The organism is Gluconobacter aidae (assembly GCF_009547075.1).
Lineage (GTDB): Bacteria > Pseudomonadota > Alphaproteobacteria > Acetobacterales > Acetobacteraceae > Gluconobacter > Gluconobacter aidae.
The window spans coordinates 1-57671 of sequence record NZ_WIPH01000012.1 but is presented as its reverse complement, the minus strand read 5'-3'; the positions used below and the strand labels follow the sequence as shown (position 1 = coordinate 57671).

Annotated in this window: 55 protein-coding genes; 15 read left to right on the top strand and 40 right to left on the bottom strand. The window is 60.7% G+C overall.

Going from position 1 to position 57671, the window contains the following annotated elements; all coding sequences use genetic code 11:
• Nucleotides 1-77: 77 nt before the first annotated feature.
• Nucleotides 78-2216 carry a TonB-dependent receptor gene (locus tag GFJ39_RS07325; protein WP_153430715.1) on the top strand — a complete coding sequence of 713 codons (2139 nt, stop codon included), beginning with the start codon at nt 78-80 and terminating at the stop codon, nt 2214-2216.
• A gap of 18 nt (nt 2217-2234) precedes the next feature.
• Here the strand turns inward: GFJ39_RS07325 and dld are convergent, their stop codons facing one another.
• From dld to ileS, 5 genes are all read right to left on the bottom strand, one after another.
• Entirely contained in the window at nt 2235-3965 is a 1731-nt protein-coding gene (gene dld / locus GFJ39_RS07320; RefSeq protein ID WP_153430714.1) for a D-lactate dehydrogenase, read from the bottom strand.
• An 81-nt stretch (nt 3966-4046) separates the two neighbouring features.
• Nucleotides 4047-5903, bottom strand: coding sequence for a DNA mismatch repair endonuclease MutL (gene mutL, locus GFJ39_RS07315; RefSeq protein ID WP_325062865.1), 1857 nt, complete (start codon nt 5901-5903; stop codon nt 4047-4049).
• A gap of 88 nt (nt 5904-5991) precedes the next feature.
• On the bottom strand, nt 5992-6564 hold the full coding sequence (locus GFJ39_RS07310) for a DUF3035 domain-containing protein (RefSeq protein ID WP_153430713.1): 573 nt from the start codon (nt 6562-6564) through the stop codon (nt 5992-5994).
• 65 nt (nt 6565-6629) lie between these two features.
• Nucleotides 6630-7142: a signal peptidase II gene (lspA, locus tag GFJ39_RS07305; protein ID WP_153430712.1), complete on the bottom strand. Its 513-nt coding sequence runs from the start codon at nt 7140-7142 to the stop codon at nt 6630-6632.
• A complete protein-coding gene (gene ileS / locus GFJ39_RS07300) occupies nt 7142-10000 on the bottom strand; it encodes an isoleucine--tRNA ligase (protein ID WP_153430711.1) in 2859 nt (952 codons plus the stop codon). Before ileS ends, lspA begins: the two co-directional genes overlap by 1 nt.
• Before the next feature lie 180 nt (nt 10001-10180).
• Here ileS and GFJ39_RS07295 point away from each other — a divergent pair, with 180 nt between their 5' ends.
• Together GFJ39_RS07295 and GFJ39_RS07290 are read left to right on the top strand one after the other, a co-directional pair.
• Nucleotides 10181-11140 (top strand): TraB/GumN family protein, encoded by a 960-nt coding sequence (locus tag GFJ39_RS07295; RefSeq protein WP_325062864.1) that lies wholly within the window; start codon nt 10181-10183, stop codon nt 11138-11140.
• Nucleotides 11140-11934 carry a tetratricopeptide repeat protein gene (locus GFJ39_RS07290; RefSeq protein ID WP_153430710.1) on the top strand — a complete coding sequence of 265 codons (795 nt, stop codon included), beginning with the start codon at nt 11140-11142 and terminating at the stop codon, nt 11932-11934. Before GFJ39_RS07295 ends, GFJ39_RS07290 begins: the two co-directional genes overlap by 1 nt.
• Here the strand turns inward: GFJ39_RS07290 and GFJ39_RS07285 are convergent.
• From GFJ39_RS07285 to GFJ39_RS07250, 8 genes are all read right to left on the bottom strand, one after another.
• Nucleotides 11912-14311: a TonB-dependent receptor gene (locus GFJ39_RS07285; protein ID WP_153430709.1), complete on the bottom strand. Its 2400-nt coding sequence runs from the start codon at nt 14309-14311 to the stop codon at nt 11912-11914. The two genes, GFJ39_RS07290 and GFJ39_RS07285, sit on opposite strands and share 23 nt — an antisense overlap.
• A 202-nt stretch (nt 14312-14513) precedes the next feature.
• The gene (locus GFJ39_RS07280; RefSeq protein ID WP_153430708.1) at nt 14514-15437 is read right to left on the bottom strand and encodes a bifunctional riboflavin kinase/FAD synthetase; all 924 of its coding nucleotides are present in this window, start codon (nt 15435-15437) and stop codon (nt 14514-14516) included.
• Nucleotides 15434-16117 carry an acireductone synthase gene (gene mtnC / locus GFJ39_RS07275; protein ID WP_153430707.1) on the bottom strand — a complete coding sequence of 228 codons (684 nt, stop codon included), beginning with the start codon at nt 16115-16117 and terminating at the stop codon, nt 15434-15436. The genes GFJ39_RS07280 and mtnC overlap by 4 nt, the downstream gene beginning before the upstream one ends.
• A 9-nt stretch (nt 16118-16126) precedes the next feature.
• Nucleotides 16127-16672: a 1,2-dihydroxy-3-keto-5-methylthiopentene dioxygenase gene (locus GFJ39_RS07270; RefSeq protein ID WP_153430706.1), complete on the bottom strand. Its 546-nt coding sequence runs from the start codon at nt 16670-16672 to the stop codon at nt 16127-16129.
• A 2-nt stretch (nt 16673-16674) separates the two neighbouring features.
• On the bottom strand, nt 16675-17301 hold the full coding sequence (locus tag GFJ39_RS07265; RefSeq protein WP_153430705.1) for a methylthioribulose 1-phosphate dehydratase: 627 nt from the start codon (nt 17299-17301) through the stop codon (nt 16675-16677).
• Entirely contained in the window at nt 17301-17555 is a 255-nt protein-coding gene (locus tag GFJ39_RS07260) for a twin-arginine translocase TatA/TatE family subunit (RefSeq protein ID WP_153430704.1), read from the bottom strand. Before GFJ39_RS07260 ends, GFJ39_RS07265 begins: the two co-directional genes overlap by 1 nt.
• Nucleotides 17556-17625: 70 nt before the next feature.
• Nucleotides 17626-18102 (bottom strand): CHAP domain-containing protein, encoded by a 477-nt coding sequence (locus GFJ39_RS07255; protein ID WP_153430703.1) that lies wholly within the window; start codon nt 18100-18102, stop codon nt 17626-17628.
• 2 nt (nt 18103-18104) lie between these two features.
• Nucleotides 18105-18719 carry a regulatory protein RecX gene (locus GFJ39_RS07250; RefSeq protein ID WP_153430702.1) on the bottom strand — a complete coding sequence of 205 codons (615 nt, stop codon included), beginning with the start codon at nt 18717-18719 and terminating at the stop codon, nt 18105-18107.
• A 65-nt stretch (nt 18720-18784) separates the two neighbouring features.
• Between GFJ39_RS07250 and GFJ39_RS07245 the strand changes: the two genes are divergently transcribed.
• The 9 genes from GFJ39_RS07245 to GFJ39_RS07205 all read left to right on the top strand — a co-directional run bounded on the left by GFJ39_RS07245 (nt 18785) and on the right by GFJ39_RS07205 (nt 29336).
• On the top strand, nt 18785-20362 hold the full coding sequence (locus tag GFJ39_RS07245; RefSeq protein ID WP_153430701.1) for a D-aminopeptidase: 1578 nt from the start codon (nt 18785-18787) through the stop codon (nt 20360-20362).
• Nucleotides 20363-20530: 168 nt separating this feature from the next.
• A complete protein-coding gene (locus GFJ39_RS07240) occupies nt 20531-21727 on the top strand; it encodes an aspartate aminotransferase family protein (protein ID WP_194285316.1) in 1197 nt (398 codons plus the stop codon).
• Nucleotides 21724-22677 (top strand): ornithine carbamoyltransferase, encoded by a 954-nt coding sequence (argF, locus tag GFJ39_RS07235; protein ID WP_153430699.1) that lies wholly within the window; start codon nt 21724-21726, stop codon nt 22675-22677. Before GFJ39_RS07240 ends, argF begins: the two co-directional genes overlap by 4 nt.
• Nucleotides 22677-23606 (top strand): Hsp33 family molecular chaperone HslO, encoded by a 930-nt coding sequence (gene hslO, locus GFJ39_RS07230; RefSeq protein ID WP_194285315.1) that lies wholly within the window; start codon nt 22677-22679, stop codon nt 23604-23606. Before argF ends, hslO begins: the two co-directional genes overlap by 1 nt.
• Entirely contained in the window at nt 23603-24562 is a 960-nt protein-coding gene (locus GFJ39_RS07225; RefSeq protein ID WP_153430698.1) for a hypothetical protein, read from the top strand. Before hslO ends, GFJ39_RS07225 begins: the two co-directional genes overlap by 4 nt.
• A 19-nt stretch (nt 24563-24581) precedes the next feature.
• Nucleotides 24582-25397, top strand: coding sequence for a hypothetical protein (locus tag GFJ39_RS07220; RefSeq protein WP_153430697.1), 816 nt, complete (start codon nt 24582-24584; stop codon nt 25395-25397).
• Nucleotides 25398-25535: 138 nt separating this feature from the next.
• Entirely contained in the window at nt 25536-26246 is a 711-nt protein-coding gene (locus tag GFJ39_RS07215) for a gluconate 2-dehydrogenase subunit 3 family protein (protein ID WP_325062863.1), read from the top strand.
• A gap of 1 nt (nt 26247) precedes the next feature.
• On the top strand, nt 26248-28026 hold the full coding sequence (locus GFJ39_RS07210; protein WP_153430695.1) for a GMC family oxidoreductase: 1779 nt from the start codon (nt 26248-26250) through the stop codon (nt 28024-28026).
• On the top strand, nt 28023-29336 hold the full coding sequence (locus GFJ39_RS07205) for a cytochrome c (RefSeq protein WP_153430694.1): 1314 nt from the start codon (nt 28023-28025) through the stop codon (nt 29334-29336). The genes GFJ39_RS07210 and GFJ39_RS07205 overlap by 4 nt, the downstream gene beginning before the upstream one ends.
• 8 nt (nt 29337-29344) lie before the next feature.
• Here the strand turns inward: GFJ39_RS07205 and GFJ39_RS07200 are convergent, their stop codons facing one another.
• From GFJ39_RS07200 to GFJ39_RS14195, 22 genes are all read right to left on the bottom strand, one after another.
• Entirely contained in the window at nt 29345-30601 is a 1257-nt protein-coding gene (locus tag GFJ39_RS07200) for a glycine-rich domain-containing protein (protein WP_153430693.1), read from the bottom strand.
• Complete coding sequence (locus tag GFJ39_RS07195; RefSeq protein ID WP_153430692.1) at nt 30601-31287, bottom strand: hypothetical protein; 687 nt, start codon at nt 31285-31287, stop codon at nt 30601-30603. The genes GFJ39_RS07200 and GFJ39_RS07195 overlap by 1 nt, the downstream gene beginning before the upstream one ends.
• A 4-nt stretch (nt 31288-31291) precedes the next feature.
• Nucleotides 31292-32530 carry a hypothetical protein gene (locus GFJ39_RS07190; RefSeq protein WP_153430691.1) on the bottom strand — a complete coding sequence of 413 codons (1239 nt, stop codon included), beginning with the start codon at nt 32528-32530 and terminating at the stop codon, nt 31292-31294.
• A gap of 42 nt (nt 32531-32572) precedes the next feature.
• Complete coding sequence (locus tag GFJ39_RS07185; protein ID WP_153430690.1) at nt 32573-33712, bottom strand: baseplate J/gp47 family protein; 1140 nt, start codon at nt 33710-33712, stop codon at nt 32573-32575.
• Between the two features lie 44 nt (nt 33713-33756).
• Nucleotides 33757-33951, bottom strand: coding sequence for a hypothetical protein (locus GFJ39_RS14205; protein WP_228391835.1), 195 nt, complete (start codon nt 33949-33951; stop codon nt 33757-33759).
• A gap of 162 nt (nt 33952-34113) precedes the next feature.
• Complete coding sequence (locus tag GFJ39_RS07175; protein WP_153430689.1) at nt 34114-34737, bottom strand: baseplate assembly protein; 624 nt, start codon at nt 34735-34737, stop codon at nt 34114-34116.
• On the bottom strand, nt 34734-35795 hold the full coding sequence (locus GFJ39_RS07170; RefSeq protein ID WP_153430688.1) for a hypothetical protein: 1062 nt from the start codon (nt 35793-35795) through the stop codon (nt 34734-34736). Before GFJ39_RS07170 ends, GFJ39_RS07175 begins: the two co-directional genes overlap by 4 nt.
• A complete protein-coding gene (locus GFJ39_RS07165) occupies nt 35792-36004 on the bottom strand; it encodes a hypothetical protein (RefSeq protein ID WP_024717029.1) in 213 nt (70 codons plus the stop codon). Before GFJ39_RS07165 ends, GFJ39_RS07170 begins: the two co-directional genes overlap by 4 nt.
• A 4-nt stretch (nt 36005-36008) precedes the next feature.
• On the bottom strand, nt 36009-36923 hold the full coding sequence (locus tag GFJ39_RS07160) for a hypothetical protein (protein ID WP_153430687.1): 915 nt from the start codon (nt 36921-36923) through the stop codon (nt 36009-36011).
• A gap of 1143 nt (nt 36924-38066) precedes the next feature.
• Entirely contained in the window at nt 38067-38492 is a 426-nt protein-coding gene (locus GFJ39_RS07155) for a hypothetical protein (protein ID WP_011252772.1), read from the bottom strand.
• Entirely contained in the window at nt 38493-39980 is a 1488-nt protein-coding gene (locus GFJ39_RS07150; RefSeq protein WP_153430735.1) for a phage tail protein, read from the bottom strand.
• A gap of 95 nt (nt 39981-40075) precedes the next feature.
• Entirely contained in the window at nt 40076-41059 is a 984-nt protein-coding gene (locus GFJ39_RS07145) for a hypothetical protein (RefSeq protein WP_153430686.1), read from the bottom strand.
• Nucleotides 41060-41071: 12 nt separating this feature from the next.
• Complete coding sequence (locus GFJ39_RS07140; protein WP_325062862.1) at nt 41072-41671, bottom strand: hypothetical protein; 600 nt, start codon at nt 41669-41671, stop codon at nt 41072-41074.
• A gap of 10 nt (nt 41672-41681) precedes the next feature.
• Nucleotides 41682-42083, bottom strand: coding sequence for a hypothetical protein (locus GFJ39_RS07135; RefSeq protein WP_153430685.1), 402 nt, complete (start codon nt 42081-42083; stop codon nt 41682-41684).
• A gap of 54 nt (nt 42084-42137) precedes the next feature.
• On the bottom strand, nt 42138-43517 hold the full coding sequence (locus GFJ39_RS07130) for a DUF4043 domain-containing protein (RefSeq protein ID WP_153430684.1): 1380 nt from the start codon (nt 43515-43517) through the stop codon (nt 42138-42140).
• 70 nt (nt 43518-43587) lie between these two features.
• Nucleotides 43588-44085 carry a phage scaffolding protein gene (locus GFJ39_RS07125; protein WP_228391834.1) on the bottom strand — a complete coding sequence of 166 codons (498 nt, stop codon included), beginning with the start codon at nt 44083-44085 and terminating at the stop codon, nt 43588-43590.
• A 14-nt stretch (nt 44086-44099) separates the two neighbouring features.
• Entirely contained in the window at nt 44100-45518 is a 1419-nt protein-coding gene (locus tag GFJ39_RS07120) for a phage portal protein (protein WP_153430683.1), read from the bottom strand.
• Between the two features lie 46 nt (nt 45519-45564).
• Nucleotides 45565-46878 (bottom strand): phage terminase large subunit, encoded by a 1314-nt coding sequence (locus GFJ39_RS07115; protein WP_194285314.1) that lies wholly within the window; start codon nt 46876-46878, stop codon nt 45565-45567.
• A complete protein-coding gene (locus GFJ39_RS07110; protein WP_325062861.1) occupies nt 46862-47230 on the bottom strand; it encodes a hypothetical protein in 369 nt (122 codons plus the stop codon). The genes GFJ39_RS07115 and GFJ39_RS07110 overlap by 17 nt, the downstream gene beginning before the upstream one ends.
• A gap of 126 nt (nt 47231-47356) precedes the next feature.
• Nucleotides 47357-47557, bottom strand: a complete 201-nt coding sequence (locus GFJ39_RS14200; RefSeq protein WP_228391833.1) for a hypothetical protein — start codon at nt 47555-47557, stop codon at nt 47357-47359.
• Between the two features lie 339 nt (nt 47558-47896).
• On the bottom strand, nt 47897-48460 hold the full coding sequence (locus tag GFJ39_RS07100; RefSeq protein WP_153430680.1) for a hypothetical protein: 564 nt from the start codon (nt 48458-48460) through the stop codon (nt 47897-47899).
• Nucleotides 48460-48627 (bottom strand): hypothetical protein, encoded by a 168-nt coding sequence (locus GFJ39_RS14195; protein ID WP_228391832.1) that lies wholly within the window; start codon nt 48625-48627, stop codon nt 48460-48462. Before GFJ39_RS14195 ends, GFJ39_RS07100 begins: the two co-directional genes overlap by 1 nt.
• A gap of 334 nt (nt 48628-48961) precedes the next feature.
• Here GFJ39_RS14195 and GFJ39_RS07090 point away from each other — a divergent pair, with 334 nt between their 5' ends.
• Nucleotides 48962-49270 carry a helix-turn-helix domain-containing protein gene (locus GFJ39_RS07090; RefSeq protein ID WP_233736017.1) on the top strand — a complete coding sequence of 103 codons (309 nt, stop codon included), beginning with the start codon at nt 48962-48964 and terminating at the stop codon, nt 49268-49270.
• A 564-nt stretch (nt 49271-49834) separates the two neighbouring features.
• Here GFJ39_RS07090 and GFJ39_RS07085 read toward each other — a convergent pair.
• Genes GFJ39_RS07085 through accD form a run of 3 tightly spaced genes read right to left on the bottom strand, consistent with a single transcriptional unit; the run spans nt 49835 to nt 53586 of the window.
• Nucleotides 49835-51349 carry a replicative DNA helicase gene (locus GFJ39_RS07085; protein WP_153430678.1) on the bottom strand — a complete coding sequence of 505 codons (1515 nt, stop codon included), beginning with the start codon at nt 51347-51349 and terminating at the stop codon, nt 49835-49837.
• Nucleotides 51350-51394: 45 nt separating this feature from the next.
• Nucleotides 51395-52717, bottom strand: coding sequence for a bifunctional folylpolyglutamate synthase/dihydrofolate synthase (locus tag GFJ39_RS07080; protein ID WP_153430677.1), 1323 nt, complete (start codon nt 52715-52717; stop codon nt 51395-51397).
• The gene (gene accD / locus GFJ39_RS07075) at nt 52717-53586 is read right to left on the bottom strand and encodes an acetyl-CoA carboxylase, carboxyltransferase subunit beta (protein ID WP_011252757.1); all 870 of its coding nucleotides are present in this window, start codon (nt 53584-53586) and stop codon (nt 52717-52719) included. The genes GFJ39_RS07080 and accD overlap by 1 nt, the downstream gene beginning before the upstream one ends.
• A 270-nt stretch (nt 53587-53856) precedes the next feature.
• On the opposite strand from accD, the gene GFJ39_RS07070 reads away from it, so the two are divergent.
• A complete protein-coding gene (locus GFJ39_RS07070; RefSeq protein ID WP_153430676.1) occupies nt 53857-54423 on the top strand; it encodes an HdeD family acid-resistance protein in 567 nt (188 codons plus the stop codon).
• A 43-nt stretch (nt 54424-54466) separates the two neighbouring features.
• On the opposite strand, the gene trpA is transcribed toward GFJ39_RS07070, so the two are convergent.
• Both trpA and trpB read right to left on the bottom strand, forming a co-directional pair.
• Nucleotides 54467-55279 (bottom strand): tryptophan synthase subunit alpha, encoded by an 813-nt coding sequence (gene trpA / locus GFJ39_RS07065; protein ID WP_325062860.1) that lies wholly within the window; start codon nt 55277-55279, stop codon nt 54467-54469.
• Nucleotides 55276-56514, bottom strand: coding sequence for a tryptophan synthase subunit beta (gene trpB, locus GFJ39_RS07060; protein WP_153430675.1), 1239 nt, complete (start codon nt 56512-56514; stop codon nt 55276-55278). Before trpB ends, trpA begins: the two co-directional genes overlap by 4 nt.
• 180 nt (nt 56515-56694) lie before the next feature.
• Here trpB and GFJ39_RS07055 point away from each other — a divergent pair.
• On the top strand, nt 56695-57671 hold a 977-nt coding region (locus tag GFJ39_RS07055; protein ID WP_041111624.1), incomplete at its 3' end, for a magnesium transporter CorA family protein.

Here is a 57671-nt window from a genome sequence, read left to right as displayed (position 1 = left end):
CGGTCTGTCGCTTTCGGGACAGCCTGCCGGGCGTGATCCGCCGTGGCTGGATTTCAGATCAGTCGAGGATGTGGATCATGCTCCCCCTTTACAGGACCCGCACGGACGCAGGTTATGCGCGCCAGTGCCTGACGGCCATTTTCTTTGCCCTGAGTGCCTTTTCTGCGGCGTCCGCACAGGATGCCCTCTCCCAGCCGGAGTCCGTCGAGTCCGCCAAGGCTGAGCATCTGAGGGTCAATGGCGTACGCCAGCCCCGGACGACGAGCGCGGATACGGCGCATCTCCTGGACCATGCACTCGGGTACAGCACCTATTCCGCAGGCGGTGTCTCCGCCCTACCCGTCCTGAACGGTATGGCCGACGACAGGGTGGCGACGCTCGTGGACGGCATGCGGATTGATGCTGCCTGTCCGAACCATATGAATCCCGCCATGTCCTATGTCGATCCCGACAGCGTTTCGCGTGCGGTGGCGATTGCGGGGATCACGCCCGTGAGTCTGGGCGGAGACAGCATCGGCGGGACCGTCGAGATCGAGCGCAAAGATCCCCTGTTCGCCAAGACAGGCAATATCCTTGTGACGGGTCATGTGCGGGGCGATTATCGCAGCAATGGCGGCGGTTCGGGAGCTTCAGGGTCCCTGACGGTCGCCAATGACATGTTCAGTCTGCGCTATACCGCGTCCTATTCCCATGCCAGCGACTATCAGGCAGGCGGGAACGGGCAGCGCGTGCGGTCCACCGAGTATCTGAGCTTCAACCATGCCGTGACGCTTGGCGTGAAGAAGGCCAACCATCTTCTGGCCCTGACTTTCGGTCAGCAGGACATCCCCTACGAGGGTTTTCCCAACCAGTACATGGATATGACGAACAACCGCTCCACCTTCGTGAACGGCAAGTACAAGGGCGACTTCAACTGGGGCACGCTGGATGTCCGTGGCTCCTGGCAGCGGGTGACTCATGTCATGAACATGCTCTCGGACAAGGGCGGCCATAGTGCGACTACGGGTATGCCGATGAACACGGATGCGCGGACGGCGACCTATGCGATCAAAGCGACAATCCCGCTCGGGCTGAAGCATACGCTCAAACTGGGCAGCTCTTTTGACCATAACGGGTTGAATGACTGGTGGCCGCCGCTTCAGGGTAGCAAAATGATGGGGCCAGGCACCTATCACAACATCAATAACGGCCATCGGGACCGGCTGGGTCATTTCGCGGAATGGGACGCGCAGTGGCTGCCCCGCTTTTCCACGCAGCTCGGATTTCGCAACGATCTGGTGATGATGAATACCGGCAAGGTCGCGCCCTATTCCTGGACCGGGATGATGTCCATGGCGGATGCGATGGCGGCGAAGCGGTTCAACCAGGCGTCACGCGGGCGCACGGATGTCAATTTCGACGTGACCGCGACAGGACGCTGGAAGCCGCTGGACAGCCTGTCCATCGAAGGCGGCTATGCCCGCAAGACGCGCTCGCCAAACCTGTATGAGCGTTATGCCTGGGGCAGGGGCAGCATGGCAACGCGGATGATCGGCTGGTTTGGCGACGGCAATGGCTATGTAGGGAACCTGAACCTGTCCCCCGAGGTCGCCAATACGGCCAGCGTCACGGTGGACTGGCATGATCCGACCCCCGCCCAGCGCTGGGATCTGAAGATCCAGCCGTTTTATACCTATACGCACAACTACATTAACGTCCGGCGGCTGCGCAGCTTCTCGAATGGCCTGTCGATGCTGGGCTTCGTCAACCATAATGCCCAGAGCTATGGCATCAACGCCTCAGGATCCGTGCGCCTGTGGGACAGGACGGCCTATGGACGGGGCGAACTGGTCGGCAACATCAACTGGGTGCGCGGTGTGGATCTGGTCACGCATTCGGGGCTGTATCACCAGATGCCTGCGAACGGTCTGATCGGGCTGCACGAGACCTATGAGAACTGGACTGGTCGTGTCGAAGTAACGCTCGTGAAATCCAAGGACACCGTGGACTGGCTGCGCAACGAACCCCGCACGCCGGGCTATGCGCTGCTGGGGCTTGGGGGGAGCTATCGCTGGCGGTATTTCACGCTCAATGCCGAACTGGCGAACGTGCTGAACCAGAGATACTACCTGCCGCTCGGCGGCCTCTCACTGGGTGGCTATGACGCCACGGGCATTCTGGGGCCGTTGCCGGGAATGGGGCGGTCCTTCAACATGAACCTGACCGCCGCATTCTGAAAGAGAACCGGGAGCGCGTCAGACGCTCTCGGCAACCCAGTTCCGCTTCTTCGTGGCCAGACCGATACCCGGATTGAAGCAGTTGCAGGGATCGAGGCTGCGGTAATGGGCAACCATCTCGTCCGGCGCCTTGTAGAGATGACCGACATTGTGTTCCGCCGGATAACGCGCGCCACGCGCGTCCAGTCCGGGGAGCATGTCGTGCTCCACCTGCATGGCGTTGTAGCCCTTCTTGATCACGTAATCCTGGTGCATCACGTGGCAGAAGAAGTGGCCGTAATAGAGTTTGACGATGATCCGGTCCTCGATTTCCCTGGGAAGGACCTCGAACCACTCACGGTCATTGCGGCGCAGGGCAACGTCGAGCGCCACGATATCTTCAGCGGTTTTCGTGTGGACCGCACGATACCGCACGGCGGCACCGGCTGCGGCGAAGCGGTGCAGAAAGGCGCGCGTGCCTTCATCCGGCGTACATTCGAAGAAGGCACCACCCGTGCTTGAGGCCCACTGCTCCAGATAGGCGCGGACAGGCGCGGTCATGTGGGCGGAGACCTTGAGCATCAAATGATGCTCGAAGCGGTCCCGGTAGTCGCACATGCGCTGGGGAAGCTGTTTCGGCAGGAAGCGGCTGAGGAACTGCATCGCCAGATCGCTGAAATGATCGGACAGGAATGGCAGGCGCTGCGCGAAAACGTCGAACCGGGACTTCATGGAGAAGAACATCGGCAGGTATTTCGTGCCGAAATAGCGGATGACCGCAAACGTGTCCTTGCCGTATTTTTCGGCAATATTGAACGCATCGCGATGCAGGTATTCACCGGCGATCGGCAACTCGTCAAAATGGGTCAGGACATGACGACGCAGGTCTTCGAGATCGGATGTGTTGTTCGTCCCGATATAGAACACGGCCGGGTTTTTGTTCGCTTCGAACGTGTCCAGACGGACCGCGAACACGACCAATTTGCCCGCGCATCCCGCGGCTTCGTACCAGCGGCTGGGATCGGCATTGAAACGGGCGGGGGTGTCGGCGTCCACGTCGCGGACATGGGCGGCATAGTTCTCGTCATGACCGCGTCCGGCGTTCCAGTCGATGGCATTTTCCGGAAGCTGACCGGCCTGCACGGCGGCAAGGATCTGCTCGGGATTGCCTTCAATACGGATACCCAGATGGTTGACGAGGTGCAGCTTGCCGTCCGGGCCCATCTGGCCAAACAGGGCCATTTCGGTGAAGGCCGGACCACGCTGGACCAGCGCGCCGCCGGAATTGTTGCTCACACCACCCAGAACCGACGCGCCGATACAGGACGAGCCGATCACGGAATGTGGCTCACGGCCGATGGCAGCGAGTTTGTCTTCCAGATCATGCAGGGTGGAGCCGGGCAGGCACACGACCTGCCTGCCCTCGCCGATCAGGTGGATGCCGTCCAGACGGTTCGTGCTGATGATGACCACGCCGCGATCATAATCGTTGCCGTCAGGGGTGGAGCCGCCGGTCAGGCCCGTATTGGCGGCCTGCATGATGATGATCCGACCAGACTCGGCACAGAGCTTCGCGGCACGCCAGAGTTCGACAAGGCAGCCCGGCTGAAGCACCGCCACCACGTCTCCCATGCCGAAGCGGAACCCCTTGCGGAAGCGATAGGTCGCGGAGGGAGCCGTCAGGACATGTCGCGCACCGAGAATGGCACGAAGGGAGTGGATGAGCGAGGCATCGCTGGCCTCGGAACTGCCTTGTAGTGACACTGACATTCTGTTGTCTTTCCTGCCGGCAAAGTGATCGCCGCTGGTCCTAACATGGGGTTACAAGAAACCACTCTTCAACCCTGCGTGTTATTTTACGCGCCCAAAGAGACGTTCAAGTTCCCGTCGTGTCAACCGGAGCCATGTCGGCCGTCCATGAGAGCAGGTATTGGCACGCGGAGTGCGTTCCATCTCCCGCAGCAGGGCATCCATTTCTTCGGGCTTGAGCCGACGACCTGCGCGGATACTGCCATGACAGGCCATCCGCGCGAGAATGGCGTCCAGATGATGCGCGAAACTTCCCGTACTGGCGGCGTCCAGATCCGGGTCACTGGCCAGTTCGTCAGCGATGTCCTTCAGAAGTCCCTGAATATCCTGCGCGCCCAGAAGGGCCGGAACCGAACGCAGCAGGACACTGCCGGGACCGAAGGATTCGAGGTCGATCCCGAGCCTGGCCAGATCCTCAGCCCGCGCCATGAGGGCCTCGGCCTCGCGGCGGGGCAGATCCACCACTTCGGGCAGGAGGAGGGCCTGCGCGCGCAGGGTGCCCCCGCTCGCATATTGTTCGCGCAGACGCTCATGGGCCAGGCGTTCATGGGCCGCATGCTGGTCCACGAGGATCAGGTCGCCATCAGGGGCGAGCGCGAGAATGTAGGTGTCGAAAACCTGCGCGATGGACGCGCCAAGCGGGAATGCGGGATCGAGCGCCTCGGGCTGCTGCGGGGCACGGGCTGCGGGAGCGAAAGCGGGGTCCGTTTCCGCAAAACCCTGGCGGGGCGCAGCTTGCGGAGAATGCGGCGTAGAGGCCGTGGGAAGGCTGGCCTGCAACGGGAGCGCGGGAGCCGTCGCAGAAGTCCCCGGCGGGCGGATTTCCGGCGGCCGAGGCGGATAGACGATGGAGGAACGCGAGGCGAAACTCGCATGGATGCCGCCGCCGCCCTTCGAGCCATGGCCCAGCGCCCGGCCCAGACCACCGATCACGAGGGAGCGGATTTCGGCTTCGTCAGCGAAACGCAGTTCGGTCTTCGCGGGATGGACGTTCACGTCCAGTCGTTCCAGCGGCACTTTCAGATGCAGCGCCATGACCGGGAAGCGGCCGCGTTCGATGACGGGACGATAGGCCACGCGGATGGCGGTCCGCAGCATCGGGTCCGTCACCGGCCGGTTGTTGACCAGAATGAACTGACCCGATCCGGTGGCGCGGGTACGGGCCGGACCACAGGCGAATCCTGACAGACGCACGGCCCCGCGCTGTTCGTCGAGCGGGATCAATGTGTCGGGGGTGGTATCGAGGATGGAGGCCGCACGGCTGATCGGGCTTTGTTCGGGGAGGTCGAACAGGACCTTGTCGTCCAGCAGAACACGCATGGCGCAATGAGGCGCGGACAAAGCCAGCCGCCGCATGACAGACTCGGCATGCCCGCTCTCGACGCGCGCGCTTTTAAGAAACTTGCGCCGCGCCGGGGTGGCGAAGAACAGATCCGTCACGACGATGCGCGTGCCGACCGGGCCGGAGGCGGGCTGCGGCGAGGTGATGACACCGCCATCGACGCGGATGCACCAGGCCGTGTCAGAGTCCGGCGTGCGGGAGGTGATGGAAAGCCGTGCGCTGGCGCCAATGGAGGGCAGTGCTTCGCCCCGGAAGCCGAGCGTGCGGATCTGGACGAGATGATCGTCCTGAAGTTTGGAGGTGCAGTGGCGCTCGACAGCCAGTTCCAGCTCGACCGGGGTCATGCCACAGCCATTATCCGTGACGTCGATCCGGTCTGTCCCGCCGGCACGTAGAGCGACCACGATGCGGGTTGCCCCGGCATCAATGGCGTTCTCGACCAGCTCCTTCAGAGCGGCAGCGGGACGCTCGATGACTTCACCGGCCGCGATCAGATCGATAACGTGGCCGGAAAGACGACGGATCGTGGGGCGGGAAAAGGACGGGGCCTCGGACACGATGCCTCCTCATCGTCCGGACAGGAGCCGGACGGCAGACAGAGCCGTCCCGTCCGCCCAATCAGGGGCCGACGGGACGGAAGGTACTTCAGAGAACGCCGAGGAAGGCTTTCTTCTTGCGGACCGTCGGGGTCGCACCCGTTGCGGGGTTGCGGCCCAGCGCCGAGTTCTCGCGGATACGGCGGTTTTCGGCGTCACCATCAACGACGGAACCGGCATTGCCGCCTTTCCAGAACATCAGGTTATCCACGAAACCGGCATCGGCCGCGCCAAGCTCGGCGTTGTTCGGCGCGCTGGCGGACTTGTCCACCTGTCCGACCAGTGCGGTCTGGCCAGTGCTGCCCTTGCCGGAATCCGGATGCAGGGCCGTGTCAGGCGAGAGGGTTTCGAGCGCCTGCATGCGCGGGCTTTCGTCCGGGCGATGGGCGTCCGCGGCGCCGGGGAGCTGCATCTGCTCGGAAGGCGGCATGGAGAGGGGCGCGCGGGTTGTGACCGTGTACTCGTCGGGCATGGCCCGTTCGAGACCGATCGCGCGCGAAACATCGGCGCCCGAACAGCCCGAAAGCAGCAGGCCGACGGAAGCCATGGCACCCATCTGGACACTGAGACGGGCAACGGAAAGACGGTTACAACGCATGGAGGGCCCCTGGGACGCGATCATGATGCAACACTCCTACAGTCCGCGCGACGCGGGGGCAAGCCATTGGAACAAGTTCCGCAATCGCATCACTTGGCCGCGGCCTGACGTTCCGCGAGCAGGGAGTCGATCAGCCAGACGATAACGCCGCAGACGATCCCTGAATCCGCGATATTGAAGACATACCATGACCAGCCGAAGGCATGGGCATGCAGGAAATCCACGACCGCGCCATAGCGCAGGCGGTCGATGACGTTGCCGACGGCGCCCCCTGCAATCGCGCCGCAGGACGCGGCAACCAGCGTGCGCTTCGTACGGGTCAGGGTCCAGACCAGAAGCCCCACCGCGATCAGCGAGACCGCGCAGAAGATCCACGGCCCCCGGCTGCCGAGGCCGCCGAACATGCCGAACGTCACGGCATGGTTCCAGACCATCGTGAAGTTCAGGAACGGCAGGATCTCGACCGATCCCCGGTCCGGCAGATGGTAAACATAAAGGATCCAGTCCTTGCTGGCCTGATCCAGAACGAGAACCAGAACCAGCAGGGCGAAACCCAGAACCATGCGCCCCGTGCGGCTCATGCCGTCATGCCACAGGGACATCAGGCGCTCACCACGTCGATGCAGCGGCGGCACAGGGCCGGATGTTCGGCATTTTCGCCAACTTCCGGCAGGACTTTCCAGCAGCGGGCGCATTTATGGCCCGGCGCACGCTCGACCTGCGGGCCGCCATGGGCCGTGTCGCCCGGCAGCAGCTCGGTTTCGGCATGGGACGTGATGAGCAGTTCGGCCCAGTCGAGACCGCCGAAGATCCCGGCTTCCTCCTGCGACAGCGGCAGAGTGACGCTGGCTTCGAGCGAGGAGCCGATCGTGCCGTCACGGCGGGCCGTTTCCAGTTCGGTCGTGACCAGACGGCGATAGGCGCGGATGTCTTCCCAGCGGTTGCCGAGTTCGGGGTCGTTCCATTCGGCGTCCGGCTCGAAGAACTGCGCGAGATGCACGCTGTCGTTCTCGCCGAAGCGGGCCTGCCAGGCTTCTTCCGCCGTGAAGACGAGAACAGGCGCGAGCCAGGTGCAGAGCGCGCGGTGCAGGACGTCCAGAACCGTGCGGGCCGCGCGGCGCGTCGGATCGGATGTGGCGTCGCAATAGATCGCGTCCTTGCGGATATCGAAATAGAATGCCGAGAGATCGGTGGTGCAGAAGCCGTGCAGCGCCGGATACACACCCACCCACTGATGCGTTTCGACCGCGCTGGAGATCAGGCCGCGCAGTTCCGACAGGCGGTGCAGGATATACTGCTCCAGCGGCGGCAGATCGGCATAAGACACGGCTTCTTCAGGCGTGAAGCCATCGAGCGCGCCGAGCAGCCAGCGCAGCGTGTTGCGCAGGCGGCGGTAAAGTTCGCCCTGCTGCTTGAGGATTTCCTGCCCGATGCGAAGGTCTTCGTTCGTGTCGGAATTCAGAACCCATAGACGCAGGATGTCCGCGCCGAGGCTGTCGGTCACGTCAGACGGGGCCACGACATTGCCCAGAGACTTGGACATCTTGCGGCCCTGCTCGTCCATGACGAAGCCGTTGGTCACGAGGGCCTTGTAGGGCGCGACGCCCATCGTGCCGACGCTTTCCAGCAGGGAGGACTGGAACCAGCCGCGATGCTGGTCGGAGCCTTCAAGATAGACGTCGGCGGGGAAGTTCAGCCCCTCCTGCCCCAGATCGAAACGATGGGACGAGCCGCTCTCGAACCAGACGTCCACGATGTCGAAGACCTGTTCGTAATCAGCGGGATCGCGGCCTGCGCCAAGGAACAGCGCCGGGTCGGCTTCATACCAGATATCCGCGCCCTTTTCCCGGAAAGCCTCGACGATCCGTTGCATGACGGCGGCATCGCGCAGGACATCGCCGGTGCGCTTCTCGACAAAAACCGCGATCGGCACGCCCCAGGCGCGCTGGCGGGAGATGCACCAGTCCGGGCGCTGCTCGATCATGGACGTCAGACGGCGACGGGCCGCTTCGGGGACGAAGGTGACGTTGTCCAACGCGCTCAGGGATTTCTCGCGCAGCTTCGTTTCGCCATCCATCGCAATGAACCACTGCGGCGTGGCGCGGAAGATGATCGGGGCCTTGGAGCGCCAGGAATGCGGATAGGAATGACGGACCATCCCACACGCCATAAGGCCGGTGGCGGGGGCATCGTCATGTTCGGCGGACTGACGGGCTTCGGTCAGCAGGTCACAGACCGGATCGACGGCCTTGAAGACATGGATGCCGGCGAGATGCGGAACCCACGGCGCGTAACGACCGTCGTCTTCCACCAGTTCGGGGACTTCGATGCCGTACTGGCGACAGAGCATGAAGTCGTCCTGACCGTGGGACGGCGCCATGTGGACGAGGCCCGTACCGGCATCGGTCGTGACGAAATCGCCCGGCAGCATCGGCACATCATACTCATAGCCACGGCCACGCAGCGGATGGGCGCAGACCGCGCCTTCAAGCCCGTTGCCCGGCAGGGTGTAGAGGATGTGATGGGCGGTGATGCCCGTCTCCGTGCAGAATGCTTCCACGCGGTCTTCGGCCACCAGCAGCTTGGCACCCTGCGGGACGATGCTGCTCTCGTTCGTCTCGTCAACACGCAGGACGACATAGGTGATGTCCGGGCCGTAAGCGAGCGCGCGGTTGGCCGGGATGGTCCAGGGCGTGGTCGTCCAGATGACGGCCGACACGCCGTTCAGGGCTTGGGCGGGCGTCGGGTCCCTGATGACCGGGAAGGCCACGAAAATCGTGGTGGAGTCGATGTCGTGATATTCGATTTCGGCTTCGGCCAGGGCGGTCTTCTCGACCGGGCTCCACATGACGGGGCGCAGGCCGCGATAGAGGCTGCCATTGAGCAGAAACTTGCCGATTTCGTCGACGATCCTGGCTTCGGAGCTGAAGTCCATCGTCACGTAGCGGTTGGCCCATTCGGCCTGAACGCCGATGCGCTTGAAGTCCTCGGCCTGCTTCTGCACCCATTCGGCCGCGTACTGGCGGCATTCGGCGCGGAACTGGAGCAGGGGCACCTGATCCTTGTCCTTGCCGGCCTTGCGATACTGCTCCTCGATCCGCCATTCGATCGGCAGGCCGTGGCAGTCCCAGCCCGGAAGATAGCGGACTTCATACCCCGACATGCGATGGGCGCGGTTGATGACGTCCTTCATCACCTTGTTCAGGGCGTGTCCGATGTGAATGTGACCGTTGGCGTAAGGCGGTCCGTCATGCAGCGTGAAGACGGGACGTCCCTTCCCGGCCTCGCGGATCTTTTCGTCCAGTCCCGTCGCGGCCCAGCGGGCGAGCGTTTCAGGCTCGCGCTTGGGCAGGCCGCCGCGCATCGGAAAACCGGTGCAGGGGAGGAACACGGTATCGCGGTAGCGGTCCTGCTGTTCCTTGAAGGCGGCGACGGAAGGATCGGGAGTCTTATCGGACATGGGGGACGGGCCAGTTTCGGTCATTCACACTAAGGGGGACCATATGGAGATCGGGAGCCAATCCGGTCAAGTCCGGGGTTAAGGGCGGCAGCAATGCAGGGCCGCCTCAAATTGGGTTGCCGGAACAGCGGGACTGGCGGATGATGCGGGATATAGCGCTTTTTTCCAGAAGGCAGGTCCGTGCGGTCACATCGTCTTTTCCAGTCTGTTGCAGGGCTTGTGCTGCTTTTCTGCACGGGAGCTTTCGCCCAGGCTCCCCGTTGCCCGGCCCCGGCGAGCGTGCCGGACAAGGCCCGGATGGCGCAGATGTTCCGGACGGCCCCGGACCGGGGTTTCCTGTGGCAAGTGACGAAAGATGGTCACTCGTCCTGGCTGTATGGGACGCTGCATGTCGCAAAGCAGGACTGGCTGCTGCCCGGCCCACTGACACGCGCCGCGATCCTGCACAGCAGCAAGATCGCCCTTGAGCTTGATCTGAACGCACCGGACACGGCCACCACGCTGCGCCAGCCAGAAGATCCCGCCCGGTGGGCGCATCTCGTGCAGTCGGGGCGAAAGGCGAAAGTGGATGCGCTTATGGATCAGCAATGCGTGCCCAGCGCGGCATTCGCACATGTGGCGGTCGGCGTGGAAGCGGCGGGCGTCGAGTCCCTGGCGTCACGCCAGGACGGATATTATCCGGACTATGCCGTGGATGGCGTTCTGCAGGGCATGGCGGGAAGTCTGAAAAAGCCATTGATCGGGTTGGAGACGGTGCGGATGCAGCGGGATCTGCTGATTGGACCGGATCAGGCGGATGAAGATGCGTTCATTGATGACATCGTCAAAGGTGTGGCATCCGGCAAGATGCAGGCCGAGAACCAGCGGCTGGCGGAGATGTGGGCATTGAGCGACGTAAAACGGCTGGATCATTATCAGGACTGGTGCGACTGCCTGAATACCGCTCAGGAGCGGCGCTTCATGACGCGGCTTCTGGATGATCGGAATGTCGGGATGGCGCAGAAAATCGAGACGCTCCATGAGAGCGGGACATCGCTGTTCGCGGCCGTGGGCTCCCTGCACATGGCGGGGCCAAAGGGGCTGCCCGCCCTGCTGCGCAAGGACGGGTTCGAGGTCCGACAGATCGTACCCGCACTCTGATGAAACGGATCGTTCAGAAGTTCCTGGGCCGCAAGGCGCCCGCCCGCCGTGCCGAGACCCCCGCCCTGCCGCCGCAGATCGAGGAAATCAGGCAGGGTGCGCTCAAGGGGCAGCATCTTCAGATCGTGCAGTGGGGACAGGTCCTTCTGGACAGCGTGTATGTTCCGCGTGATCCGGTGGCAGCACTGGACTGGTTCACGATCGCGGCCAATGCCGGGTTCGGCCCGGGGCATAACATGCGCGGACGCTGCTTCCAGTTCGGCTGGGGGTGCGAGAAGGATCTGCAACAGGCGGCGCACTGTTACGCTGCCGCTGCCGCTGCGGGCGACGAATGGGGCCGGTATAATCTGGGCATCCTGACCATGCGGGGGATCGGCATGGACGCGGATCTGCCGCGGGCTCTGGACCTGTTCCGGACGGCCGCGGGCAAAGGCCATGCGAAATCCATGAACCTGTATGCGCGGTTTCTGGAAGAAGGATGGGTTGTGCCGCAGGACCGGGCTGCGGCGCTGGACTGGTATCGGAAATCAGCGGAAGGCGGCGATTACCGGGGACAGCACAATCATGCCACGGCGCTTGTGGATGCCGGAAAAATCGAAGAGGCGCTGGGCTGGTGGCGGCAGGCCGTCGTGGATGCGACGTCCGATATCCTGCTGGCGATGGGTCAGAAGCTGACGGCGCTGGGTCCGAAGGGTGATGCGGAGTTGCTGGAGCGGGTCCGCGAACGCCTGAAGGAGATGGGAATTTCTCCTTCAGGGGAAGCTGTTTCGGTCAGTAATTCGCCGAAAGGTTGAAGAGGAAGGAGCGTCCCACAGCCGGGGTGGCACGGTCACTGAACAGGTTGCTGTAATTCAGGCGGTTGTCGAGATTGTAGCCGTTCATGGCCACGCGCCAGTGCTTGCCGAAATTATGGGAAATCACGGCATCCCATTCCACGGTCGCGGGGACCCAACCCGTATTGGCGGCGTTCAGATAGACGCCGTCACGCCAGGTCAGGCCGCCACCGAATGTGACGTTCCAGGGATGGTTCGGCGCGATCGTATAGGTGGACCAGATGGTGGCGGAGTTCTTTGGTGCGTACTGGATGCGCTTGCCGACATCGGCCGCCGTCAGGGACCAGACGGTTGTGGCATCGTAATAGGCGTAGGTGCCGATCATGGTCCAGTTCTTCAGGATTTCGCCCGAAACGCTGAGTTCAACGCCCTGGTTGCGCTGACGGTCACTGGACGAAGACACATCCCCCGTCGAAGGGTCAGTCATGAGTGCGTTGCCCTTTTCCAGACGGAACACGGAAGCTGCAAAGCCCATTCGACCGTGGAAGGCGTTATACTTCGCACCCAGTTCGTAAAGACTGCTGCGTTCGGGACTGAAACCCTGCGTCGTGGATTTCAGGGGTTCGGAGCTGTTCGTCACATACAGGCCCATCGGCGTGGTGGATTGCGCCCAGTTGAAATAGACCATGATGTTGCTGGTGGGCGTGTACATCAGGCTGACTGTCGGATTGAACGTGTCCTGCGTCTGCCCGTACGACACCCCGGCCCCTGTGGTGCCACCATTGGCGGAATAATGGCTGTCCCAGTGGTCCCAGCGGAAGCCGCCACGGATCGAGAATTCCGGCAGAAGCCACATCTGCTCGGAGAAGAACGCACCGACATCCGTGGCATCGCCCGTCTTGTACAGGGCATGGCCGACGCCGGAGATGTTCACGAGATTGCCGCTATACTGGCCAAGCGTCCCGAGCAGAAGACCGGGCTGGGTGGCGGAAGGGTGTAGCAGGCTCGTCGTATCGGCTTTCGTGCCGTTCTGGCCGTTGAAATTATAGGCGTAGTTCGTGCGGCGGTCATAGACATGCGAGATATCGACACCCGCGATGATCTGGTGGCGGATGCTGCCAGTCGAGAACTTCGCAATCCCCGAGAACACGTCCTGCACCGACCAGTCGTTCTGCTGATAGGGTTCCGGACCACCCAGATGGCCACGCCGGTTGATGGTCGCTGCTTCAGGATCGGTGAAATACTCGGCAGCGCAGGTGGTATTGCAGCCGGGCTGTGATGCCGCGAAATACCGACTGTACATGCCACCGCGCAGGTCGTTGTAAAATGTGATGTGCCTGTTCAGATCAAATTTCAGGCGCCCTGTCAGCATGTCTACGTTCGAAGCATCCTGATCGTAGGTTGTGCCGTACCAGTTGTTGCGGTTCAGGCCATATTCCGTCAGCGGCTTTGCAATGGTCGTACCTGGCTTGGTGACGACCGGTACGCCGTAATCAGGAACGCGGTTGTCCGTCTGATGGAAATATTCCAGCGTAAACGTCGTGCGCTTGCCCAGGCCGAAGCCGATGGACGGGGCAATCCCCCAGCGATGGGAAAAGACATTGTCCCGGCCGACGGTATTGTTCTCGTTGCCCATGCCGGTGATACGGATGGCCGTGGAGTCCCCGATCTGCTTGTTGAAATCGAGCGTGCCACGATAGTAGTCCGCTGAACCTCCCGAGAAGCTGCCGCCATAGCTGTCGCCGAGATGGGCGACCTTGGTGGTGATGTTGATGGCGCCCCCCGTCGTCCCGTTGCCGAAGACCTCCGAGGACGGCCCCTTGATGACCGTGACATGATCGTAATCAAAGCTGTCACGGGTATAGACGCCGAAATCGCGCAGGCCGTTTTCATAAATGTCGTTCTGGGCCTGAAAGCCGCGGATCAGGAACTGGTCGCCCGCCATGCCGCCCTCGCCTTCCCCGACCGACGCGGTGATGCCCGGCACGTTGCGAAGGGCCTCGTCGAGGGATTTGACGTTCTGCTGTTCCATCAGGAGCTTGGGCACGACGTTGATCGTCTGCGGCGTATGCAGGACGTCTTCGGGCATCCGGCCTATGCCGATGGGGGTCTGCAGCGTGTTCATCGGTGAGCCGACGACCTGCAGATGTTCGGCTTCCTCGGGCGCGGCATTCACGCTGTTGTCGGAGGACTGCGGGGTGGCGCTCGCCGACACGGCTTTCGGCGGTAGGCCCTTGGTCATCTGCGGACGGGCGGTATCGTTTTTGGGAAGCGGATGGCGCCGGGCCTTGTGATGATGCCGGGTGTCATTCTGTGCGTGGGCGGCGGAGCAGACGAGCGTCAGGCCGGCAGCAAGGGACAGCGGCCCCAAAGAGGGGCGAGGAGTTCTGGACGACATCAGATCATGATCCTGCAAACGAAAACTGATGCTGCCCTTAAAGGGTTAATGCGAATAATTCTCAATACTATTTCAGGAAGATTGAGAAAGATTCTCATTCTCCATGTTAAGTTGTGGCTTAAATGACACAGAACGACACGTAGAAAAAACCCCTTTTCCCGAAGCGGAAAAGGGGCCTGATAAATTGAGATCCACTAAGGCGTCAGGCGCCCAGAATGCTCCGGGCCTGTGCAGCATCGCAGGCGATCTGGGCCTTGAGCGCATCCAGACCGGAAAACTTCTTTTCGTCACGCAGCAGCGCGATCAGGGCAACACTGAGGGTCTGGCCGTACAGGTCTTCGTTGAAGTCGAAGAGATGGACTTCGAGCCGGCTTTCCTGACCGTCATTGATGGTGGGACGTCGGCCGATATTGGCGACGCCGGGAATAATGCGACCATCAGGCAGCGTGACGCGGGCGGCATAGACGCCGCGCGCGGGTTCGAGATGCTGCGTCAGAGGGATATTGGCGGTCGGGAAACCGAGAAGACGCCCGCGCTGGTCGCCGTGCATGACGGGACCCGTGATGCTCCAGGGGCGCCCGAGTTCTTCAGCGGCGCGCTCGGGATAGCCTTCCTGAAGCAGGCGACGGATGCGGCTGGAAGAAATCGGACCGCCTTCATCGGCAAGCTGGGGCACGATACTCAGGCCGATTCCATGCGGCGTGAGAAGCTCTTCGAGACGGTCGATATTGCCGTGACGGCGATGACCGAATGCGAAATCCGCGCCACAGGCCACATGCGCTACACCGAGACCGTTCGCAAGGACATCGTTCACGAACCGGTCGGCGCTCAGACGGGAGAACTCCGCATCAAATGGAATCTGAAAGACGTGCTCAACGCCCTGCGCGCCAAGGGCGGCGGCACGGACATCCGGCAGCATCAGGCGGAATGGCGGGTCCTGCGGACGGAACAGCGTGCGGGGGTGCGGATCGAAGGTCACGACCGACAGGGGATGATCGGGCCGTGCCATCCGCAATGTTTCGAGGAGATGCACATGGCCACGATGTACCCCGTCGAAATTGCCAAGCGCTGCCACCGTATTGCGGGCGGAGGCAGGGATATTGCGCCAGTCCGTATGCAGTATCATGCGACAGGCAGGCCGAACTGGCTGGAAACGGCGTTCAGATCCGGCGCCTGTGCGACACCCGGACGCGGGACGGTGCCGTCCTGTTCACGAACGAGCTGGCAGACGCTCATGCCTGCCTTCCGGGCCGCATCCAGCTCTGCGCCAATATCGGACAGGAACAGGATTTCGTCTGCGGGCAGGCCAACGGTGGCGGTGATCTTTTCGTAGGATGCCGCGTCTTTTTTCCCGCCGGTCGAAAGATCGAAGAAGTCTTCGAACAGAGGCGTCAGATCGCCTTGTGCCGTATGGCCGTAGAGCAGTTTCTGCGACGGGATGGAGCCGGAGGAATAGACGGCCAGACGCAGGCCGCCTTTCGACCATGCCTTCAGGACGGGCGGGACATCCGGATACAGATCGGCCTGAAGGGTGCCGTCCTCGAACCCCTGACGCCAGGTCAGACCCTGAAGCGTCTTGAGGGGGGCTGCCTTCACGTCCGCCTTCATCCAGTCCTGGCAGACTTTCAATGGGTCCTGTCCCGGATATTCCATGACGATATCCGCCCGCGCCGCCACGACCGTCGGGTTCGTGTAGTCCTGTATCAGGGCCGGAAGAGCTTTCGCGGCATAGGGGAACATGACGTCCCGCACGAAAGAGATCGGCAGGGTTGTGCCCTCGATATCAAGCAGGACGAGACGGATCATGGGGGACTTTCAGAGAACTTCGGCGGGAAAGCGGTTGGCGATGTCATCGCCGGTATATTGCGCGATCCAGCCGGTCGTGTCGGTGAAGACGCGCAGGGCCACTACGTCCGGATTCGGCCCGGCGTCGAACCAGTGCGGGATGCCTGCAGGCACGGAGATCAGGTCCCCTTGCGTGCACAGGACGGAATAGACGCGCCCGCGGATATGCAGGACGAACGCGCCCTGCCCGTGCACGAAGAAGCGGACTTCGTCTTCGCTATGGGTATGTTCGGAGAGAAATTTTTTCCGGAGTTCCGGAAGGTTCGGCGTAGACGCGTTGATTCGCACCACGTCCGCACTTCCCGCGCCAGTCTCGCCCATCAGCGTGTCGAGATAGGGGCGATAGGCTTCCAGAACCTCTTCCGCCGGGGCGTCGGGGGCTGGTGTGACGGGCGCTGACCAGCGGTCAAAGCGGATATTGTGCGGGCGCAGGGTCTCCGCGATCTCGCCGGGCGTGGTGACGTCCAGCAGGATCATGTCCGGGGTATCGTCGCGATAGACGGTCAGGCGGCTCATGGTCAGGCTTTCTTCTGCAAACGGGCGAGTTCGCAGGCCAGCAGGAACTCAAGCCCTTCGAGGCGCGCCAGAGCCGTGAACATGTCCCTGCCCCAGACATAAACACCGTGGCCACGGATCAGATAGCCGAGGCGCATGTCCGCGAGCTTGGGCGCGACGACCGTGGCCAGACGCGCGATATCCTGATCGTTGTGGAACAGGGGCAGGTCCAGACTCGTGTCATGGGTCGTCTGGCCTTCGAAGACCTTGAGGACTTCATAGCCCGCCAGCGTGATCGCGTCGGACGGCTCATCCATGGAGAGGATGGTCGCGGCGACGGAATGGCCATGCAGCACGGCCCCGATCGCGGGATCATGGGCGTAAAGCTGTGTGTGCAGCAGCGTTTCCGCGCTGGCGCGGCTGGCGGGATCGACCGGCACGCCATCCGGCGTGATCTCGATGACGTCGCTATCCGTCAGGAAGCCTTTGTGACCACCCGAGCGGGTGATCGCGATCCGGCCATCCGGCAGGCGGCAGGAGAGGTTTCCAGCCGTTGCCGGAACCCAGCCGCGCTGGTCCATTCTCTGGCCGGCCTGCACGATCTGGCGGCAGGCATTGCCCCAGTTTTCATCAACCTTGAGGGTCTGCATCAGGCCTGGTTGCGATGCGTTTCGCTGCTGGTCGTCTGGCTGTAGCCGGGATTCTGGTTCGGCGGAGAAATATGACCCGGCGCCTGCGGGGCGTCCGTCGTGGTCATGGATTCATCGTCGGCCATGTTCTTCTTGAAGGACTTGATGCCCTTCGCGAAATCTCCCATCAGGCCGCTGATCTTGCCGCCGCCGCCAAACACGACGAGCAGGACGACCGCCAGGATCAGCCAGTGAACGGGGCTCATGCTGCCCATAATGTATTACTCCGAAAAGCCAAGGCACCCATCATGTGGCAAGGCTTGGCCGATTGTGCAAGCATTCCTCTCAGGAAGCGTCGTCACTGTCATGCGATGAAATGAAGCCATAGGTCGGGTAAGCGCGCTTTCCCAGACCATGAACCGGCGCCCACCAGACCCGCACCAGCGTCCAGTCATTGCGGGCGGAGACATCCGTCACAGGCACGGCGTGGTCGATGCGGCCCGGCTCCCAGTTGGCGTGATCGACGAGGATCGTGCGGTCTGAAACCTGTCGGCGCACGATGGAGACATGGCCACTGGGAACACGGGACGTGGCGCGGAAAACCAGCACTTCTCCAGGGCGGGGCGTATGGGTATGGGCATAGCGTCCGCTGGACTGCCCCCACCATGAAGCCGCGCTTCCGCTCAGTTTCAGGCCGGTGCGTTCACGGGCATAGGGCGCGCATTGCAGCGGGCCGTTGAAGCTGGCGCGGCTGTATTCATAGCGGTTGCCGCAGGCCGCGAGCATCACGAGAAGACCGAGCGGCAGGAAGCGGGATGTCATGCTCACAGACTCCGGAACGCGATGATACGGTCTTCCGCCTCGTCGAGGTCCATGTCGAGCACGCTCTGCGCGACATCGCGGGAAAAACCATTACGGGCGAAAACACCCATGGCCTTGAGAGGATCTTCTTCCTCCCGGTCGGGTCGCTGGAACGGGCCGAGGCGGCGCTTGCGGGCCAGAACGAGGGCGGCAGCGAGTTCCGCTTCACGCGCGCCGCTGTCCGAGCGTTCGCCCAGCGAGTCGTTGAGGGCGTCGCGGACAGTCTCCTGATCGATGCCCTTGTTGGCGAGATGCGCTTCCACCGCGCGCCGGGAGCGACCGGTGCGGGTCAGACTGGTGGCACGGCTGCGGGCAAACCCTGCGTCATCCACGGCGCCCAGATCGGTCATGGACGCGACGATTCCGTCTATGGCGGGACGGAGGCCAGCGATGGCGGATTCGATATCTTCGTTCGGCAGACCGGCGTGCGACGCACGCACGCCCCAGCGGCGCAGGCGACGGTCCAGCATCTGACGCAGACCCTGTTCGGTCGTGGCGAAGCGGGCGAGATGCGCCAGAGCGGCCTCACGCAGGGACGCGGCATCCGGAACGGGGGGCGGGGCGGGGCTGTCCTCCATGATGGGACAATTATGCCGGGTGAAAGGCATTTACGGCAAGACGGTCTGGAGCCATCATTCCATCCATGAGCGATTCACTTTCTACCCGTCTTGAAGCGGCCGTCTCCGCCCTCCCTGCCCGCTTTCCCGGCCCCGGCGGGGCTGTGGCCGTTCTGAAGGACGGCGAGGTTCTGGTCCGGCATGGCTGGGGCTATGCGAATGTGGAGCGCCGCATTCCGTTCACGCCGTCCACACTGTTCCGCATGTGCTCCATCACCAAGCAGTTCACCTGTGGGACGCTGCTGGATCTGTATGACGATCCGTCGGAGCTGGACACGGATGTGGATGCACGTCTGCCGCAGCTCGACGAACCTTCGCCGGGGATGCTGCATCTGGCGCATAACCAGTCAGGGCTTCGGGACTACTGGGCCGTGGCGATGCTGCATGGCGCGCCTATCGAAGGGGATTTCGGAGACCGCGAGGCCCGGCGCGTTATTGAAGGAACGCGGACGCTCCAGTTTCAGCCCGGCACGTCCTATTCCTATGTAAACCAGAATTTCCGGCTGATTTCCGACATTCTTCAGGACCGGACGGAACGCAGCTTCGCCGAGTTGCTCCAGACATCCATTTTCAATCCGGTTGGCATGGAACGCGCCATTCTGGCCGCCGATACGCGCGCCATGCCGGATGGAACGGTCGGCTATGAAGGAACCGTGGAGAGCGGCTTCCGTCCAGCGGTCAACAATGTCATCTGGACGGGGGATGCCGGACTTGGGGCGTCTCTGGACGACATGATCGCCTGGGAGCGGTTCATTGATGCCACACGCGACGCGCCGGACAGTCTGTACCAGCGTCTGACCGCACCGGTGACGTTCAGTGACGGTCAGGCCGCGCCTTATGGATTCGGACTGCAACGCAGCACGATGTTCGGACGGGACGTGACGATGCATGGTGGTGCGTTGCGAGGCTGGCGGTCCCATCGGCTGCACATGGCGTCCGAGCGCCTGTCGGTCGTGGTGATGTTCAATCACATGAACGCGGCACAGGTTGCGGCGGCGCAGATTCTGGCAGCGGCTCTGGGCGTTCCATACGAGCCGGACCGCAGCACGCAGCCTCCGACGGCGCTGTATGGGACCTATCTGGAGCGGGAGACGGGGCTGTCGGCCCGAATCGAACCCGCACCGGGCGGGGCAAAGCTGCGCTATCTGATGGTGCCGGAGCTTCTGGAAGGGATTTCGGCAACGCGGGCTGAAGCGGGATCGGTCGTCGTGAAGGCGCAGGAGACCGCGGAAGGGCCGGAAGTCGTGGTGGAACGGCCGGGCGAAAACCGGACGGACCTCCTCATGCGCTGCGACGAGACGCCCGGCGAGGATATTGCCGAACTGGCAGGGGTCTATCGCTGCGAGGAACTGGACGAGGCCGAAGTCACCGTCACACTGGCGGGTGGCGTGGTTTATGGCGGTTTTTCGGGAATCCTGGGCGATGGCCGGATGGAAATGCTCCAGCGTCTGGCAAAGGATGTGTGGGTTCTGCCCTGCCCGCGCGCCCTCGATCACACAGCCCCCGGAGACTGGACCCTGGCGTTCGAGCGGCAGGGCGGGAGCGTGACGGCGGTGCGGGTCGGGTGCTGGCTGGCGCGGGATCTGCTGTATCAGCGGGTCTGATCTGCCGGGTTGACCGCCACATTCCGGCACGCCGGGGTTTGACGGAACCCCGTTCTGCCCTTCACTATGCGCTGGCGGAATTTGAAGCCCTGCTCCGGGCAACCGGGGCAGGGTTTTGCGATTCCGCATCAACCGTTTCGTTTTCAACCAGATATTCAGAGATCCATCATGATCCCCGCCCTGATGCCGAATTACAAACGTGCCGACCTTGCTTTCGAGCAGGGCGAAGGCGTCTGGCTGACGGCGACGAACGGGCGACGATATCTGGATTTCGGGGCCGGGATTGCCGTGACCTCGCTGGGGCATGCCCATCCGAAGCTGGTGAAGGCCATTGCGGAACAGGCCGCGAAGGTCATGCATGTCTCGAACCTGTACCGGATCCCTCAGGCCGAGAAGCTGGCGGAACTGCTGGTGCAGAACACGTTTGCGGACTCGGTGCTGTTCTGCAATTCGGGTGCCGAGGCCAATGAGGGCATGGTGAAGATGATCCGCCGCGCCCAGTTCGAGAACGGGCATCCCGAGCGGACCAACATTCTGTGTTTCGACGGAGCCTTCCACGGTCGGACGCTGGCCATGATCTCGGCTACAGGAAATCCCGCCTACCTCAAGGGCTTTGGCCCTGTGGTGGAGGGCTTCGACCATGCGTCGTTCAACAATACCAACACCCTGCGTGAGGCCATTACGCCCCACACGGCGGGTATCGTCGTCGAGCCCGTTCAGGGTGAGAGCGGCATCAAGCCCGCGACCCGCGAGTTCATGGAAGGGCTGCGCGCCGTCTGTGACGAATTCGGGCTGTATCTGGGCTTTGATGAGGTCCAGACCGGTGTTGGCCGGACGGGCAAGCTGTTCGCACATGAATGGTATGGCATCCGTCCGGACGTGATTTCGGTGGCCAAGGGGATTGGCGGTGGCTTCCCGCTGGGCGCCGTGCTGGCGACGGAAGAACTGGCGCGGCATCTGACGCCGGGTTCCCACGGGACGACCTTTGGCGGCAACCCGCTGGCCTGTGCGGCCGGTGTGGCCGTTCTGGAAGAAATCCTGAGCCCCGGTTTTCTGGAGCATGTCCGCACGGTCGGGGATGCGTTCGGCAAGATGCTGGAAGACGTTGTCAGCCGTTCGGAAGGCGTGTTCGACAATGTCCGCGGGATAGGACTGATGCGAGGGCTGCACTGCGTGCCGCCGGTCGCGGACGTGATGCAGGCGGTGCTGTCTCAGGAACTCCTGACAGTCGGTGCCGGAGACAACGTCCTGCGACTCGTGCCACCGCTGATCGTGACGGAAGCCGAATGTCGTGAAGCCTGCGAACGGCTTGTGAAGGGTGCCCTGTCCCTGAAAACCTCCGTCAAAAAGGAGAACGCATCATGAGCAAGACAGCAGCGACCCTGACTCCGAGACATTTCCTTGATCTGCGCGATTTCAGTCCCGAGGTCATCCGGCAGATCATCGACCTTTCCGCGAAGGTCAAGGCCATGCAGAACGGCCGCCAGCGACCGCTGCATCCGGCCCGGCCACTGGAAGGCCGCAGTCTCGGCCTGATTCTTGCCCAGCCTTCGACACGCACCCGAGTGTCGTTCGAGGTGGGGATGGGGCAGCTCGGCGGGTCCGTTTCCGTACTTTCACCAGGCGACATGCAGCTTGGCAGAGGCGAGACAGTGGCGGATACAGCCCGTGTTCTGTCGCGTTTTCTGGACGTGATCGTGCTGCGGACCGGGAATGACGCCAATCTGCGCGAACTGGCGAAGTGGAGTTCGGTTCCGGTCATCAACGGCCTGACGCCCATCTCCCATCCGATCCAGATTCTGGCGGATGTCCTGACGTTCGAGGAACATCGCGGGCCGATCCGCGGCAAAACGCTGGCCTGGATCGGAGACGGTAACAATGTCGCCACGTCTCTGATGGAGGGTGCGGCCCTGCTGGGCTTCAATGTCCGCCTCGCAACGCCGGCAGGTTTCGCCCCCAATCCCGAAGCCGTGGCGTGGGCGCAAGCTCATGGCGCGACGATCGAGGTTTTCCGTGACCCTGCGGAAGCCGTGGCCGGGGCTGATGCAGTCCTGACGGATACCTGGGTCAGCATGGGTGACAAAGACCGTGAAACGCGCCTCAAGGTGTTCCAGCCCTATCAGGTCGATACGGCGCTGATGGCAAGAGCGGCGACCGATGCCCTGTTCATGCACTGCCTGCCTGCCCATATCGGGGAAGAAGTGACGCCAGAGGTCTTTGAAGGCCCGGCGTCCGTTGTCTTCGATGAGGCGGAAAACCGCCTGCACACGCAGAAGGGCCTGCTACTCTGGGCTCTCGGGAAAGAAAACGGTTGATGGATACTCCCCCCTTTCTTGATACGAACCGTCCTGAAGTTCCGAACATGGTCGTTTCGGGCGGTGTCATGCCGTTCTATCTGGAACGCTCGCCCGTCCGGGGCCGTCTGGTGCGGCTCGGACCACTGGCAGACGCCGTCCTGTCGCGTCACGACAATCCCGATGCCGTCTCCCGGCTTGGCGGCGAGGCTCTGGCACTCGTAGCCGCCATGGTTTCGGCCCTGAAGTTCAAAGGGGCCTTTTCCCTTCAGGTCAAGGGCGATGGGCCGGTTTCCATGCTGGTGGCGGATGCGACGGATAGCGGGGATCTGCGGTTTTTCGCGCGTCTGCGTGAAGATGCCGATCGCGATGCACTGCCCGGAACCGCCAAGGAGCTTCTGGGTGACGGCTATATGGCGTTCACCATCGATCAGGGGCCGGATATGGACCGGCATCAGGGCATCGTGGACCTGACGGGCACGACGCTCGCCGATATGGCGATGAACTACTTCCAGACCAGCGAGCAGCACGACTGCTGGATCCGGCTGTTCTGTACGAAATCAGCGGATGGATGGAAGGCCGGTGCACTGGTTCTGGAGCGGATTGCGGCCGAAGGCGGCATCGAGACCACCGAACAGGACGAAGATGCGTGGGAAACCGCCTGCACACTGGCCGAGACGGTGACGGAGCAGGAAATTCTTGATCCGGACCTGTCGAACGAACGGCTGATCCATCGGCTTTTTGGTACGCTGGATGTCCGTCTGGGCACTCCGCGCGCGCTGGCCTATGGCTGTCGATGCAACCGGGCAAGGCTCGCATCCGTTCTGGAAACATTCCCCGATGACGACCTCGACCACATGGTCGAAAATGGCGCCATCACGATGAACTGTGAATTCTGCAACGTGGGTTTCCGATTCACGCGCGATGAACTTGGAGCACGCTCTGCATGACTCTGCCCCTGCTTGATGACGTGAAGCTCGATGGCTTTCCGGTCGAGCAGCTTTATCCCGGCTGGGCGCCCCTCAGTCGGGCGCCGGTAGCGGATGATTTCAGCGTTGTGGTGTTTACTGAAGAAAACACCAGCCGGCAGGCCTGCTGGTGGCTTGAGAGCGAAAATTATCGTGCCAGCCATGTTCTGGCGCTGGATCCCTCCTTGCGGAAACGCCTTCTGACCGCCATGGATCCGGTGTTCTGGCCGCTGGCATCAGGCGTGCTCGGCTCTCCCCTGCCCGACCGGACCGGACCATCCTGCGACAGCCTGCCCGAAATCGCCACGAACGAGCTTGCCGGTTCCTGGCTTGAAGGATACGCACCCCATACACTCCTTCTGCCATCAGGCCATGCGGATAGCGGCGAGGCACTCCCATGTCCGAATGGCCGCAAAATCGGCGCGAACCGGATAACGGCCCTGCTGGCTGCCCAGCGCGGAAACGGCCCGCTGATCGTTTCTTCGCCCTTCACAGCGCTCCCTCTACTGGCGCAGATCACGTTCCAGACGGGTCCCTTAAGTGTCAGCCGCTTTCAGGAAGCCGATACGGTTTTCTACCTGATCTGGAACGATGCTCTTCCGGCGCTTCGCCCCTCTTTCTATTATCCCGATGCCCCGCTGCTCATCAGTGATGATCCGGGCGGCGCCATGATCCCGGGGCTGATCCTGAGCTGGTACGCGCGCCATCCCGAACATGCGGCGCTGATCCGCGAGGCGCGCGCCTTCAGGGCGGAGGATTTCGGTGTCGGACAGGCGTCCGGCCTGCGCCCGAAACCATCAGACGAAAATTCCCCGTCCCCACCGGCTGCGCCAACTCCCTCGTCACTCCCAATGGAACAACCGGCTTCCGCTCCCCCCCCTCAAGCGTCTAGACAGGGGTTGAAAAGTCGACTCAAGTCCCTTTTCGGTCGTCTGTAGCGCCTTCAGGAGACAGGATATGCGCGTACGTTACTGGACTGGTCTGAGTGCTCTGGTGCTGTCCCTTGGCGTAGCGGCATGCTCCGATGGAGATGCGGACCAGACCTTTCCTCCGCTTGATTACAGCTATCTGTCCCAGATCCATCTGAACGTGGCCTCCATTGACGTGCAGGATGAAGCCCCCGCTGCGCCGGACTCACTGTCCGCAAAAGCACCTGTTGCGCCGGATCAGGCCCTGAAGGCCATGGCAAACCAGCGCCTGGTGGCCAGCGGAACCTCCGGCAAGGCCGACTTCATCATCAAGCAGGCCTATCTGAACCGGGCAGGCGATAACGTGGTAACCGGCGCCATGGACGTACAGCTCAACGTCGCGGATGCCGGCAACCAGCATACCGGCTTCGTCCATGCGCGCATCACCCACAAGCTGGATGTGGGAGACCGGGATCCGACCTCGCGCAAGGAACTCTATACCCTTACCAGCCAGATGATGCAGGACATGAACGTGGAACTGGAATTCCAGATCCGCAGGAAGCTTCTTTCCTGGATGACGGATGCCACCGGAACTCCGCTCGTCAATGGCGGTATCCAGCAGCAGGCGCTTGGAGCGCCTGGAACAGAACCGGTGGCAGCCCCGACAACGCCGACACTTTCTACAGAGACTTCCACAGGATCAGCCACGTCCGAAAAAGCCGCAGCACCCGCAGCCACTCCGAGCGCACCGGACGCCATTTTCCCCACAGGATCCGACACAGAGGCGACAACGACAGCCACCCAGCACTCGCCCCAGCCCGGAATACTGAAGCTTCCCTCAACAGACAGCACTGAAACGCACTGATTCACGCCTCTCGTCATGTTGTGATGAGCACATGTCTGGTGAACTGCGCCTGCCTTCGTTAGGGAGAGGGCATTCTTTTTGTAAAATGACCGTTTCCAGATTTTCTGTCATTTCTGGTTCTACTGTCCGGAGAAACCTGTGCCCCCCATGGAACCGACACTGAACCGTCCGCTCCGCCGCAGTTTCGTGAAGGGGCTTCTTGGGACCACGTCATTCTGGATGGCTTCGGGAAATGCCTCATGGACGGCAGCGCTGGCGGCTGAGGCAGCCCATCCCTATCAACCCACCTTTTTCGATACGATGGAATACCGGTTTGTAGAGGCAGCCAGCGAGCGCCTCTTTCCTGCTGACGATAACGGGCCGGGCGCAAAAGCGCTGGGGGCGGCGGAATTCATCGACCGTCAGATGCAGACCCCTTATGCCCGGGGGGAAAACTGGTACATGTCCGGCCCCTTCCAGCAGGGACCGGCCAATCTGGGGTATCAGCTCCCCTTTGCACCGCGCGACCTGTATCGCAAGGGCATCGCAGGCGTTGAGCACTACACCCGACAACATTACGGCAAAGGCTTTGCAGACCTTCCGGCGGTGCAGCAGGATGAAATCCTGACGGCGCTGGAAGGGGGATCGGTCCAGCTAGGGGAAGTCCCGGGACGAGTCTTTTTCGAGCAGCTCCGGACCAATACACTTGAAGGCACCTTCGCCGATCCGCTTTACGGCGGCAACCGGGGGCTTGGCGGCTGGATCATGCTGGGTTTCCCTGGCGCCAAGGCGGATTTCATGGACTGGGTCAATCAGGAAGGCGCTCCCTATCCCCTCGCACCGGTCTCCATTGCAGGGGAGACCGCTTAAGATGGGCAGGACGCATGTTGATGCAGTCATCGTTGGCGCTGGCTGGGCCAGCTCGATCATGGCCAAGGAACTGACCGAAGCCGGACTGTCAGTCATCATGCTGGAACGTGGCCCCGAGCGGACGACACCCGTCGAAGGTGCTTATCCGGAATCGATTGACGAACTGCGCGGCGCCGTGCGCAAGCGCCTTTTCCAGAATCTGTCCCAGTCCACGGTGACGATCCGCAACACGATGGATCAGACGGCACTGCCTTACCGTCAGCTCGCAGCCTTTCTGCCCGGAGAAGGCGTGGGCGGCGCAGGACTGCACTGGTCGGGAGTGCATTTTCGCGTTGCCCCCGAAGATCTGAGACTGCGGAGCTCCGTGATCGAACGTTACGGTGCGAAATTCATTCCCGAAGGCATGAACCTTCAGGATTATGGCGTCACCTATGAAGAACTCGAACCGTTTTTCGACAAGGCGGAAAAGGTCTTTGGAACGTCAGGGGAAGCGTACAAGGTTCAGGGAAAAATCATCGGAAACGGAAATGTTTTTTCTCCGGATCGTTCCGATAATTTTCCACTCCCAGCCCTGAAGGACACCTTTTCAGCATCGATCTTCCGCGATGCTGCAAAAAATGCAGGATATCATCCCTACGCCCTGCCTGCTGCCAACGCATCACGACAATACACCAATACCTATGGCTGTCAGATGGGACCATGCAATTTCTGCGGTTATTGCAGCGGCTATGACTGCTACCTGTATTCCAAGGCCTCGCCCAACGTGAATATCCTGCCCGCATTACGGCAGGACCCAGGATTTACCCTTATCCCGAATGCCCATGTCCTTCGGGTCGATCTCGACCACACGAAAACGAAAGCAACCGGGGTGACCTATCTGGATACGAAGACCCGGAAAGAAACCTCGCTTTCTGCCGATCTGGTGGTCCTGGGTGCGTTCCAGTTCAACAATGTTCATCTGATGCTGGTGTCCGGAATTGGGAAACCTTACGATCCGGTCAGCAATACCGGGACGGTCGGGCGCAATTTCGTTTATCAGACCATTACATCCTCGCGCGTCTGGCTCCCCTCTTCGACCTACACCAACCAGTTCGTCGGAGCCGGTGGAGCCGGTGTGGCCATTGATGATTTCAACAGCATGAATTTCGACCATGGGCCGCTTGGTTTTGTGGGGGGATCGCCTGTCTGGGTCAATCAGGCGGGTGTGAAACCGATTGCCGCCGCCATAGGCGCTGGCGGAGGTGGAACACCACGATGGGGCTCGGCCTACAAGAATGCCCTGATCAATACCTACAAGCATTCGCTGGTTATTGATGCCCATGGAAGCAATATGGCGTATCGGGATGTCTATCTGGATCTCGATCCGACCTGGAAAGATGTTTACGGGCAGCCACTGCTTCGCATGACCTTCACGTGGAAGGACAATGATATCCGCATGAACCAGTATGTCGTCAGCAGGATCGAGCCCATCGCCCGCGCGATGGGGGCGACAAAGATGAATCTGGTTCATCTCAATGCCGGGCAGCCCTTTGACACCCGTAATTATCAGACCACCCATCTGGGAGGTGGCGCCATCATGGGAGACAATCCCCAGACAAGCGCGCTCAACCGCTATCTCCAGAGCTGGGATGTATCCAATGTCTTTGTCATCGGATCGAACGCTTTCCCGCAGGGAATGGGCTATAATCCAACGGGAATGGTGGCCGCTCTGGCCTACTGGGCCGCACATCACATCCGGACGACCTACCTGAAATCCCCCGGCCCCCTGGTGAAAGCATGAAGTGGCCGCTGGTCATCGCGTGCTTTCTGGGGATGGGTCTCACAGCAGAAGCCACAGCGCAGGCCTCTGACAAAGCCATTGTAGAAAAAGGACGCTATCTGGCCGCAGCGTCCGATTGTGCCGCCTGTCATTCCGTTCATGGCAAACCGGAGTATTCCGGAGGTGTATCATTTTCCCTGCCAATGGGAAAAATCTATTCCACCAACATTACTCCGGATCCCGATCACGGGATCGGCCGCTATACGGAAGCCCAGTTCGGACAGGCGTTGCGACAAGGCATCCGCCGGGATGGCTCGACACTTTATCCCGCCATGCCCTTTCCGTCCTATGCCCGACTGACAGACAGCGATATTCACGCTCTTTTTGTCTATTTCAGGGACGGCGTTAAAGCCGTGCCGGTTTCAGCACCCAGGAACGAAATTCCCTGGCCGCTTTCCATTCGCTGGCCTCTGACATTCTGGCGCTGGGCCTTTGCTCCCACGCCCCATAAGGCGATCGCCAGCACGGCAGAAGAGTTCACCGACCCACTGCTTGCGCGGGGCGCCTATCTCGTGGAAGGACCCGCTCATTGCGGCGCCTGCCATTCTCCACGCGCCATCACAATGCAGGAAAAAGCCCTGACTGCGCATGACGGCAGCCTTTACCTGGCTGGTGGTGCACCCGTAGATGGCTGGATGCCCCCATCACTCCGCCAGGAAAACCGGACTGGACTGGGCCGCTGGAGCGAGGAGGACATCGTTTCATTCCTCAGGACCGGCCGTTCGAACACCGGTAGCGTTTTCGGCTCCATGACCTCGGCCATTCTGCACGGCACACAGAAACTGACGGACAACGACCTGCACGCCATCGCACATTATCTCAAAAGTCTGCCGCCCGCCGACCGGACACAGACGCCATGGACGTATGATCCCACGATCACCGAGCAGCTTCACAAAGCGGATCTGTCCTCACGCGGCGCCCGCATCTATGTCGATCGGTGCGCAGCCTGTCACCGGACTGATGGAAAAGGCTATCCAGCCGTCTTTCCAGCCCTGGCTGGCAATCCTGTCATGATGCAGAGCGATCCTGTGTCTCTCGTTCACATCGTCCAGAAGGGCGCGAGTCTTCCCGCCATGACAGCCGCGCCCTCTTCCATCACCATGCCCGCTTTCAATCACAAGCTGACCGATCAGCAGATTGCCGATGTCGTGACCTTCATCCGCCATGCCTGGGGCAACAACACCTCTCCTGTTTCGGCAGAAGACGTCAGACAGTTCAGCAAGACCATGCCCCCGCCCGATATGGCAGATGATACGCTCTCACTGAACTGAATGCCGCCTCAGGGCAGGAAGCGGTACAGCACACAGCCCTGAAACCCGGTGCCACCACTGGAAGACACCCCCTCAGCCGTTGCGGAGTAAGAACCGCCGCCACCAGCGCCATACCGCGTTGCAAGGCGCCCACCCTGGTTGCCACAACGTCCCGCACCTCCCCAGGGACCATCCCCACCATATCCGGAGAAGGTATAGGCATTGCACTGCCCGTCCCCACCAGAGGTTCCGCTCTGGTTCCAGATCGTGCCGCCGGAAGCATTGCCGCCCACACCGCCCGCAGATCCGGTCGTGGAATAAAAACTTCCGCCCTGTCCACCTTCGGCCTGAAGGAGCGTCTGCCCGTTGTAACTCACAAGGGAGGTTCCTCCCGTCTGCTCGGACCCGCCGCCACTTCCGACGGTAATCGCCAGACCATTCCCCTGCGTGGGGCTGACGGCATAGATACCCCAGGCATCTCCCCCACCACCGCCACCGGCACCAGAAAACGCACCGGCAGTCGTCATCGACTGAGAAGCAGCACCGCCGCCGCCGCCGCCGATAACGCGCAATTCCACACGGGATGCCCATGCTGGAACGGAAACCGAGCCATTTACAGTCAGCAGCGTCATGGGTTCCGTGCAAGCCTTGAGCAGAGCCTGCGTCGCCAGTTCCGGGATGGTCGGCCAGAAAACCTGCCCTGGCTGAACTGCCACACCTGACAGGCTGCTTGCCCCCTGCGGCACCGCGATCGTATAAAGTGCGACAACACATCCGCCAGCAGGAGCGGAAGGCGGATTTGCAGCACCCACCAGAGAAATCACACCTGCCCGGCGCACCGGCAGCGCGCCACCGTCATTCTGGATTCCTGCCTGCGTCTGCGACGGATTGCTGGCATTGAAAAACGGCAGCACGGCCGGATCGGCATCCTGCTCGGAGCAGACTGCATAAACGGTATAGGTATTTCCGCTCCCCGGAAGCGTAACAGTCTGCGATGTCGTACTGATATACTGGCATGTGAGAGCCGTTGTATCCGCCGCAAGCCCCCCGCCATTGCCGCCCAGGTTGGTGGCGTCCATGACGCCCGGCGCCAGGATCGAACCCGCCTCGACCGTCAGGCTCAGATCGCTGGAGGATGCAGAATATCCCAGTCCGGACGCTGCCATGACATTCGGACCGTACAGCATGGACGCCAGGTTTCCGAAAGCGGCCTTGGTATATCGCCCGGCCCGCAGAAGATCCGTGTCGAGCGGGATGGATCCCGCATAAACGATTGCCCGGTCCATTAATTTTTCACCTTGATCCAGCCGGTAACGCCCATGGCCGCCGTCTGATCGACGGCGCGGCAGACTGTCGCCAGATCTGCGGCCTTTCCCAACTGTGTTTCTACAAAGAACTGACCACCCTGAAGGCTGCCGTAACGCAGGGCCGCCGCACCATAACCGCACCCCCCGCCCATGGCAGGCGACGTTGCGCACCCAAAGGCATGGCAGTCAGCCGCATTGAGGGTTTCAATGATGACCGGCTGGACGCCGGTCGCTGCGACGATCGCATTCGTCACGGCCTGCCGGGTGTTGCGTTCGGCAAACAGCGAAGCACTGATGCGCTTGCGATAGACGGCATCTGTCTCGGACGCCTGGCGGATCAGACCGCCTTCACCGAAGTAATCCCCCGCAGCCATGTCTAAAAAAGCGCCGCTCATCGTCGAAAGACGCATCTGCTGAGAACACTCCAGCATCAGTTGCCAGATGCCAGCCAGGACAGCACCAAACCCGCGCAGAAGCGCAGCCAGTACCGGTGCCGCATCCTCATCCAGCCCCTGAGGCTCCGACGGAAACCACCCCTTGGGCAACAGGCGCCGGAGCCGACCTGAAAAATCCTCTACCGAACCTGGAGCAGGTCCCGTATCAAAAAGAATGCTTCCATCCGATGCCCGGAGAATATCCCGGCCTTCTTCATTGAGAATACCCATCCGATCATCCCCCAGCCTGGCTAGGGCTCATCAGTGGGATACGATAATCGGCACCATTGATGTTGATATGAAGAAAACCACCATCTGCCACAGCCGGCATCGTGCCTCCGGCCCCAGTGACCGGCGATGTCATCTGAATCTCTCCCCCGCTTGCGGGAAAAAGTCCAAGATTTCCCGAACCTCCCGTTCCTTCCTGCACATACAGACCCGCTGCCTGAGTCCCGGCTCCCGCCTGAACCTGAAGCGCATTGGTCGGGCTGGCCATGCCGGCAATCGAGAAGAGTGTTTCACCCTCGATATTGCCAAACAGGATTCCGTCATCGGTAAATTCCTGCCGCGTGCCACTGGTACGTTCCGTCACCGTGGAGCGGACAAATGCCCCCACATTCGCCCCCGCCACCCCGGAAACGGTCTCGGGCGTATGCCATTCGACGGCATGATTCCGCGCCAGAGAAACAGCCGACGCATATCCGGAATCCTTCCCATCCGTTCCCGTCAGGGACTGGGCACCAAAAACGATACCCGTCTGCCATGAATTCGGATTAGAAACAAATACTATTCCCGCTGCGGCATCGGACGTCCCGGACGTCTGCCCACCACCTGCGCCAAGCTGGATTCCATACACGCCACCCCCGACATTCGGCGCATAAGGCGTGGACTGCCCCACGGCAAGACCACCGAAATTGACGGCCTCAAGTTCCATCCCAAAAGTCGGCTGGTAATCCACTCCGGCCATCCGCCACGCTTCACCGTAATAGGCATAGGCAGTGGTCGTGGTAGGATTGGACGTATCGTCGGAAATCCCCCAGGACGCCACTCCGATGGAGCTAGGCTGAAACCCCAGAACCGAAGAGCCGCTCACCGCATCCGACGTCCGCGACCCCGCGACGAACGCACTGTTGCCAAACTGCGCAACCGACGCGCACTGGGCATCCTGCAATGCCCACGGACCAATGGACGTCGCTGCCATGGTCTCCGACAGCCAGTCATTTTCCGAAGAACTGGCCCGATCACTCAGAGCAGGATTCTCCGCCGCAACGCCGACAAGAAGCCGATCCGCAAAACGTTTTACCTGCGCGCCCTTGTCGGCATAGAACTGACCACTGGCCGAAACGCTGACAGAAGCTTCAGCCACCTGGGCCACAGTCGCCGTCACTGTCCGTGTTCCGCTGGCATCCGCCAGAACAAGGACCTCTTCTCCCGTCAGGGATTCGAGTTTCGGATATGTATTAAATACCGCCATGAAAATTCCTCATCCCTGCCGATGGATCCAGATCCCGGATCCTCAGCCCTGAGTGACATTGATCTGAATGCTTCCAACCACGAGCGCCTGATTGCCATTGGCAGGAATATCAGCCTGCCCTCCATTGAGACGGACATTCAGAACCGACGTCACGGAGATTCCCGCGCCCGCATAGGCCAGGTAGGAAAGACGGCTATACGGATATCCGGCCCCCACGGTCATCGCGGCAATATCTTTCGACACGACAGACTGAATGGCGCTTGCCGCCTGCTGAACCGAAACGGAAGACGGCACCACAACATCCATGGACACATCCACCGTCAGAACCTGTGGAACCTGCACACCAAACCCGACCCCCAGGGCCCGAACAGAATCAATGACCTCATAGACATTCGACAACAGCTGATCCGACGGCCCCCCACTTCCGTCATTGACCACAGCCGTAAAGTATCCGCTCCGCGCAACACCCGCCGCATCCAGACCATCCCGGAGCGAATAACTCAGATCCGTCTGGACGTTGGCAATGGCATTCCCCACTGCGGCCCGACTGGCAGAAGCCTTCGCCGCCAGCCAGAGCGGAAAACGTGCCCTCAGCTGACTATCCGTCTCCTGGTCGGAACCATTCAGGAAAGGCGCCGGATTCGTCACGGTATCCAGCCCAGAGACCGCCGTACCCATCAGGCAGATCGCACCGACCGAGACATTTCCGGCCGCCCCCGCCACCTGGCACGAAACAGGCACAGACAGCGTCGTCATACCTGCCTCACGAACATATCCGCCAGCAGATGCGGACCATGTCGGCAAGGACTGATCCTGCGTCACGACAAAGGATATTCCCCCCACAGTGCGCACAATCACTCCGGGCGGAACAACCGCCGACTGCTCGCTGGCTATAAAGGACGTAAACGTCACAAGCCCTGTCGCTGGCGTTCCCGGCAGACGGGTCATGCCAAAATCATTGACGAAACTGTCACAGTCCGATCCCGTCGACGTCGCCAGACGGGTCCGTAACAGTGATTGCAATACCAGATACTGCAACCACAATCCCACACCGCCGACACCTTCCATAAGCGCCCGAACAGGCGATCCGATGGAAACATCCAGCAGTTGGGAACATGAGGCCTGCGCCGTTGTCACTGCCGCCGAAACAGTCGTGGAAAAGGAACGTAAGGAGAGAGACATCGCATCCTCTTGGAGCGGTTCAATACTGTGCCGCTCTCATCATTTCAGTAGGAAAAAGACAGGCTCTGCTGCTGACCGGATGCCGCATCGACATAGAACACGTCGCATTTACACACACCGGTGCCCTCATCCGTCACAGTCACTGTCACGGCCTGCGATGAATCCACCCCGGCATCGGCCTGAACCTGCGCCCGGATGACAGATTCCATCGCTTCCGCTGCAACGACCTGACCGACCATGAGTAGGCAGCCCCACCCCGTAATCCAGCTGCCAGATATAATCCCCGGAAACGGTCAGCAAACGCCTCAACAGACTCTGCCTCGTCAACTCCGTGCCAGAGACCGTCTGAAGCGTGCCGGAGTTCAGAACCAGATCGTTCCCGAAAACATGTGAAAGAGCGATCATCCAAGCGGTCCTTCCGTCTTCTGACTTCCCAGCAAATGAACATGCCCATTCAGCGAATGCTGATCCGTACGCACATCTCCCCCCGAAACCGTCAACCCGGCAGATGTCAGGGTCATGCTTGTCCCACCAACAGAAAAACTGATGCCACCGTCCTTCAAAACAATCCGTGAATTTCCCGCACCCGCCGCCACACCACCAGACCCGACATGCAGCCAGCCCGCTTCCGAAGACGTCGCCCCGGAAGCGCCTGACGAGGAAAGTGGCGGACGACCACATCCCCCTTTGACAAGCAGTTCGCCAGGCTGCGCAACGGCTCCGGTCAGAGGAGACACAGGCGCCATCACCACCGTGTCAAACACACACCCCGTCACAACAAGATGCTCTCCGTCCCCCTCAACAGGCTGAAGAACAACATGCGTACCTGGAGAAGACGGACACGCAATCCGCAAATCTCCCGCATGCACCCCGCCAGCATCCGGAATCCAGCCCGTTTCCACGTTTTCAGGCTGGATCCGTACCTTTACGGCATGATTGACAGGATCGACGGCTGAGACGATTCCAAACATCGTATGCGCCGTCCTGCCTTGAAGGGCAGCGGCATCAAAACGGGCATCACTCATGTCCCACCTCCGCGATCCCTCAGAACAACCTGCTGCACAAATCCCTGCTCCACGGAAAACCGGGAGATCACCTGATCAATCCCCAGGGTCTTTTCCCCATTTCCCGTCACGACAGTCATGTAGTTTCTTGGCGCAATACCCAACACACCCGGAATCCTGATCCGCACAGACAACGCATGCGCAGCAATGCGTGCATGCTTGCCACGCGCCAGCCTTTGCAACTCGTCCAGCCGCCGTCCGGGAACACGAAAGGTATGGATACTGGCGTTTCCCGACGGGACTTCCTGAGAAAATGAAACGCCATCATAATAAATCTGCGTCGTACTTCTCTGACGTGAATCCCACGATGCCATGTGCACAACCACACCGGACAGAAGCTGCAGATCCCGCGCAACACTGGTTTCAAGAACCGCGTTCCGCATGTCTGTCACCTGCACACCCGTATCGGAAGACGAGCCCAGTGGCTGGCAGACAAGAGATGTTCCACTGCCGTAAAGGTCGCAAAAAGAATCCCGGGCAATCGTGAACGCAAGATCCGCCGCCGTCTGAAAACGGTGCTGCCCCATGAGAGCACCGCGCTTATGCTCGATCTGCCAGAACTGACCCGCCATAAGCGTAGCCTGATCAGAGGGGAGCGCAATCGCCGCATCCAGCCCCGCAGCCTGCGCCATGATTTCCAGCAATTCCTGCTGGGTATGGTTAAGCCACGCATCCTGAATCCGCAGATCCATCAGAGCCGCCAGCGCATCCCGGCATTCCACTTCCAGAACGGCATGCTCGGCCGCATATTCAATATGGTCGATCCGGCCCTCAAACAGCGTAGTCCACGAAGACGAAACGCTCTGCTTATCCCGCATCTGGAGGATCACCCACTTCCGGGCGGGTTGCTCCGTTTCAAACCACAAAGCCTGCTGCGCTGGGTTCCTGACGGCAAAACGCAGCGATGCGACATCACAGGCTTCATACCGGTTCGCATCAATCTCGAACCGCAGAAGCGCCAGAACCGGATCAACCTGCCCATCAAAAAGAACCTGGACTTCCAGGTTTCTGACGCTCATTCCAACACCCCGTCAGGCAAACCCGATACCAGATCACTCTCGACCGCCGGCACCTTCAGCACGACAGTTTCGGAAATCCATCCCAGATCCGGATCCGTCATCCCGTTGACCTGCGCAATCCTCCACCATTGAGAAGCATTCCCAAGCTCACGCGCGGCCACATGAAACAGCGAAATATCCGCAGCACTGACAATAATATCCTGCATCATGTCCTCATGCGAAAACGGACGGCAGAGACGTCGATTGCCCCTGCGCCACAGCAATATTCGCCGCAGAGCGATTCACCAGACTGCCCGCATCGGCCGCAGCGCTCAGAAGCGCCGCGTTCTGTCCCAAAGCATTCAGTGAAACACTGTTGACCGGCTGAATGGCTTCAACATTCTGCCCGGCTCCGGTCAGAATGGACTGCAACCCACTTCCCGCATTTTCCAGCCCCCCGGCAACAGAGGTCAGCGCGGAAGGCACCGTAGCGAGATTCATACCACTCTGCGCCACGCCGTTGACCGTCCCCAGAGCATCCGTCACCTTCGAGGCAAACCCCCCGGTACCAACAAGCGTCGCCAGTGGCATGACCTGTCCGACAACCGAAGACACCTGCCCCACCGCCGTAAAAACCCCTTCGGAAACATCCGAAACAACGCTGGAAAAACTGTCGAGAGCACTCCCGACATCATCTCCAAGAACTCCGGACAAGGTCCCGGAAGTCTGTACAACCGTCGTTTCCTGTGGTCGCTCAAGAACCAGCGTATAGGAGCAAACAGCACCTTTTGCCTGATAGACATAATGGAACTGGGCAATCCAGACCTGGACAGAGAGACCCGCAGCCGAAAAAGCAACCTGCTGACCTGCCATCCGCATGCGTTCAACGGCCTGCGCCCGCATCTGCGCATCCGGACCAAGAAACCGCCCTTTCAGTTCCAGACGCCCCGGATCGTTGCCCAGCGCATCAACAACACGCCCGCCCCCCGGAAGACGATGCACAACCAGCATCTGCCGACCGCCAACCTGAAGCGTATCGGGAACTTCAATTCCCGTCAGAACCAGATTTCCCAGTATGACAGGAGATGATGACCCCAGCCGTCCTACGGCACCAATGGCATTTTCGATGTCGGAAAGACCAGTACCCATCGGGGAACACCTCCTCTGTCAGAAAAATCCGATACTTCGGCCCGGATACTGAGGCTGCATGATTTCATCCACCCCCCCGCCAGAACGCCGCGCGGCCAGACGGGACCTGCGATTACCGAACGAGAAATCATCACGCCTCATCTCGTGACCCGCATCACCACTCACAGTGTTCCTGTCGTGATAATTCCGGAGCGCCGGAAAGGCTGGAAGCGCGTCATGTTCCCGTCCGGCTCCTTCAGACGATGGCGCATGCACGGTCTGTTTCCGAACTGACGGAATACAGGCCGAGCTTTCAGCCGCCAGTACTGCCCGGCGAACGACAGGAGACACGCCCGCCGCACCATACCTGATACGCCCGACAGGCAATGCACGCTCAATCATTCCCCCCCGATCGAGGAATGCCACTGCTCGCCCGACATCAGCAGCAGTCCGCTTCCGCGCCACCACAGCCCGCCCCGACTTTGCATCCAATCGCCCCCCCCGTTTCGGAAAAGCAGTCATCTCATGCACAGCCGCACGTATTCCCACTTTTTCTGCGACAATGGAAAAAGGCTTCAAAGGAAGCCCTGGTCGCAGGATCCGCACCACCCGCTGTTTTTCCCGCATGGGAAACAAAACCGAATGAAGTACTCCACCCGATTTGCGAGCAGGTGCAATGTCCTGAATACCCTCTCTTCTTTGAAAGCCGCCCCCCCGCACCGTACTCCCGGAAACCAGGAGCCCTCTGATGCGCGACGGCACGATCCCAACCTGTTGTTTCAGCCGTGGCACCGCCGCAATCGGAAACGACCGACGCGCCCACGCCAACCCTCTGGAAGAAGCTGTGAAAAACGTCCTGACCGAGAGAAGAGACCGCCAGATGTGCTCCCGCATCATATCTCTCCCCGATAACCCATCATATCCCAGTCAAAACAGTGCCCTTCCCGCTCTCCGGTAATGACACACGCGGCCAGACGCCGCGCTCTCGACCATCCTCGCAAAACATCCCATGGCACCCCGTGATCCAGCAGATACAGCATCTCCTGGAACCCGGAGTGCCGGCTCAGTTTTTTGCGACGTCCCGCAGATCCTCATCCGCATCACGCTCGAAAAGCGGCGTCAGACGCCGGCTATCGGACAGAACAACTTCCTGCGGAAAATCACTCACGAAATTTTCGTCCTCGTAGAAGCAAAAAACTGAACTGTCTGATGGATCATGTGGTCCGCCTGCCAGGGATCACTCTTCAGCTGCATGGAGACATTGCTGAACTCCCAGGTACTGGTCGTCCCATCCGGTTCGGTCACGTACTGATAGATCGTCCCGCTGCCGACCGTCCCGGCATTCCAGTAAGCAGCCTCAACAGCCGCCACCAGATTATCCAGTGCCGCATTGGCGCGGGCAATCTGGAATGCCCCCCGCCAGCCATTGGGAACATTGAACTCCAGCGGCACCCCGTTCAGCGGATTTGCACGCAGGGCCTGCGTTTCCTGGGCCGCACTGAAGGACGTGACGTCCCGCAGATCCACCCGCTGACCATTCCACAGAACCGTAATCCGGCAATCCCGGCCAATGCTGTATGGATTTGCCATTTAGCCGACACTCCCCGATGCAGACGACACGGTGACAGACGCACCACCCTGCAGATTGACGATGAATTTCTCGTTGATGCCCTGATAGCGAACCGCCACATCCGCCTGCACATAGCCCAGCGCCGTGCGGGACTGCGGGTTGTTGCTCGAATCACAGACCACACTGTAAGGCAGTTCACCATTCTGAACGCCCAGAATCCCCTGCGATAGCAGCGACGACAGAAAACCCAGAAGCGTCGAACGGATATCGCTGAACAGCGTGTCGTTGATCACCTCGCCGACATAAGCGCCCATGCCACCCGCAAGCGAAGACGCAATATAGTTCGTCAGGCGCGTATAATTGTCGCCATTCATGGTGCTCTTGCTGGACGCATTATGCCCACAGCGCACCGCCCAGTAAGTGCCACCCGGCGCCGGATTGCAGATCACATCAATTCCGGCCGTAAACAGCACTGACAGTTCAGCCGTGGAATAGGTCGCACTACTGCCCGTCAGACCCGCCTTCTGGCTCCCCACGATTCCCGACAGCGCCTTGTTCAGACTGGACTGCTCCGGCGAAAGAGCGGCCAGCCTGCCACCTGCGAATGCCTGCGGGCTGACCAGCATCATGCCGTTGGCATCATCATTCCACCACAGCCAGTCACCGAACATCAGCTTGACCGACGCCGCATCCAGCCCACTCGCCGCCTTGACCGAAATGGCATTCGTCACCGTATCGGAAGCCGGCCCGACAGCGATCATATAGACCCCTTCGGACGTCCCGAAAGCCGCCTGAGCCGTATAGGACGTACTATCCGTCACACCATGCAGTAGCGCCACCGCACAGCCCTGCCCGCGCAGCGCATACATACCGGTCCGCACCGTGCTGTCCTGCCCGATGAACTGAGCCGTCGTCGGCACCCCGCCATCCGTACCTCCCGAAAGCGTAACATTCGCAGCAGCCACAGCCGGAACCGTCTCCGGAAGCACAACCTTCACCAGCGCATTCAGATCCTGCGCCACTGCCGCCATAATGGCTGACCAGTCCGCTCCCGCATAGGTCGTAGCCCCCAGATCCGCATGCGTGACCGCAAGCGCAAATCCGGAACCCGTAGCCGTCACGGCCGCCACGATGCCATTACCCACGCTACCCGTATGAACAGCCTGGATCGTCACACCATCCAGCATGCCGGATGCCGCCACATCCGTCCCGTCCGTCACCCGGACGACAACAAAAGACGACGCTTCCTGCATCACAGCGATATTGACCGCCAGACCCGCATCCGTCGTCTTGTTCTGCTTGCCGCCGAACGCCGCGATATAGTCGCTCATGCTCCCGATCGGCAGCGGCATTCCCACCGGCCCCCAGCCGGCAGTGCCCACGATACCCAGTTGCGAAGACGACGCCCCCGCCAGGGCCAGCGTCTGCGGCTGGGCGATCTGCACATAAAGATTTGGCACGGTCAGTGCCGTGGTATTCAGCGTTCCCGCCTGATAGACCAGAGACATCCCCGGATCGCTCTCCAAAATGCAGAAAGCGGGCGCTCCCACGGAAGCAACCCGCTTTCCTGATGAAATTTCAGCGCTTTGCCTGAGCTTCTGCGTCAGGCAGCAGCGACAACTGTCCCAAACCGATCAACCCCCAGCCCCGGATAGGCCGTAGCAGCAGCCTGCGCCGCCACCACCGCCTGCATGGCGTCCAGAGCCGCCGTTACCGTCTGGTTCGCTCCCCCGGGAGCCAACTCCCCGAAAGACATCGCTACCCCGCCATCTCCAGACAGGTTCCCGATGCCACACAGCATTTCGGGCGCCCACTGCACCTGAAGGGTGTCAAACACCAGCTCATAGAAATAATCCCGCCGATACAACGCCTCGTTCTGCATCGTGTCGACATCTTCCACGCTCTGGAACCGGAGTTGAGCCTCCCGCCCGTCCAGAGTACTGATCCAGTTCTGCTCCGCCAGCGCCGCATCCAACACGGAAGCCAGTGTCTCCCGCGCCGTCGCATCCGCCGTCCAGATCGAAACCCGATAAAGCTGCGCCTGCCGCCGCGTCACCCGGACCGACTGCCCATACCCAACGGCGTTACCGTTCAGAACCCGCCCCGGCACACTGACGACAGCCCCATTCGCCACACCATCCGTCAACGCCGCCGCCAGAGCCGCCGCAACCGTCGCAGGCGTATCCTGCGCAGTCACCGCATAGGCCGCAGAAGGAGATCCCCCATGCGGCATGTCATCCAGCCAGACCGCCACCACACCCGCAGGCGTGGATGTTCCGGAAAAGACGATCTCAACCGTCCCATCCGTAACCACAACCCCAACCGTAGGAACAGCCTTCTGTTGCACCCGCCAGGGCCGTCCAAGAGGTTCCGCCCATTCCGGCATTTTCCGGGGCGCCATGGTGATGGTGACAAAGTCGATGTCGTTACGGATATTCTGTGCCGCAAAAAGATCGCTCGGCAACAGCCACCCCCGCCGCAGCACCACCTGCCGCCCCGTCACCGAAGCTCCAGACAGACCCTCCGGATAAAGGATCTGCACACAGTTATAGGCCAACGCCAGCCCGACCCTGGAGGCATCCGTCATTCTTATCCTCCCTCAGACCTGCTGAAGCGACATGGTACACCGGATCCCGAAGCCGGAAGTTTCCACCGCATTAACCGTATAAGTCGTACCCAGATCGGTCGCGACCGTCATGTAAGGCGTCAGCACCACCCCGGGCAGAAGCGGAAGATACATCACGAACTGTCCCGGACGCGTCGCTCCGGGAATCCCACTGCCCGAAGACTCCCCTTTCGCCCGCATGATAACGGCCGCCGGACAGTCCGAGACCAGCGTCTCCACCGTTCCCGTAACCCCACTGACCGTCACGGTCCGGCTACACACCACACATAAAGGCGGCCTCAGAGGCTCCACGGACGCGACAAAATAGGTCCGACCGCTCGCAGCGAGAATATCGGCAACCTGCGTATCATCCCGCCGATCCGTCAGAACATATTCCGTCGGAATCCCCCATCCGATCGGACGCTCGAACGAAAATCCGGCATCCACATCGAAAGCCAGCATGGGCTGCGCATAAAGCACATCCATCGGCGTCAGACCGCCCGAAGGACGATACTGTTCCCCCAAAGCCCCCAGAACGGCCGCCGCCTTCGCATACCCTCTGGAGAGCCGGGCTGCGATCATTGCCTGCTGCACACAGCCCTCCTCAAACCACGATCGCCCGGCCGTCCTGCAATTCCAGCCCGCCAGCCACCCCCAGAAACGCACACAGACGCCTCCGCCACAGCATGAACAGCATCACCCGGTCCTGAACTTCCCGGCCATTGTGATACCATCCCGCCGCCCGCGTCGTATCCAGATTGTCCGACGACGCCGTAATCGCATTTTCCAGCGGATAAAGCTGCGCCAGATAAAGCCGGATCTGCTGAAGCTCCGCCCCGGACAGACAGTTCATCCGCCATTCCAGCGCCCCTTCCACCTGAAAGAAACGCCAGGATTCCTGATTGCCTTCCCGCGATCCAATGGCGGGATAACCACAGAACCGACGGATATCCATTTTCTCTCCTTCCGAAAGAATATCCGTCGATAAACCAACCGTTCCGGACATGTCATTCTCCCCGCAAGAGAGGCCCCTGCCTTACAGACAGGGACCGGAAAAACCTCAGAACGTCAGACCAAGCGCATCCGTGCCAAGGCTCTCGATCACGACACCCCGCTTGAGATAGCTGTTCGTGGCCGTCGGAATGACAGTCATGTCCGCCGTCACGTCCGTCGGCAGCGCAAAACCACCAATCCAGTACCAGGACTGCGCAATGATCTGACGCAGACGATCCAGCGGCTCACGCGTCACCATCGCCACGCTGTCCACCATTTCGATCAGTGCCCGCTCGGCATCCGGAATATCGGAATGACCCGTCAGCGCACAGTCACCTTCGATCAGCGCCCCCTGCCCCAGCAGAAGCGCACGATGAATGGAACCCGCTCCAAGCGACGCCTGCTGCGGCGCTTCCGTCGTCGGGATAAACCGCACACCCAGAAGCTCAATAACCTGACCGGAACGATACTCTTCCGAACCATATGCACCACGGTACAGATGCTTGAAATCCGGATCACGGAAGAGCGACAGAAGCTGCAGATCATCCAGATAACAGTGATACGCACCATTAATCATCGGCACGTTATTGCGCCGCAACGTCGCCACACCGGCCAGAACCTGCTGGATGCCCAGCGTATCCGCCAGACCGTTCGCACTCGCCGTCTGCAACGCCGCAGTCGTCAGACGACCATTCGGACGGATCACCATCGGCGCCGTGGACGCCACAACGGCCTGACCTTCCGTCCCATCCGCAACCGACACGGAAGCCGAGAACGTCATCTGCCCCGAAACACCACCCGGCGCCGTGGACACATTCGTCGCATCCGCCGTCACGCTGACGAGTGTGTAAACATCTCCGCCCACCGTCACGGTCATACCATTGGTCGCGCTGATCGGCGTCACCTGACCATTCACGATCACGGACTGGAAACCACGAATATCGTCCACAGCAATGGTGTCGCCAGCACTCCCCAGCGTCGCCGTCACACGCGTATTGCCACCCAGGTAACCGCCAACACCATTCTGCGCACCACCAAACAGCGTATTGCGCGCCAGACGGTCCAGCGACTGCATGGCCTGCACACCATTGGTGTTGGCATTGGCCAGAAACTGCGACGCAATCCCCACACCACTGGTAACCATATTCAGATCGATCGTATCGCCATACTGGTTGATGGACAGCGTATACTGCTCGACCGACCAGCCGGACGGACTCAGACCGTTATCAAAATTGGTATTGCCCGTCGGGTTCAGCGGTGTCGTCACCGGAGCCTTGAGGCTCTTACGGGTTTTCGTCAGCGTTTCACCGATGGCATTCGGGAACACTTCACGATCGGCAACCTGGCGGAAACCCAGACGGGATTTCAAGCCATTCTCAAACTCGCGCGCCAGAAAACCCTGCTGAATGGCGGCCTGAAGCTGAACAGGAAAATTATCAATGCTCATGTGTTTTTTCCGTAAATGTGTTGTCTGAACCCGGCCTGTCATCAGACCCGGTCAAATATCGTCCCGGGCCTCAGCCCTGGGCCAGAAACTGCCATTTGCGCGCTTCATAATCCGCCTCGCTGACGGCGCGCGCATTGAACGGTTCGATCCCGCCCGGGCGCGGCGCTGCCTGCCCGACAGTGGTTCCGCTCGAATATCCAGGCCGCAGCACCTCGCCAAACAGATAGGCCCGTTCCTGACGGGCCTGCTGCAAAGCCTCGGCCACACCGACCACGGAACCATCCTCACCCCGATTGATCCCTTCCAGATCAATCAGCCGCACGACATCATCAGGATTATGCGCGCCATTGCGGATCGCCTCCGCCCGAAGCGCCGCCACAATCACTTCCCGGTCACTGTCCTGCCGCATCCGGGCCAGCGCTTCCTCATGACTGCGCTGAAGCGTCTCCTGCCGCGTCACAACATCCGTCATTTCCTGACGAACCGCCTCAACTTCGCTCCGCGCTTCATTCAGCGCCCGACGCAGAGCCTCCACATCCTCAATGGTGTCATCAGTTCCGGACATCATTCCCCCGTCAACACTCATGTTTGTTCAGAAGCACACCACTGCTCCAGCATTTTCCATTCCGTATTCGGATCAGAATTTCCCGATGCCATCGCAAACATCCGAACCGCCGTCTCACGGCTCAGAATTCCATTGGAAACAGCCGTCACCAGACCCTGCGTCAGCGACAGCAATTCCGGATCAGTAGACGGAAACCACGCCGGCCACCGCAGACTCATGCGACAGTACGGCAGGTCCTTGACCAGCGTTCCCCCGATCCGCAGCCCGTTTTCCAGAACACAGGAAAACCGGCACGCCATCCGGTAAATCGAGAGCAATGCCCCCTCGCCGTAGGAATGCCGCAGACGATCCACCAGCCAGATCAACGGCTGACACATCATCTCCATGGCCTTGCCCGACTGCGCACCACCAACCCGGTCACCATGCGCACGGTTTCCGTGAAGCTGCTCCAACACCACCAGCCGCAGTTCCCGATAATGATCGAGCACCGCACCCGCAGCATTTCCGTTGATCTCCAGAAGCTTCGCATCTCCCTCAGGCGGAAGCGTCAGCGCCGAAGCCGCGCCGCCCTGATGCGCCACACCGTCAGAAAACCCACCCGTCTTCAGAACCAGCGTCGGATCGGACCCGTATTTGAGTCCCCGCCCGGCCTGAGACAGCAGATAATCCGCCTCGATGACCGTATCGATGGCCCGCTCAAACGTGCACTCGCCTTCCGGATCACGCCCACAAGGCCCACCCAGATTGCGCGTCCACACGATCGGAACAAACCCCAGCCCATGCCGCACAGACCGGCTTTCATCCCGGACGCCTCCGTCCATCCCTACAAGCCAGGGTACGGAAACCGCACAATCCAGAGGCGTCCAGATCCGCTGCCACCAGAACTGCGCCCCCAGAAGCTCATCCGCAATCGGATAACCCTGCGCCGCCAGATCCCGCCCCCGGACCAGAAACCGCTCCTCAACCCGAAGCAGTTCTCCCGTCGCATCATCCCAGAACGGCGTCAGATACGCCGTCTCCAGGACCGAGAGTTTCGGAACCCCGCCCGAGACTTCGAACAGGATCGCAACCGATCCAACGGACCCCAACCGTGCCGCCTCCATCAGCAGAGACGCCAGTCTGGTCTGCGAGGCAAACGTGCTCATGACATGCGCCACACGCACATCATCCGTCACCAGACCGGGCCAGTGCGTGTCTCCGAAGAGGAGCGAAACTGCCTCATCCACAACCGTCCGGCACAGATTCGTGCGAACAGAAGGGCGTCGGCTGGACAGCGGGATATATTCCCCCGCCCCCGACTTCTCCATCGAAAACGGATGCGGCAGCGCATCATACTGCGTCCCGTCCAGAACACGCTTGAGCGCCAGCAGCCGCGCTGTCCGCGCGGACGCACCCGCAGGAACAGCATAACGCTGTTGCAGGGACAACCAGTCCATGTGTTCTCCATTGTTTCAGGCTACTCGCCGACCTGAAAAGATCGGCTCAGCGCGCCAGCGAAAATCCAGACGGACTCCAGCCCGTCATGCCACCGCTTCCGGCAAGCATCAGTTCACTCAGCCCCCAGACCATCGCATCCGCCCGGTCCGGAGACCGTGGTCCGCGATAGCCGCTGACCGAGAAATGACAAAGTTGATCCTCCAAAGCCGTAAACCGGCCATGATGCACAACCCTGCCAACCTCATAGAGCGCCGCAACCGGCTCGGCACGCGCCGCCTTCCCCCGCGCCGCCGTCACCAGCTTGACGGAAGCATGCGCCCGCACACTCCGGATCGTGCCCTCTACCAGAGCCCCGCCGAAGTTCCGCTCCGCAACAATGCGTTCAGCACCCCATTCATCAAATGCCCGCAGGGCCCTGGCAGCCCAGCCCGCCGGACTATCCCTGGCAGACAGATCTTCCAGAACATGCCCCACACCAGCCGCATCAATGCCACAGACCACAATCCCGATTTCATCGGACCGGTAGTCCTCCGGTCCCGCAGCCCCCGAAGGATCAACAGACACCAGAATACGCCGCATACGGGCCGCCACATCCGCCCGGCCCTGCGACGTAACCGCCGCCTCACGCCGAAACATCTCCAGCCGCCACAGCGCGCCTTCAACAACCGATTGATATTCACCATAAAGAAACCGCCGCTTTTCCCGCTCAGGAAGCGCTTCAAGGCTGGCGAGATAATCCTCGCTCAGATTATCCCGGTTGGCCTGCGGATTGAGGATCATCGTCGCATACAACGACCTGTCCGCTAACGGTTCCCCCGCCTTCGGCTCGATCCCGCTTTCGAAAAGCGCATAAAGCCAGTGTCCCATGCTCGGCGGATTGGCATCGATATATTCCTTCACCGCCAGACCGGTTTTCTGGGCCAGACGCGTCAGAAGCATGTTCCGCGCGCCATAACTGATCTGACTGGCCTCGTTCAGATAAACCGTCGCAAACTCCAGACCCAGGATCTTCTCGGTCCGCTGCTCGTCATCCAGCCCCCCGAAAAAGATCGTCGATCCATTCGGAAACGTCACAACACAGTCCTGCCGGTCCAGCTTCCACCCGACCTGCGGAAAACACATCCGCATGACCTTCGGAAACGTGTCCCGCAGAACCGACGCCTTCAGCGCCGTCAGCCGATGGCGAAAAATGCCATGCCGACTGTCCGGTGCCTTCAGCGCCCGGATCACAACGGCCCGAAGCAGAACAAAGGTCTTCCCCGACCGCGACCCACCCCTCAAAAGAATATGCCGCGCCGGCCCACCCAGCAGCCGCACCGCCTCACGCTGCGAATCATTCAGCCTAAAGGGCGCTGTCATCACGGCTGATGCTGATCGAAATCATGCCCGACCGCCCCTCGGATTCCATACCCGCCCTGAAACGGGACGGACGATGCGCCCGCAGCAGAAACGCCATCAACCCGTCGCTGTACCGTTTGCGAACGATCGGATTGCCCGTATCCGGATCGCAGACAACTCGCCCCGCATAGGTAACGGGTTCGTCATATCCCTCCACGGCACGTCGACGCGCTTCCGCTTCAAGAGCATCCGCAGCCTCTTCCAGAGCCTCCTCCCACCGGACGGAAAATTCCTTGTCCGTATCTTTCCAGTGATATAACGTACCGCGCCGGACTTCAGCGACACGACCGGCTTCAGAAATATTTCCACTCACAGACAGATGTTCGAGAAATCTCTTCTTCCGTTCCCAAGACTGTTCCCGTCGCAAAGAACACTTACCAGATACGTCTTCATCCATCTGCTTCAACCTTTTTCCCCAGATCGCCCTGAGAACCAACCATCAGACGGCGCTCAGCGAAGCCTCCCTGCGGCTCATCATCATGCCCCCTTCGAGCCAGACCGCCCGAACCGGCTTGTGCCGGGGCCGATCCCTCGGACCTGCCACCTTTCGCGCCAGGGTTTCCACATTGCGCTGTGTCTGTTCCCGCCCGGCCCGTAGCGCCACACGGGAGAGGGTTTCCGACGCGATCCGTCCAATCACCCGGACGGAAAGAACCGACCGCGGACAAGGAATGGACCTGCACCGGACATCCAGCCGGGAAAGACCCGCATCCACCAGTTCGTGCCATTCCAGAACGACATCCGCCCGATGAACCGGCTCTCCCTCATAAACGAGAGGACACCCAACAAATGAACCTGCATTTTTCTGAAGAACAATGAATGTCTGCCTACCAGACAACACAACGCTACCAGAAGAAATTTCACACTTTTCCATAAATTAGGAAACTTCCAAAATAAAAACCGACCCTCTTTCGAAAGGTCGGCTTCAGATTTTCATGTCACAATTCTTCAGTGTGTGTCTTTTGTATCAAAATTGCGTTCAGATATCAAGTGATAATTTATCGTTAACTGGATTTTTCCTGTTTTTCTTTTTAGACAGCGTTTCATAAACATGCGCCAACTGCTCCAGAAGCAGCGCGCACTGAGCCGACACCTTCATCCGCGCACGCCCTTCCGACAGAGCCGGATAAAGATGCCGCGCCATGGCCGAAAACGACATCTCCCGCGCCAGGAGCATCTCAAGACGAACATGCGCACACAACCCCAGCATGTCACGAATTTGCGTAATCCGCGCAGAACACTGCCCGCGTCCCATCATCCAGGTGTGAATGTCTCCCCGCTCCCTGACACGACCATCAGAAGGCGGATTCTCCACCACACCCAGAGAGGCAAAAACATATTCGCGATACCACCGATCCGCAGCAGCCAGCTCATCGTCCCCGATATCGCCGGCGTCATACATGGACTGAACCGCGTTCACGACCCGAAACGTATTTCCAACCTCACGGATCTTCGAATGACGGTACCGCTCCCCAGTCGGCCTGACCACGCCATCAGGCCGTCGCGCAGCAGCGACCGGTATTTCCCGCACCATCTCGAACATCAGTTGATCTCCAGTCCGGCTTCACGGCCACCCATCGGCTGCAATCCTGGAAAGACCGGCACCAGATCCGCACCCCACAGCGCATTCCAGCTCACAGGATGACCCGCTGGCAACGCCTCGGACGTCTCCCGGTCCGTTACTGTCCGCACACATGAAGCCAACGCCACAGGTGTTTTCCTGGCAGAACGTCTCCGCCCCTTGCGTGCATTTCCCTACTCAGGTAGCCAACCATCGGACGCCAGCATGGCGGCGAGAGCACTTGCGGACACCCGCCGGGGTGCGGAACCTGACTTGACCTGCCTCATCTCAACATCCTTCACCAGTATAGAACCGTTACCAAATTTGGCAAAATGCCACAATGTGTGATAAAAAAAACTTCTTCTGGATTTGGCATAAAGCCATTGCTAAAAAGGCCTTATGGCCAAACACAAGCGCCCGGACTCTCTGACCGTACTCCAACGAGCCATCGGAACTCGCATTTCCTGGGCTCGTGAACTCGTCATGCCCAATCAGAGCGAATGCGCCCGCCTGCTGGGCGTTGACGCCTCGACCCTCAACAAAATCGAACGCGGTGACCGTGCGCCAAGCGTCTTCCTCATTGCGGCACTGTCGAACCGCCTGCGCGTCTCGACAGATTTTCTTCTGAAAGGCGTCCTGAACGGTCGTACCGACGAAGAACTGGCCTTGCGACTGGCTGCCCTGCACCCAGAACTGGTGCTCCAGCGGCAAGACATGGCTCCGAGCACGGACAGAAACACACCTTCCGACACACCTGATCCGCCCAAGAGACCAGATGAGGAGATCCATTAGTGACTGTTTCACTGGTTTCCATACGCATTCAGGCGCTCCCCATTCGATACGACACGATAAGTTCGCCTCATCGATGGAAATGAACAAATCAGAAACATTACCGGCCATCAGAGCGTCTGAATTCATTGACCGGTTCCCTTCCTTCCCCGTTGATCGCCACCATGACAACCACCGATTAACGATAAATTAATGGCACTGTGCCATTGGGTCAAGGAACAAATATGGCTTTGAGCCATTAAGACAGGTTTTGGCCACCACCCATTTTCCGAATTGCAGCCACAACCCGGCGCAGCGGACAGACATCTTCAACCGCATTGTGCAGAGAAATCACGCTGAAGAGTTTCATATTACAGCTTTTTTCTAACCGTATCTTGTAATGGAATCTGTACCCTTTAAGTACCAATTCCATTATCGAGACATTCCATGTCAGCCCATACGGACGCATTTGCAAAAAAAATCCCCACGATTTTTTCACAATCAGAACCGCCGGACGACTCTATCCTTCAGACAGAATCGCCTGAGAGGCATACGCATCATTCAAAATACTCGCCCTGTCCCGCAGAGCTACTCGTGAATGACGTCCAGATCTCCGAACCGGGTATATTCCCCTTCGAAATACAGCTGGATCATTCCAGTAGGGCCATGCCGCTGCTTCTCAAGAATCAGTTCTGCCTTGTTGTGCACCAGAGCCATCTTGCGCTGCCACTCTTCTGTCGCAACCTGGAACTTGTCATTGCTGTCGTAGGCACTGTCCTTGGGCTGACGCTGCTGCAGGTAATATTCGTCGCGATAAACGAACATGACCGCATCCGCATCCTGCTCGATCGAACCCGATTCGCGCAGATCCGACAGCATCGGCCGCTTGTCCTCACGCGATTCGACCTGACGTGAGAGCTGGGACAGCGCAATCACAGGCACGGAAAGCTCTTTCGCAATCGCCTTGAGCCCCTGCGTAATCATCGAGATTTCCAGAACACGACTGTCAGGCTTCGTCCCGATAGCCGGCCGCATCAGTTGCAGATAATCCACCACCACCAGGCTCAGCCCCTGCGTCCGCGCCAGACGACGGCATCGCGTCCGCATGGCAGACAGGGAAATTGCCGGCGTATCGTCGATATAGAGCGGCAGTCGCTGAAGTTCGCGCGCCACCCGGACAAACCGGTCAAATTCCTTCTGCCCGATATCACCACGACGGATCTTCTCACCCGAAACTTCAGCTTCACCCGAAAGAATACGGGTCGCCAGCTGCTCGGATGACATTTCCAGCGAAAAAATCGCAACCGATCCCTTGGGCTTCTCCCCGCTATCCTCGGCATCCCGCAGGATCGAGCGTGCCGCCGAAAACGCGATTTTGGTCGCCAGCGCCGTCTTGCCCATCGCAGGACGCCCGGCAAGGATGATCAGATCGGAAGGATGCAAACCACCCGTCCGCTTGTCGAAGTCCCGCAGACCCGACGTCAGACCGACCACGTCGCCAGTGCGCTGATAGGCCTTGGTCGCAACACTGACAGCTTCCGTCAGCGCCTTGGTAAACGAGACAAACCCGCCTTCCTGGCCCCGCTCCGTCGCCAGCTTGAACAACGCTTCTTCAGACGCCGCAATCTGATCAGAACCATCCAGATCAGGCCGCGCCCCAAAGGCGTTGTTGACAACCGTCTCACCAATATCGATCAGCTGCCGGCGCACCCAGGCATCATGGATCACCCGCCCATAATCACCCGCATTGACGATACCCACCATCGCCGTCAGCAGCTTCGCCAGATAGGCCGGCCCACCCGCTGCATCCAGAACACCGGTATGCTCGAATTCCGCCCGCATGGTCACGGGATCGGCCAGCTGCCCCCGTTCGATCCGCCGGGCAATGGCCTCGTAGATCCGTCCATTGAGAGGATCGGAAAAATGAGCCGGCTCCAGAAAGTCTGAAACCCGCTCATACGCCTTGTTGTTCGTCAGAATAGCGCCCAGAAGCGCCTGCTCGGCCGCCGTGCTGGACGGCGGACTGCGCCTCAGCAGGACACCCAGATCTCCGTCGTTCGAGGAGGCATCAGAGACGGTCGGAGAAGAATCCGATTCGATCATGTTCACGCTGTCCTTCTACCATCCTGCATCGCGACCAGAAACGGATTACCGCGCGACCCAGCCATCCTCCGCCAGAACCACACCCGCCAGATAAAGACTGCCACAGATCAGTACGCGCGCAGGCGCACCCCCTTCAGCGACCAGACGCTCCAGAGCCTCCCTGACAGTCGGACCGGCAATCGCCCGTCCACCCGAAGCCGCAATGATCTCTTCGACCGGCATCGCCAGATGCTGCCCCGGCTCAGCCACCGCCTGGACCGACGCCGCACGTTCAACAATCGGTTTCAGAAACCCTGACGCATCCTTGGTCTGCTTCACACCCGCGATCACATGAACAGGCCGGTCCTTCCAGCCATCCAGAACCGTTCCCAGCATCTGCCCGGCATCTGGATTATGCCCCCCATCCAGATAGAGTTCCCATCCGGCAGGAAGCATCTGCGCCAGCGTGCCATCCAGTTTCTGCAACCGCGCAGGCCAGAAGGTTCTGGAAATACCCTGATAAGCCGAAACCGGCAGACCCAACCCCGAAACCCGCAAGGCAGCCACAGCCAGCGCCGCATTTCCGGCCTGATGCCGCCCTTTCAGAGCCGGCACCGGCAGCGAGAGCACGCCATCCGCATCCCGATATTCCAGACCATCAGCGTGTTCGGTAAATACAACATCCTCTCCGATCACCCAAAGCGGCGCATCCAGCTCTGCGGCCCGGCGACGAATGACATCCAGCGCCTCCGGTACCTGAGCCGCCGAAACGACCGGCACACCTACCTTGATGATCCCGGCCTTCTCCCCGGCAATGGCCGCGACGGTACTACCCAGAAACGCCTCATGATCCAGACTGACCGGCGTTATCACGCAGGCCGCAGGCTTCGGCACAACATTGGTTGCATCCAGCCGCCCCCCCAACCCGACTTCCAGAACCACAAGATCAGCCGGAACCTGCGAAAACAGCAGAAATCCTGCCGCCGTCAGAACCTCGAAAACCGTAATCGGAGCGCCTGCATTGACCTGCTCGACCTTTTCGAGCGCCGCAACCAGAACATCCTCGTCCACAAGCCGCCCCGCCAGCCGGAAGCGCTCGGTCACGCTCACCAGATGCGGACTGCTCATGACATGAACGCGCAGACCACCTGCCTCGGCAATGGCCCGCAGATTGGCGCAGGTGCTGCCCTTGCCGTTCGTCCCCGCCACATGAATGACCGGCGGCAGATGACGCTCGGGATTGCCCAGCTTCGCCAGAAGCGCCTCAAGCCGCCCCAGCGAAAGATCAATCAGCGCCGGATAAAGCTCCTGCAACCGCGCAAGAACGGCACCCGGCCGTCCCTGATATTCGCCGGACAGCCGAACCGGCGCCCCACGCTCCACGGTCATCAGGCCGCCGCGTCGGAAACGGTTTTCTGGCGCATCATGATGCCCAGAATCCGCCCCAGAAGTTCCGGAAGTTCGGAGCGCTTGGCCACGATATCGACCATGCCATGCTCACGCAGATACTCCGAACGCTGGAAACCTTCCGGCAGCTTCTCGCGAACGGTATCCTGAATGACACGCGGCCCAGCAAACGCGATCAGCGCATTGGGCTCGGCGATATGAACGTCCCCCAGCATCGCAAAAGACGCCGAAACACCACCCGTCGTCGGGTTCGTAAACACGACAACATAAGGCAGACCCGCTTCCTGAAGCATCTGCACGCCGATCGTCGTCCGCGGCATCTGCATCAGGCTGACAACACCTTCCTGCATCCGCGCGCCACCCGAAGCCGTATAGACCACCAGCGGCGCCTTCTGCAGAACAGCCAGACGGCAGGCGGCCACGAAAGCCTCGCCCAGCGCAGCGCCCATCGTCCCCAGCAGGAACTCGGGCGCCATGACGGCCACAACAGCCTTCTGCCCCTTGATCATGCCATGGGCAACGACCAGTGCCTCATCGAGATGCGACTTGTGCCGCGCATCCTTCAGACGGTCCGTATAACGCTTGGAATCCTTGAACCCCAGCGGATCGACCGGCATCTTCGGCAGTTCGATGGTGGTGTATTCCCCCCCATCAAACGTCCAGCCCAGACGCTCCTTCGCCGTCGCCCGCATGTGATGCCCACAATGCGGACAGACCTTCTCGGACCGCTCCAGCTCCTTGGTGAGCATCATCTGCCCGCAGGATTCGCAGTTGGTCCACAGATTGTCCGGCACGTCCCGCTGAAGCAGGCCACGCAGCTTGGGTCGGACGTAGTCGGTCATCCAGCTCATGTCGTCTCGTTACTTTCTGCCCGCCTTCAGGACAAAGGACGGAGTGGGGTTAAAGCCCGGCGAAGGGCTGCATTCTCTGGCGCGTTTTAACGCCCGGAGGCCAAATATGCCAGCCCAACCATCAGCGGGCCCGTCTTATCTCTCCCGCCCCCATCACAAAACATGCCATCTTCCCCGATACGACCCATCACAGCGGACGTCATGTCCGGAATCCAGCCCCTTTCCCTAAAAGGGCTGCCCGACAGACCACGTTCCTGAACGGAGAAGACCATGTCAGACAGTTTCAATACCCTCCGCTTCCCCAGCCCGCAGGGCCTCAAGCCCGGCTGGTTCATCGGTTTCGGAGCTTTCCTGATCATTCTCGGTATTCTGGCCGCCCTAGATGCCATCACCACCACCCTGACCAGCATGGTGATCCTTGGCGTCCTGATGATCATCGGTGGCGTCGCCCAGGTCATGCAGAGCTTCGCCCATCGCGGCCTGCCCGTCCCGAACCAGTGGCTCTCCGGACTGATCGGTGGCCTCTACATCCTTGGCGGTCTGCTCCTGATCGAAGAGCCCGCAACCGGCTCGATCTTCCTGACCGCCATCCTCGCAGGCTGCCTGATCTTCGCTGGCCTCGCCCGCACCTTCTGGGCCGGCGGCCACCGCAACAACAGAAGCTGGCTCGCCCTCGCCATCAGCGGACTCGTCACGCTGATCATCGGCATCATGCTCTATATGACGCTGCCCTGGTCCGGCCTGTGGCTGATCGGCATGTTCATCGCCGTGGAACTGCTGATGGCCGGCGTCGCAACCGTCCTCTTCGGGCTGTCCCTGCGCAACGACGGCGTCTGAGTATCCTGTTCCGGCAGGCACCAGCCTGCCGGAACATCACAAATCAGGCCCGAACAGCCGCCGCCAGCCCTTCAAGCTGCTTCAGAACCGCAGGTACGGTCCGCTCCGTCGCCTGACCATTGTCCAGCGTCGCCGCCATGGTCTTGATCAAAGCCGAAGCCACAACAGCCGCATCCCCGATCCGAGACGCCGCCCGCGCCTGCGCTGGCGTGGAAATCCCGAACCCGATGGCCACCGGCAGGCTGGTCGCCTCCCGGATCCGCGGCAGCGCCTTCTCCAGATCCGCCGCACTCGCACTGTTCGTCCCGGTAATCCCGGTAATGCTCACATAATAGACAAACCCGCTTGCCTCCCGCAGGACATGGAACAGACGGGAATTGGACGTCGTCGGCGCCACCAGCGAGATAATGTCGAGGCCCGCTTCCCGCGCATGCGCATCCAGCAGATCCGCCTCTTCAGTCGGCATATCGACGACGATGATCCCGTCCACACCCGCCTGAGCCGCATCAAAGCAGAACTCGGCCGGACCATAGCTGTCGATCGGGTTCAGATACCCCATCAGCACGATCGGCGTTTCATTGTCGGTCTCGCGGAACACCCGGACCATCTCCAGCACACGCCCCAGCGTCGCCCCGGCCTTGAGGCCACGAAGTGCTGCCGCCTGAATCGTCGGCCCATCCGCGGACGGATCGGAAAACGGCACCCCGATCTCGATCAGGTCCGCCCCCGCCGCCGGCATCGCCCGCAGAAGCTCCAGCGAAGTATCATAATCCGGGTCGCAGGCCTGAAGATACGGGATCAGCGCACCGCGCCCTTCCTTCTTCAGGGCCGCAAAACGTGTCTGGATACGGCTCACAGCTTCACTCCCAGATGATGCGCCACAGTAAAGATGTCCTTGTCCCCACGCCCGGAGACATTCAGGACAATGATCTGGTCCTTCGCCATCGTGGGCGCGATCTTCATGACATGCGCCAGCCCATGCGCGCATTCGAGCGCCGGGATAATGCCCTCCGTCCGCGTGCAGACCTGGAACGCCTCAAGCGCCTCCTCATCCGTCACCCCGACATATTCGGCCCGGCCGATATCATTCAGCCAGGAATGTTCCGGTCCGATCCCCGGATAATCCAGCCCCGCACTGATCGAATGCGCTTCTTCGATCTGCCCGTGCCTGTCCTGAAGCAGATAGGTCCGGTTGCCATGCAGCACACCCGGCCGACCACGGGAGATGGACGCCGCCGTCTTCCCGGAATCCAGCCCATGCCCCGCCGCCTCGACGCCGATCAGCTTAACGGACGCATCATCCAGGAACGGATGGAAAATCCCCATCGCATTCGACCCGCCCCCGATCGCCGCCACAATCACATCCGGCAGACGCCCTTCGGCCTGCATGATCTGCTCCTTGACCTCAACCCCGATGACGGACTGGAAATCACGAACCATCTCCGGATAAGGATGCGGCCCCGCGACCGTACCGACGAGGAAATACGTGTCCGCGACATTGGCCACCCAGTCCCGCATGGCCTCGTTCATCGCATCCTTGAGCGTCCCCGCCCCGGCCGTCACGGGCTTCACTTCCGCGCCCAGCAGATGCATGCGGAACACATTGGGCTTCTGCCGTTCAACGTCGGTCGCACCCATATAAATGGTGCATTTCAACCCGAAAAGCGCACAGACCGTCGCCGTCGCCACACCATGCTGCCCCGCGCCGGTCTCAGCCACAATCCGCGTCTTGCCCATCCGCCGGGCAACAAGAATCTGGCCCATGACATTGTTGAGCTTGTGCGAGCCGGTATGGTTCAGCTCTTCACGCTTGAAATAGACCTTCGCCCCGCCAAGCTCCTCCGTCAGATGCCGCGCGAACCATAGCGGGCTCGGACGGCCGACATAATCCTTCAGGTAATAATCCAGCTCCCTGCGGAACTCCGGATCGGCCTGCGCCGCACGATAGGCCTCATCCAGCTCAAGCAGCAGCGGCATCAGCGTTTCCGCGACGAAGCGGCCACCGAAAATCCCGAACCGCCCCCGGTCATCCGGACCGGAACGGAGGGAATTGGCCAAAGGAGGGGACAGGGGGGAAGATGTGTTCGTCATACCGCACTCGGCTCCACTTCAGGGCCCCAATGCGATACCAAGGGCAGCCCCCGCCGTCCATCCACCTCTCTGATTTCCGACGCCTCCTGAAACAATTCCGGGACAGGACCTTGCGATCCCGCGGCAGGCAGGACATGAGAGAGCCTCACAGCCATTTCATTTGTCCCAAGGATCTGCCTGATGTTCCTCGTGCGCCCCGCTGGCGTTCCGGCCCGGGAAATCGGACCGGATGTCGATATTTCCAAAGCGGTCTGGCTCGATCTCATCAATCCGACCACGGACGAAATCGACCGTGCTGAAAAGGCCCTTGGCACCCATATCCCGCGCCGGGAAGAACTTGAGGAAATCGAAAGCTCCTCCCGCCACCACGAAGAAGGTGGGGTCCTCTATCTTTCAACCCCCCTCGTCAGACGCGCGGAAGACACGGCATTTTCCCTGCCGATCGGCTTCGTCCTGACCGACAGACGCCTCATCACCGTCCGTTATGCCGACTATTATGGCTTCGACATCGTCGGTCGCCGTCAGGCCGAACGCGACCCCGCCAAAGGCGAACCCTCCGCCAACGAAATCCTCGTCGAGATCATCGAGGAAGTCATCAACCGTCTTGCAGACATCCTGGAAGGACTGGGTCGCGACCTCGACGCCATCTCCAAACGGGTCTTCAACACCGACCGCCCCCGTGATCCCGCCCGGGCCGGTGAGATGCTGCGTGAAACCCTGCGGCGCCTCGGCCATGGCGGCGATCTCGCTTCCATGACCCGCGACAGCCTGCTCGGCCTTGACCGGATCCTGATCTATATCGGCGACAGAACCGAAAAAGATCCCCAGGCCCTGAGAACCCGCATCAAGGTCGCAGGACGCGACATCGCCTCCCTCAACGACTTCGACGCCCAGACCGTCAACAAAGTCCAGTTCCTGCTCGACGCCACACTCGGCTTCATCAGCATCGAACAGAATGACGGCATGAAGGTCCTGACCGTCGTCAGCGCGATCGGCATCCTGCCGACCCTGATCGCCGGCATCTATGGCATGAACTTCCACAACATGCCCGAACTGTCATGGAAATACGGCTACCCCTACGGCCTGACCCTCATGGTCCTTTCGGTCGTCCTGCCGCTCTTCTGGTTCTGGCGCCGCGGCTGGTTCGGCGCCCGCTA

Coding starts and splice junctions, on each gene's coding strand:
- GFJ39_RS07325 (WP_153430715.1), top strand. CDS start 78: ATGCTCCCCCTTTACAGGACCCGCACGGACGCAGGTTATGCGCGCCAG.
- dld (WP_153430714.1), bottom strand. CDS start 3,965: ATGTCAGTGTCACTACAAGGCAGTTCCGAGGCCAGCGATGCCTCGCTC.
- GFJ39_RS07310 (WP_153430713.1), bottom strand. CDS start 6,564: ATGATCGCGTCCCAGGGGCCCTCCATGCGTTGTAACCGTCTTTCCGTT.
- lspA (WP_153430712.1), bottom strand. CDS start 7,142: ATGTCCCTGTGGCATGACGGCATGAGCCGCACGGGGCGCATGGTTCTG.
- ileS (WP_153430711.1), bottom strand. CDS start 10,000: ATGTCCGATAAGACTCCCGATCCTTCCGTCGCCGCCTTCAAGGAACAG.
- GFJ39_RS07290 (WP_153430710.1), top strand. CDS start 11,140: ATGAAACGGATCGTTCAGAAGTTCCTGGGCCGCAAGGCGCCCGCCCGC.
- GFJ39_RS07285 (WP_153430709.1), bottom strand. CDS start 14,311: ATGTCGTCCAGAACTCCTCGCCCCTCTTTGGGGCCGCTGTCCCTTGCT.
- GFJ39_RS07280 (WP_153430708.1), bottom strand. CDS start 15,437: ATGATACTGCATACGGACTGGCGCAATATCCCTGCCTCCGCCCGCAAT.
- mtnC (WP_153430707.1), bottom strand. CDS start 16,117: ATGATCCGTCTCGTCCTGCTTGATATCGAGGGCACAACCCTGCCGATC.
- GFJ39_RS07270 (WP_153430706.1), bottom strand. CDS start 16,672: ATGAGCCGCCTGACCGTCTATCGCGACGATACCCCGGACATGATCCTG.
- GFJ39_RS07265 (WP_153430705.1), bottom strand. CDS start 17,301: ATGCAGACCCTCAAGGTTGATGAAAACTGGGGCAATGCCTGCCGCCAG.
- GFJ39_RS07260 (WP_153430704.1), bottom strand. CDS start 17,555: ATGGGCAGCATGAGCCCCGTTCACTGGCTGATCCTGGCGGTCGTCCTG.
- GFJ39_RS07255 (WP_153430703.1), bottom strand. CDS start 18,102: ATGACATCCCGCTTCCTGCCGCTCGGTCTTCTCGTGATGCTCGCGGCC.
- GFJ39_RS07250 (WP_153430702.1), bottom strand. CDS start 18,719: ATGGAGGACAGCCCCGCCCCGCCCCCCGTTCCGGATGCCGCGTCCCTG.
- GFJ39_RS07245 (WP_153430701.1), top strand. CDS start 18,785: ATGAGCGATTCACTTTCTACCCGTCTTGAAGCGGCCGTCTCCGCCCTC.
- GFJ39_RS07240 (WP_194285316.1), top strand. CDS start 20,531: ATGATCCCCGCCCTGATGCCGAATTACAAACGTGCCGACCTTGCTTTC.
- argF (WP_153430699.1), top strand. CDS start 21,724: ATGAGCAAGACAGCAGCGACCCTGACTCCGAGACATTTCCTTGATCTG.
- hslO (WP_194285315.1), top strand. CDS start 22,677: ATGGATACTCCCCCCTTTCTTGATACGAACCGTCCTGAAGTTCCGAAC.
- GFJ39_RS07225 (WP_153430698.1), top strand. CDS start 23,603: ATGACTCTGCCCCTGCTTGATGACGTGAAGCTCGATGGCTTTCCGGTC.
- GFJ39_RS07220 (WP_153430697.1), top strand. CDS start 24,582: ATGCGCGTACGTTACTGGACTGGTCTGAGTGCTCTGGTGCTGTCCCTT.
- GFJ39_RS07210 (WP_153430695.1), top strand. CDS start 26,248: ATGGGCAGGACGCATGTTGATGCAGTCATCGTTGGCGCTGGCTGGGCC.
- GFJ39_RS07205 (WP_153430694.1), top strand. CDS start 28,023: ATGAAGTGGCCGCTGGTCATCGCGTGCTTTCTGGGGATGGGTCTCACA.
- GFJ39_RS07200 (WP_153430693.1), bottom strand. CDS start 30,601: ATGGACCGGGCAATCGTTTATGCGGGATCCATCCCGCTCGACACGGAT.
- GFJ39_RS07195 (WP_153430692.1), bottom strand. CDS start 31,287: ATGGGTATTCTCAATGAAGAAGGCCGGGATATTCTCCGGGCATCGGAT.
- GFJ39_RS07190 (WP_153430691.1), bottom strand. CDS start 32,530: ATGGCGGTATTTAATACATATCCGAAACTCGAATCCCTGACGGGAGAA.
- GFJ39_RS07185 (WP_153430690.1), bottom strand. CDS start 33,712: ATGTCTCTCTCCTTACGTTCCTTTTCCACGACTGTTTCGGCGGCAGTG.
- GFJ39_RS14205 (WP_228391835.1), bottom strand. CDS start 33,951: ATGGTCGGTCAGGTCGTTGCAGCGGAAGCGATGGAATCTGTCATCCGG.
- GFJ39_RS07175 (WP_153430689.1), bottom strand. CDS start 34,737: ATGAGTGATGCCCGTTTTGATGCCGCTGCCCTTCAAGGCAGGACGGCG.
- GFJ39_RS07170 (WP_153430688.1), bottom strand. CDS start 35,795: ATGAGCGTCAGAAACCTGGAAGTCCAGGTTCTTTTTGATGGGCAGGTT.
- GFJ39_RS07165 (WP_024717029.1), bottom strand. CDS start 36,004: ATGATGCAGGATATTATTGTCAGTGCTGCGGATATTTCGCTGTTTCAT.
- GFJ39_RS07160 (WP_153430687.1), bottom strand. CDS start 36,923: ATGGGTACTGGTCTTTCCGACATCGAAAATGCCATTGGTGCCGTAGGA.
- GFJ39_RS07155 (WP_011252772.1), bottom strand. CDS start 38,492: ATGGCAAATCCATACAGCATTGGCCGGGATTGCCGGATTACGGTTCTG.
- GFJ39_RS07150 (WP_153430735.1), bottom strand. CDS start 39,980: ATGTCTCTGGTCTATCAGGCGGGAACGCTGAATACCACGGCACTGACC.
- GFJ39_RS07145 (WP_153430686.1), bottom strand. CDS start 41,059: ATGACGGATGCCTCCAGGGTCGGGCTGGCGTTGGCCTATAACTGTGTG.
- GFJ39_RS07135 (WP_153430685.1), bottom strand. CDS start 42,083: ATGTCCGGAACGGTTGGTTTATCGACGGATATTCTTTCGGAAGGAGAG.
- GFJ39_RS07130 (WP_153430684.1), bottom strand. CDS start 43,517: ATGAGCATTGATAATTTTCCTGTTCAGCTTCAGGCCGCCATTCAGCAG.
- GFJ39_RS07125 (WP_228391834.1), bottom strand. CDS start 44,085: ATGATGTCCGGAACTGATGACACCATTGAGGATGTGGAGGCTCTGCGT.
- GFJ39_RS07120 (WP_153430683.1), bottom strand. CDS start 45,518: ATGGACTGGTTGTCCCTGCAACAGCGTTATGCTGTTCCTGCGGGTGCG.
- GFJ39_RS07115 (WP_194285314.1), bottom strand. CDS start 46,878: ATGACAGCGCCCTTTAGGCTGAATGATTCGCAGCGTGAGGCGGTGCGG.
- GFJ39_RS07100 (WP_153430680.1), bottom strand. CDS start 48,460: ATGTTCGAGATGGTGCGGGAAATACCGGTCGCTGCTGCGCGACGGCCT.
- GFJ39_RS07090 (WP_233736017.1), top strand. CDS start 48,962: ATGCCCAATCAGAGCGAATGCGCCCGCCTGCTGGGCGTTGACGCCTCG.
- GFJ39_RS07085 (WP_153430678.1), bottom strand. CDS start 51,349: ATGATCGAATCGGATTCTTCTCCGACCGTCTCTGATGCCTCCTCGAAC.
- GFJ39_RS07080 (WP_153430677.1), bottom strand. CDS start 52,717: ATGACCGTGGAGCGTGGGGCGCCGGTTCGGCTGTCCGGCGAATATCAG.
- accD (WP_011252757.1), bottom strand. CDS start 53,586: ATGAGCTGGATGACCGACTACGTCCGACCCAAGCTGCGTGGCCTGCTT.
- GFJ39_RS07070 (WP_153430676.1), top strand. CDS start 53,857: ATGTCAGACAGTTTCAATACCCTCCGCTTCCCCAGCCCGCAGGGCCTC.
- trpB (WP_153430675.1), bottom strand. CDS start 56,514: ATGACGAACACATCTTCCCCCCTGTCCCCTCCTTTGGCCAATTCCCTC.